We start from the raw sequence: 56,588 nt of genomic DNA on the forward strand, positions 1-56,588 counted from the left end.
AAGTGGACTATTCCCGTTATTCCGCCCCGAGCATCGCAGCTTTTGGCGAGATCAGCCAGCAGGGGAGCGGCAGGGATGCCGCTCGTTTTCGGAGGGCCAGGGATGGCCCTTCCGAAAACCCTCGCCAAAAGCGAGAAGCGCAGGATCAAGGCGGAATTCCGGGTGGCCTTTCTTTTGGTGACTTTTCTTTGGCCAAACAAAGAAAAGTCACTCGGCTGTCGGGCCGAGACCCGACATATAAAACACCCGTCGCGGCAGCGACACAAAAACCCAAAACCCAGCAAAGCTACGTCCACATAAAACTGTGAAAAACCTCACACTTTCCCAGCCAACAACTTAACAGATAGCCCCCCGCAATTTCCCTAAATTAACACCGTCCCCGCTAATTACGCCGCCAGTAAAACAGCAGCGCAAATGCCGCCGGACATGCTGCCCTTGAATTTCAAAGTAAGCCAATTTTTTACCCGAGAAGCAAGTACAGCATTAATTCATCAACTCTCGTGTTTAATTTACAAAAGGTGAAGGTCATGAAAACAATCAAAAATCTATTCTTAATGCTATCTGTCGTTGCCGCTTCCATGTTCGGTGCCAGTGCCGCCAATGCGGCGAGTTGCAGCGGAGGTTGGACCTATGTCAGCGGCGTCTACGAATACAATGTAAACGGTACGACATACGGTTATATCTACACCGTGCCGGAGCACAACGTACTGCCGGCCTATACCAACTATTTCGTGACCTATAACAAAGAGGCTTTGATTCAGGCCAAAATGGCGCTGCAAAACCATCAAAGCTTGTATTTGTATGGTGACTCAGGCACTGCTGCCTGCCCAACCTCCGGATCTTACCGATACCTGGGTACTTTGACCTATCTGTACGAGTATTAATCGCTGAATCCGATCATGCGGAATCTTTGGTCTGATTCATCCGGCCGAGATTCCGCTCCGAACAAACTCAATCTAGGTCACGATCATGAATAAACTTGTCTCAATACTGGGTGTGGCTAGCGTTTTTGCGAGCGGATATTTTGCCGGTCAGCAATTCCCCGGTCGCGGCGAGAGCCAACGGACGGCGCTACCGGAGAATACCGCTTCAGTTTCCGCGCCTGTTATCGCGGTGGGCGCGAACAGAAAGCTCGATATTCCGCCGGCAAACGCCGCAATGTCTCCGGACACTCGATTACCCCCGCACGAGCGGCAGCGGCTGGCGCTCGCCAATAGCTTGTCGCCCGAGGATGAGGCGGCGCGTAGCGAAGCCAATGCCGATATGATTGCGTCGATGCGAGCCAATCACTTACCGGAAGAGCAGATTGCTCAGATGGAGCAGACTCTGAAAGAACAAGAGTCCGCCTCAGCCGTTCAGCCTGAAGAAACGGTACCCGAACGAACCAGCGCGGAATTGAGCGCTGAGTTGCGCGAAAGCCTAAAGCAATCCGGTGCGCCAGCGGAAATCATTGAAGCAATGGCTCACCAAATAGAGGCGGGTGCAACCAGCAACGATGAACCGGTTCTACCGCACAAAAACAATACCCCAGGTTCCTAGTTTCAACTGGCGGCAAATGCCGCCATCGCTTCCGCTTCATACAGTTTGTTTTCGGCAGGGCCACGGATGGCTCTACCGAAAACCCTGATCCTTCTCAAAATAAAAAATACCGCTGCGCCATCGGCAACACCACCGCCGGTTCGCAAACCAACAACTCCCCATCCGCCCGCACCTGATAAGTCTGCGGACAAACTTCCATCACCGGCTGGTAGTCGTTCAATTTCAAATCCGCCTTGCCGATGGTTCGGGTGTTTTTCACTATGCCCACCCGTTTTTGCAACCCCAATTGATTGGCCAAACCGGAACCCACCGCCACCTGCGGTAAAAAGATCATCGAGGTGTTGGCGGCGGTGCGGCCGAAGCTGCCGAACATCGGCCGATAATGAACCGGCTGCGGCGTGGGTATCGAGGCGTTAGCGTCGCCCATCGGCGCGGCGGCGATCAGGCCGCCTTTGATAATCAGACTGGGCTTAACGCCGAAGAAAGCCGGTTGCCACAACACCAAGTCGGCCAGTTTGCCGGCTTCGATGGAGCCCACTTCGTGGCTGATGCCGTGGCTGATGGCTGGGTTGATGGTGTATTTGGCAATGTAACGCTTGATCCGAAAGTTGTCGTTTTGCGCACCCTCACCCCCAGCCCCTCTCCCCGAGGGCGAGGGGGAAGAAAGGTGGCCGCGCTGCGTCTTCATCTTATGCGCAGTCTGCCAGGTGCGGATCACCACTTCGCCGACTCGGCCCATGGCTTGCGAGTCCGAGGAAATCATCGAAAACGCCCCCAAGTCGTGCAGGATGTCCTCGGCGGCGATGGTTTCGCGGCGGATGCGGGATTCGGCAAAGGCCACGTCTTCCGGGATGCTGGGATCAAGATGATGGCAGACCATCAACATATCCAAATGCTCGTCAACGGTATTGATCGTGTAAGGTCGGGTCGGGTTGGTCGACGACGGTAACACGTTGCTCAAACCGCAGGCCTTGATGATGTCCGGGGCATGACCGCCGCCGGCGCCTTCAGTATGGTACGTGTGGATGGTGCGGCCCTTGAAGGCGGCAATGGTGTCTTCGACAAACCCCGATTCATTCAGCGTGTCGGTGTGGATCGCCACCTGCACGTCGTAGTCCTCCGCCACGCTCAGGCAACAGTCGATCGCTGCCGGAGTGGTGCCCCAGTCTTCGTGCAGTTTCATCCCCATCGCCCCGGCCAGGATTTGCTCCTCCAACGCGCCGGGCAAACTGGCGTTGCCCTTGGCCAGCAAGCCAAAGTTCATCGGTAAACCATCCAGCGCGGTCAGCATTTGTTGCAGATGCCACGGTCCCGGTGTGCAGGTGGTGGCGTTGGTGCCGGTGGCGGGGCCGGTGCCGCCGCCGATCATGGTAGTGACGCCGGAGCACAGCGCTTCTTCAATTTGTTGCGGGCAGATGAAATGGATGTGGGCGTCGATGCCGCCGGCGGTCAAAATCTGGCCTTCGCCGGCGATGACTTCGGTGCCGGGGCCGACGATGATGTCCACGCCGGGTTGAATGTCGGGATTACCGGCCTTGCCGATCTTGAAAATCCGACCTTGTTTGATGCCGACATCGGCTTTGACGATGCCCCAGTAATCGATGATCAGCGCGTTGGTGATCACCAAATCCACGGCCTGATCGTTGCCCAACTGGCTTTGGCCCATGCCGTCGCGGATCACCTTGCCGCCGCCGAATTTCACTTCGTCGCCGTAGACAGTGTAATCGGCTTCCACTTCCAAAATTAAATCGGTGTCCGCCAGTCGCAGGCGGTCGCCGGTGGTGGGGCCGAACATGTCGGCATAAGCCGCTCTCGAAATCTTGCTCATGCGGTTTTCTCCAATGCGCCCATTACCTCGCCTCTAAAGCCATACACTTTGCGTTCGCCGGCAAAAGCCACCAATTGCACCTCGCGCTGCTGGCCGGGCTCGAAACGCACCGCAGTGCCGGCCGGAATATCCAGCCGAAAGCCCAAAGCTACGCTGCGGTCAAAATGCAAAGCCGGGTTGGTTTCGTAAAAATGATAATGCGAGCCGACCTGAATCGGCCGGTCGCCGCTATTGGCGACCAGGACCTTGACCGTGGCGCGGCCGGCGTTGAGTTCGATATCGCCAGCGGCGGGGAATATTTCTCCGGGGATCATGCTTTGCTCCTTGGAAACGTAGGTTGGGTTAGGCGCAAGCCGTAACCCAACATGACGGCTTTCCGAAATTCATTGTCTTTTGTTTATGCGGTGTCGCTAGTGCGACGGCTTTTTGTATGTCGGTTTGCGGACCGACAACCGCGATACTTTCTTTTGCGTGGCCAAAAGAAAGTATCCAAAGAAAAGGCCACCCGACTGCCGTCCTTGATCCTGCGCTTCTCGCATTTTTCAGGGGTTTTCGGAAGGGCTGTCCTAGCCCTCCGAAAACGAGCGGCATCCCTGCCGCTCCCCTGCGGGCAATCCCTGAAAAATGCTGCGATGCTCGGGGCCGGCAAACGGGAACACCCCCGTCGCAAGAATGAAAGTTAGTCATACAATCGGCTCATGGACGGTCACCAACTTGGTTCCATCAGGAAATGTTGCTTCCACCTGCACCTCGGTCAACATCTCGGCGATGCCATCCATCACGTCGTCGATGCTTAATAACGTGCGGCCATAAGCCATCAACTCGGCCACGGTCTGGCCGTCGCGGGCGCCTTCCATGATCGCAGCGGAGATATACGCCACCGCTTCCGGGTAGTTGAGTTTCAAGCCTCTGGCTTTGCGGCGCTCGGCGAGGAGGGCAGCTGTGAAGAGGAGGAGTTTGTCTTTTTCTCTGGGGGTTAATTGCATAGTCGTTTCGCTAATGTGACGTTTTCGTAGGGTGGGTACACTTTATCGTGCCCACGGGTGTTTCCAATTTGCAGTAGCCAACCGTCGGCGTTAAGCTATCGTACACTTTTTCGTACAACAGGAGCATCAATGGACGCCATCAGTTACAGCGCCGCTCGTGCCAATTTAGCCAAAACCATGGACAAGGTTTGCGCCGACCATGCCCCCATCATCATCACCCGCAAAAGCGAATCTCCGGTGGTGATGCTGTCTTTGGAAGATTTCCAAGCCATGGAGGAAACCACCTACCTGCTGCGTTCGCCCGCCAACGCCCGCCGCTTGCTCGAATCCATCGCCGAGCTGGAATCCGGCCGAGGCACGGAGCGCGAATTAATCGAGTGAAAATCACCTTTTCCTCCGACGCCTGGAACAGCTATCTGTACTGGCAAGCCACCGACAAGGCCATTCTTAAACGTATCAACCAACTGATCAAGGAAATCCAGCGCCAGCCCTTCGAGGGCATCGGTAAGCCGGAACCTTTGAAACACGGCTTGTCCGGCTATTGGTCGCGGCGGATTAACGACGAGCATAGGATCGTTTATAAGATCGCCGGAGATACGTTGTTGATTGCGCAGTTGCGGTTTCACTATGAGTATTGAGCTTGTTTTGTGTCGCTGCCGCGACGGTTATTTAAATGTCGGGTCTCGGCCCGACAGCCGAGGTACTTTTCTTTGGACGGCCAAAGAAAAGTACCCAAAAGAAAGGCCGCCCCATGCCGCTTTGATCCTGCGCTCCGAAGGGTTTGAACGGGGTTTTCGGAAGGGCCATCCTTCCTTGGCCCTCCGAAAACGCGATGCATCCCTGCATCGCCCCTGCGGGCTATTCCGTCCAAACCCTCCGGTGCTCGGCGCGGCATCAGGGGAAAAAACCATCACGGAATTTAAAGTTTCAAACCAAACCTCGTAGGTCCGATTAGCGTAGCGTAATCGGACGCATGTTAATCATCCCCTTCCACCGCCAAATCCAAATCTCCGCCGCAATTCTGCGGATAAATTCCCCTTTCCACATACCGATGAAAACTGGAATACGGCCACTCGACAACTCTGGCGACATGCCCATGTTTAACCGGATTGATATGCACATAATCAACATGGCGTTCAAAATCTGTTTCGTCGCGTATCGAATGCTCCCAAAAATGTCGCTGCCAGATTCCACGTTCGCCAGCCATCTTTCGAACATTCGACCGGTACTCGGTTTTTGGCAATGCCCGCGAAAATCCGCTTTTGATCAATCGCCAACGTTTGCTGAAATCCGCATCACCCGGCGGTAGCGTCCAAACCGCATGCATGTGTTCTGGTAATACCACCCAGGCATCGATTTGAAAGGGATAACGCTTACGCACCGCACGCACCGTATTTCGCAATAAGTCGATTTCCCGAATCAACAGATCGTTATTATTTCTCTCCAGTAAATTCACCGTAAAAAACCATGTGCCACCCGGAATAAAAGCTCGTCGGTAATTGGGCATGGTTTTTTAGTGTTTTAAGAGTTTGAGTGTTTGTTAGGTTTATACATTCGTCCGATTACGCTTCGCTAATCGGACCTACGGCCCTTGTCTTTGTATATTTCAATAGCAATATTGAAAATGTCATCGTGTATAAAGTACCAGAGATCGGCTGTGTGGTTTTTACACAGCGACTCTCCCAATGAGTTAAACCAGTCTAGAACCCCTTTTTTTCTGCCTGCTAAAGATTCAAGTCTATCTGAAGCAACAAGTTGCAAAGCAATTGAAATCAAGGATATTCTCAATTTTGAAAGCTCTTGATTAATTTTATTTTTGAGTTCATTTTTTTCTTTTATTCTTTTCTTTTGCAACATTAAATGCAGAGATGTAGTTAAAAGTTTTGCTTGCATTTTTTCATGCTTATTAAGTAAGCGCATAAATTTATTTATTTTACACAGCTCCTCATTTGTTAGCTCGATATTTGGTAGCTTGAAAGATATTTCCCTTTTTAATCCCGAAGTGGTGCGAACAATATCAATTTCTGAGTTTCGTGACGCTTTATTGATCTCTCGAACAATATTGTCCTTGTATTTTAAACTTGGTCTTTCATGATTTAACTTTGTCATTATCTGGTCTATTTAATAGCCTTTAGGATTTACAGAGCCCGACGCGCTGAACTTGGTGAAGCGCATCGTTCGCGACAGATGGCCTCCTAATGTCGGCAGCATCCTACAATAGAGCTTGATACCCAAAATACAAATTTATCCAACAACTATTCTTCGCGCGACGGGTTTAATTCCCTATGCCGCGCCGAGCACCGGAGGGTTTGGACGGACAAATCGGCAGGATAGCCGATTTGCATGCGCAGCACCCGCAGGGCGAGGTACATGGATGTACCGAGTGAGCAGCCCGTAGGGGCGATGCAGGGATGCATCGCGTTTTCGGAGGGCTATGGATAGCCCTTCCGAAAATCCCGTTCGAACCCTTCGGCGCGCAGGAATCAAGCGGCATGGGGTGGCTTTGTCTTTGGATACTTTCTTTTGGCCAAACAAAAGAAAGTATCTCGGCTGTCGGGCCGAGACCCGACATTAAAAAAGCCGTCGCGGCAGCGACACCAAATTCCCCTCACCCCAACCCTCTCCCGGAGGGCGAGGGAGCTAAAAACGCTACGGAAAGAATTTATAAATCTCCTTCCTGTGCATCACCGTAGCCACAACCACCGCATCATCCGTAACAATCAATCCCACTCGATAATCGCCAAACCGTACTTTATAAAACCCATCATAACCCTGCATTTTCTCAATCTTTCCCAATTCAAAAATGCTATTGGCTTGGGCTAAATCCTCAAATACAAATTGCTCAATTTTCGGTCGAACCGAGGCCGGCAAGTCGGCCAATTGCTTTAAAAACTTCTTCCGATATTCAACCTGCATCAGGCCTTATCCAGGTTGGCGTAATACTTTTTAGCATCCTCGATATTTAAGGTTTCGCTGTCGTCGGCATTTATTAATTGCACCAAAGCATAATTCTCCAGAACATTTTCAATCTTTTCGAAGGTGTCAATATCCAGTTGTACAGCGACTCTTTGGCTGTCTTCGTTAACAATATATTGCCTTTTAAATTCCATAACTGTCTCCCAGGAAAGGTGAGTGGTTACGATACCCATCCACTAGCGAAAAATCAAACCTGCTTAGGTGGCCCAAATCCTCGGCGCACAAACCTCCTTCCCAACAATATCCCCCCGCACCAATCCCCAAACCCGTTCAAAAAACCCCTTCAACAAATCCGCCCGACTATCCAACCCCCGACAAATCAACAAACCCTCAATCAAAGTCACCCCACGATTGGCCTCATCCCCAATCAGCTCCTGCACAGCCGCCAAATGCAACGACGACGCAGGATAAACAAACAGCGTCCCGCAAGCCGAATGCCCAAACAAACCCCAGCGGGCTTGAAACGCTTCGGCATCCAGGCGCAAGCGTTCCATGTAGACCAAACGCCCGATGCGACTGATGCGCCAGTTCAAGGTAGCGGCGCCGCTGTCGAAGCCTTCGCCGGCAGCCGGGCGGCCCAGGGCCAATATTTCCCAGCCGATAAAGCGGCCGTGTTCGGCCAAATCGATATTCATGGAAGAATTCAATTGGGCGCCTTCGTAAACAATGGTTTCCTGCGGCAGCCATTCCAGGCTGGCGTTTTCAGCAACCTTGAGATTGACGGTTTGCTGAGCTTCGCCGCCGCCGCTGCGATAAAACTTGCCGGCAGCTGGGGTGGTGATAAGCGCTTGAGCATCGTTTTCGACCGTTGCTACGATGGTCAAATGATCGCCGGCCACCACGCCGCCGGGCGGGTGTAGCAGGTAGACGTGGCAGACTTCGCCTTCCGGGTAAAACGGTCGCTGCACGGTCAGCGGGCCGCGATGTTCGCGTCTGACCAAGACGGTTTTGTCGCCGCGTTGGGTAAAGCCCAGATTCAATTCGGCTTCCCATGTCGATGAATCGGTTATGGAATCAGGATTGGAAGACGCAGCGAAGTCAGGGCGCATGGCGGGTAAGGTGTCGGTTTACAAATTATCGGCCTTCGGCGCGATGGCTGGTTTTTCCATAATGGCCGGATAACCAGGTTTGGTAGCAATCCGGTGCCGGGTTATGTGCAATATAACCGGGCCAAGCACCAATACCAAAATCAATGCGCCAATCAGCAAGGCTGGAAGGTAAGGGATTTCCAATATTGGATGGAGTAGGGCATAGGTCAATTGCAGAAGGTTACCGCCAGCCATCATCGCTTCATGGCTGTCGTGTGCCTCGCTTCGCATCGACCAAACCAATAACAACGCACCGGTCGCCAGCAAATATTGTTCGGATTTCATGTGTTTTCTCCGTCACCCAGATTTAAGTCAGAACGATGGGCTACGCCCGATTGGTAAATTTAGTTGGTCCCTATTTGGCAAAGAAGGGCGGGCTCAAACGGTTAAATACCGTTTCACCATATCGTCTGCCAATTCGTCCATCGCACCCACCGCCACATGACGGCCACGGTCCATGATGCAGAATTGATTGGCGACCTTACGGGCAAACGGCAGTTTTTGTTCGACCAGCAACACCGTCACGCCCAGTTCTTTGTGAATGCGGTCGATGGCTTGATGAATTTCGCCGGTTTCCGGTTTTGGAGTCGGGGTAGCCACGCCGCGCGATTTATTCAGACGAATGATGACGTCGCCGATTTCGCTGACGATGTTGGGCTGGATGCCTTCGGTGGGCTCGTCCAGAATCAGCAAGCGCGGATTCAATACCAGGGCGCGACCAATCGCCAATTGCTGTTGCTGGCCGCCGGACAGGTCGCCGCCGCGGCGTTTCAGCATTTGTTTCAATACCGGAAAGATCTCGAAAATGCTGTCCGGGACTTTTTTGATGCCGTGTTTGTTGGCGGCACGCAGGCCGGTTTTCAGGTTTTCTTCCACGGTCAACAGCGGAAAAATTTCCCGGCCTTGCGGCACGTAACCGATGCCCAGTTCGGCGCGGGATTCGGCCTTGGATTTGGCCAGCTCCACGCCGTCGAATTGAATGCTGCCATCGGCCACCGGCAGCAAGCCCATGATGGCTTTCAGAAGCGTGGTTTTGCCGACGCCATTGCGGCCCATCAGGCAGACGCAGGACCCGGCGGGTACGCTCAAATCCAGGTCCCACAAGGTGTGGCTGGCGCCGTAGTATTGTTGCAATGCGCTGATATTTAACATCATCCCCCCAGGTAAACTTGGATCACGCGAGTATCGTTTTGGACTTCGTCCATCGTGCCTTCGGTCAGCACCGAGCCCTCGTGCAACACCGTCACTTTGCGTGCGATGCTGCGCACGAATTCCATATCGTGCTCGACCACAACGATGGAATGCCGGCCTTGCAAGGACAGCAATAGTTCGGCGGTGCGCTCGACTTCCTGATGGGTCATGCCGGCGATGGGTTCGTCGACCAGCATCACTTTCGGGTCCTGCATCAGCAGCATGCCGATCTCCAGCCATTGCTTCTGGCCGTGCGACAAGGCGCCGGCCAACTGGCGTTGTTGAGCGGGCAGGGCGATGGTTTGCAACACATCATGGATGCGGTCGCGCTGTTCGCTGTTGAGTTTATGAAACAGCGTCGGCCAGGTGCGTTTGTCGGTCTTTAAGGCCAGCTCCAGGTTCTCGAACACGGTCAAGGCGTCGAATACGCTGGGCTTTTGAAACTTGCGGCAGATGCCGGCCTGGGCGATAGCCGGTTCGTCCAGTTCCAGCAAATCTATAGTCTGGCCAAAAAACACCGAGCCGCTGTCGGGCTTGGTTTTGCCGGTAATGACGTCCATCAGCGTGGTCTTGCCGGCGCCGTTGGGGCCGATTAGACAGCGCAATTCGCCGTCGTCGATGTACAGGGATAAATGGTTTAGCGCCCGGAAGCCGTCGAAGCTGACGCTGACGTCTTCCATGTACAGAATCGGGCCGTGGCGGGCGTCGACTTCGCCGTCCAGCGGCAGGCTGGCGCCGCCTTCAGTGGTAGTTGCAGCCGAGATCATCATGCCGGTTGTCCTCCGGTAGCGTTAAGAGTGGGTTTGGGTTTACTGCGACGGCGCAGCAGGCCGACGATGCCGTCGGGCATTAACAACGTGACCAGGATGAAGGCGCCGCCCAGGCAAAACAGCCAGGCATCGGGCATCAGGCCGGTCAACACGGTTTTGGCGTAATTGACCAGCACCGCGCCGATGATCGCGCCGTACAAAGTACCGCGCCCGCCGACCGCGACCCAGATGACGATCTCCAAGGAGTTGAGCGGCGAGAACTCGCTGGGGTTGATGATGCCGACCTGTGGCACGTAAAGAGCGCCGGCCAAGCCGGCCAGCATGGCAGCAAACACGAACACCCACAGTTTGAACAATTCCACCCGGTAGCCGAGAAAACGTACCCGCGATTCCTGATCGCGAACCGCCGTGACTACCCGGCCTAATTTGCTGTTTACAATCCAGCGGCACAGCAGCAAGGCGCCGATCAGGCTCAGGCCGGTCATCAATAGCAATATGGAGCGTACCGCTTCGGACTGGATATTGAAGCCGAGGATGTCTTTGAAATCGGTGAGGCCGTTATTGCCGCCGAAGCCCATTTCGTTGCGGAAGAAAGCCAGTAGTAAGGCGTAAGTCAGCGCCTGGGTGATGATGGATAAGTAAACGCCTGTCACCCTTGAGCGAAACGCCAGCCAGCCGAATACGAAGGCCAGCAAACCGGGTGCGAGGAAAACCATTAGCATCGCGAAACCGAAGTTCTCGAAACCGTTCCAGTACCAGGGTAGTTCGGTCCAGTTCAGGAATACCATGAAGTCGGGTAATTCGGCGTTCCCGTAGACGCCGCGCGTGCCGATCTGCCGCATCAAATACATGCCCATTGCGTAGCCGCCCAGCGCGAAGAAGGCGCCTTGGCCCAGGACCAAAATCCCGGCGTAGCCCCAGACCATGTCCAGCGACAGGCCGAGCAGGGCGAAGGTTAGGTATTTGCCGATTAGGGATACCGAATAGGCCGAGAAGTGCAGGGCAGAGTCTTCGGGGAAGATTAGGTTGCAGAGGGGGATTAATAAGGTGACGCTTGCCAGGGCGATTAGCACTGAAGCGTAGGTTTTGTCTTGGGTCAGATTTTGTAGGTTCATTTGACTGCCTGGTTTGGTGTCGCTATCGCGACGGTTTTTTGTATGTCGGTTTCACGAAACACATCCATGTGTTTCGCCCTAAGGGTGCTACGCATGCAAATCGGCTATCCTGCCGATTTGTCCATTCAAAAACTCCGGTGCTCGGCGCGGCATACGGGGTTAAAACCATCAGCCGCCCGAATTTGCGTAGGGTGGGCAATTTTGCCCACCATTGGCTGTTGTTCCGCGTGAGCACTTAATCGTGCCCACCCTACGACTAAATCCTGCGATGACCAGATAGATAAAACGTAAAAAAGTCAAGGGGGGAAACATTTCCAGCCTGTTTTGTATTAGTCGCAGCCATCATAATTTTTACAAATTCAATGCGAAGTCTTTCGCATACGCTGTCGTGACAATTAAATGCATTCTGTGTAGCAATAATTAAACCGCTTTAATCCCTTACGAAAGGGTAACGATATAAATTGCTCGTTAACGCCTAGCTTCACAAACTGGCAACACATTCTTTGGAAAATTATAGGAATTTGATCATGTCAAAAAGCTTCATACTTAAACTGTTAATAGTTGCTCCACCCGTTATTCATGCAATTGCAGAATTGTTGAAGGCCATTCATACATTGATGAGTTAAACAAAATGACAGCCCTCATTCTCAGTAAAAGTAAAAACCTGCTATTCCCGTCAGCCGATAACGGTGGAGTGTTTTTGTTCCCCTCTGCCGCGCCGAGCACCGCAGGGTTTGAACGGAACAGCCCGTTAGGGGCGTCGCATGGATGCGGCGCGTTGCATGCAGGGGCTGGGAAGCCCCTTCAGGCAACCCCGTTCAAACCCGAGGAGCGCAGGAAGCAAGCGGCAGTGGGGTGGCCTTTTCTTTGGATACTTTCTTTTGGCCAAGCAAAAGAAAGTATCGCGGTCGCCGGTCCGCGAACCGGCATTTAAATCATCTGTCGCGATAGCGACACAAAACAAAAACCAGCCCAAGTCGCCGCAGCGCGGCAGGTCTGGATTCCCACGCAGCGCATGGGAACCAGCAAACCCGGTCGGTGCAGCGACACAACAATTAAGATTCCGCCGCCCGCCCTTTCTGCGGAAACAACCCCCTCGGCTTCTTCTGAATAAACAAAATAATAAACACCAAGACCAAGATCTTCGCCAACACCGCCCCGGCATAAGGCTCCAACACCTTATTCGCAATACCCAAGGAAAACCCGGCCACCAAGGTGCCGAACAAATTTCCGACCCCGCCAAACACCACCACCATGAAGGAATCGACGATGTAGGCCTGGCCCAGATTCGGCCCGACGTTGGTGATCTGGCTCAAGGCTACCCCGGCCACCCCGGCGATACCGGAGCCCAAACCAAACGTCATCGCATCGACCCGTGCAGTGGGTATGCCCATTGCTCTGGCCATGCCGCGATTTTGCGCGACGGCGCGGACTTCCAAGCCTAATTTTGTGCGCTTCAAAATTTGCAGTAAGGCGGTAAACACCAGCAGGCAGAAGATCAGGATGTAGAAGCGGTTCCAGGTCAGCGACAAAAAGTCGTTGATCTGCCAGGAGCCGCTCATCCACTCGGGTGTGGAGACGCTGCGGTTCAGCGGCGAGAAGATCGAGCGCACGGCTTGTTGCAGAAACAGACTGACGCCGAAAGTCGCCAGTAAAGTTTCCAGCGGCCTGCCGTATAAGAAGCGGATGATGCCGCGTTCGATGGCTATGCCTACCAAGGCAGCAACCAGAAATGCCATAGGGATCGACAGGATCAACGCTGTGCCCAAATAATTCGGCATGATTTGCTGCATCACATAAGTCGTGTAGGCACCCAGCATCATCAGTTCGCCGTGCGCCATGTTGATCACGCCCATTACCCCAAAGGTGATTGCCAAACCAATCGCAGACAACACCAGCACCGCGCCCAGACTCAAACCAAAGAACACGGTTTCGGCGGCGGCGTAGGCTTGCATGCGTTCGCGGATTTTGATCAAGGCGGCTTCGGCCAGATTGCGCACATCGCTGTCGGCTTCGACAAAATTACCGTCGGCATCTTTCTCGATAACCGCTTGCAGTTTGTTGACCACGTCTTGGCTGTCCAGGTCTTTTAAGGCGGCGATAGCGGCGATGCGTTGGTCTTTTTCCGGGCTGTTAATGTCTTGCAATAACAGCATTTTGCTGATTGCGGTTTTGATGTCGGCATCGGTTTCGTTGGCCAGATGATCGCGCAATAAAATCACCGCTTTGTCGTCTATTTCATTGGCCAATGCTTGTACCGCGATCAGGCGCAACACAGGGTCGGCGTCGTTCAATTGCAGTAGCGCGATGGTTTTGCGCAGCACGCCGCGCAGTTTGTTGTTTAAATTGATTTTGCCTACAGCGCCGCGCTCGACTTCCGCGATGGCCGCGCCGCTGAGCGGATCGCTGAGTTGGTAGCCGGCCGCGCTTTCCTTAGCCAGAACCAATTTGCCTTCGGCTTTGAAGTCGAACAGTTTGCCGTCCTGTAGGGCTTGCAATAATTTCAGGTTATTGCTGTCGCTGCCCAGGGTTTCGATGGCTTGTTCCCGCTCCTGCATGCTGCCTTGTCTGAGTTGCTGCAAAGCAGTGCCGGCGTCTTGGGCCAGGACAAGTTGTGCGACGAGGAAGAACATCGCCAGCAAGCAAGCGATAAATTTGAGAAGCCGTTTAAAAACGCCGCCGACTGTTAATCCGGCCTGAGTAGAAGCTGTAGTCATCATGCTCAAGAAGCTGTCCTTGGGGGAACGGTAAGCCGGGTGTGAGCCGGGCGGCGTTTTTAAACGGGTTCTGAAACGGGGTGTGTGCATCGTCTGTCCTCTTTTGGGGGCGAGGCCCGCGGCATCCTGCCGTGAACCTCGCGGGTAACATCCGCTGTTAATAGTTCTGTCCTGAACACTTTTTGGTTTTGGTGTTGTAGTTGCCGCAGCTGATCGGTGCGGTCCAGTCGGCGATGATCGGTTTGCTGTCCGGCAGGAAGTCGGACCAAGCATCGCCGTCGACCAGTTTGTTGGTTTGCCAGACGGTGACGAACTGGCCGTCGTCTTGGATTTCGCCAATCAACACCGGTTTGCTGATGTGATGGTTAGGCAGCATTTTCGACATACCGCCGGTCAGATTGGGGTATTCAACGCCGATCAAAGCTTTTTGTACCGCGTCTGAATCCGTGGTGCCGGCTTTTTCGACCGCTTTCACCCACATATTAAAGCCGATGTAATGGGCTTCCATCGGGTCGTTGGTGACGCGTTTCGGGTTCTTGATGTAGTCTTTCCATTGTTGGATGAAGGCCGCGTTTTTAGTGGTATCCACGCTCATGAAGTAGTTCCAGGCCGCCAAGTGACCGACCAGCGGTTTGGTGTCCATACCGGATAATTCTTCCTCACCCACCGAGAAGGCGATAACCGGGATTTTTTCCGCGGAGATGCCTTGGTTACCCAACTCTTTATAGAACGGGATGTTGGCGTCGCCGTTGATGGTGGAAACCACCGCAGTTTTCTTGCCGGTAGAGCCGAATTTTTTAATGTCGGCGACGATACTTTGCCAGTCGGAATGGCCGAATGGCGTGTAGTTGATCATGATGTCCGCCGGTTTAACGCCTTTGGATTTCAAATACGCTTCCAGGATTTTGTTGGTGGTGCGCGGATAAACGTAGTCGGTACCGGCCAACACCCAACGTTGCACTTTCAGGTCGTTCATCAAGTAATCGACCGCCGGAATCGCTTGCTGGTTAGGCGCGGCGCCGGTGTAGAACACGTTTTTAGACGATTCTTCGCCTTCGTATTGCACCGGGTAGAACAGGATGCTGTTTAACTCTTCGATGACCGGTAATACCGATTTTCTGGAAACGGAAGTCCAGCAGCCGAAGATGGAAGCCACTTTGTCTTTGGTGATCAGCTCGCGGGCTTTTTCCGCGAACAAAGGCCAGTTGGAGGCCGGGTCAACCACCACCGCTTCCAGTTTCTTGCCCAGCAGGCCGCCTTTTTTGTTTTGTTCGTCGATCAGCATCAACATAGTGTCTTTTAGCGTGGTTTCGCTGATCGCCATCGTGCCGGACAGCGAATGCAGCACGCCGACTTTGATGGTGTCTTCGGCGCGGGCGGACGATGCGCCGAGCAGCAGCGACGATAGCGCGGCGCCCAATGCCAGTTTACGTAAGGGATTGCTCAGTAAATTCATCGTGATAGTCCTCTGTTATTAGAAAATTAAATTTGCCACTGGAAGCCGACCATGACCTGGCTGGCGTTTTCGCCGCTGGCGGTGGATTTGTAGTTCAAGCCTTTGGTCAACAGGTCGCCGTATTGGTAGCTGGCGAAAATTTTGGCGTTGTGGCCGTCGATGATGTAGTTGACGCCGCCTTCGTAAACTTCGCGGTTCGGGCTGTTATCCGGCGACACATTCACGTAACGCAAAAACGGTTGGAATTGGCCGATGCCGATTTTTTGCGGGAACAGATACATGCCGCTGACGTCGTAGGCGTTGCCTTCGAACATCGAGAATTGGGCCGGCGCGCCGACAGCACCCTCTGCATCGCGGATGGCTTGGCTATACGGGCCGGTAATGCCGTAGTTTTTGTACTCGCCGTTGAAGGTGACGACGCCACCGCCCGGCAACACTTTTTCCATCAACACGTCGGCGGTGGTGCCGCGGAAGCTGCCGGGAGAACCCAGCGCACCGGCGCCGTCTTCCTGATATTGGTTGGCGACGCCGACGGTCAGAATGTCGCCGCCTTTGCCGTAGTAAGTGCCGGAGGTGTAGTAGCCGGGATTTTTCTCGACGTCCCAGAAATTGTAAGCAAAGCGTTGTGCGTACAGGATATTGTCATCGACGTTGGCGCCGCCGCGCAGACCGCGGAAGAAACCGGCCGCGTATTGCAAACGACCGTCGAATACCGCACCCCAGAAGGTGGCACCGTCGTCACGGCCGAAGGAACCGGCCGAGGTGCCGTCGGATTTGATGGTCAGGTTATAGTCGGACGGCTCGAACGGGGTGCCGGCGGAGAAAATGTTGTACACCGCGCTGTAGAACGGACCGTTCATCTCGCGGCGCTCGGCGGGTACCAGCATCCGGCCTACCCACAAATTGGCATAGGGCGTAACCTCGAACTTGCCGATAGCGTCCAACACTCGCACTTCGCCGCCGTTGCCGCAGGTTTGGCAGTCGGTGTTGAATTCGACTTTCAGATATTTATGAATCTGGCCGTTGATGTATAAACGGATATTGTCCAGATTAAAATCGTTGCTCCATTTGTCGGCGTTGGCGCCGACCGAGCCTTCCTGGGCCCGGAAACTGGTCCGCAAACCGGCGCCGACGCTGACCCATTTGGTATCATCGATTTTAAACGTCGCGCCAGCCTGCGCTTCGGGCGCCTGTCCCAGGCCGATGGCGCCCAAGGCCACCCCGCTCAGCAAGCCGATTGCCCGGCCGCTTAGTTTTTGTGGGTTAAAACCAGTCATTTGCATTCCCCTTTATCTGGATTAAACAAACCATTGCCGGCGGCGATGGCGATTGAAAACGTCGGGGAGATTGTTGAATTTTGCAGGCATCCGCCACAATCGGGTAAATGACTCATCAGTCATTTGACGTATGGCTGGGAAATTGGGGTTTCCGTAGAGTGATCAGCAAGTTAAAGAGGATATTGCTATGAAAAACTGGTTAAGGCTGAAGTGGTTTTGGAATTTAGAGCCTGCTGAGTGCGGCGGAAGTGGGAGGTGCTTTAACGGCGCCTTGAAGTCTTCGTCGCGGTCAAAGTTCTTTCCGCCCAGGATCAGGCCTTCAATTCTAATCGGCTGCGGCGTCTTACTGGCCGCAGGCTTTTCGACAGCCTGGGCCCAATCCCCTGATGCCGGCAAACCCCTATCGGCTATCGAATTTGTGGTCAGCGAAGATAACCTGCGCCAGTTTGGCTTTGCGGTGGAATCGCAAGCTCTCGCCGAGCGTGTCCGCGCGAATTTGGCAGAGTGGGAGTTTCCCCTTGCGGCCAAAGGCCCATACAGCCACCAACTACTAGCCAAGCTCGGTAAAGTGACACACCGCGAAACGCCGGTGGGTTTTTCCTTTTCCAGCGGCAATTCCGACCCGCGCGCGACCGATTTTCAAAAAGCCGATGTGTTGCCGATTACTTGTACCTTACGCGATGCCGGCAATCAGGCCGTTCTGCTGGAACGCGAATCGACGTTTAGCGCCCATGCCTTGGGCAGAGACGTGTTGCCGGCGCGGATTGTCGATAAGTTGGTCGATCAAATTGGCACCGCTTGTCTGGATGTGCTGGAGCACGCGCCGTTGCCGAAACAACCTGGTCGCGTGAAAACCGAACTGTTCAAACCCAAGTGGATGCCGGACGTGCGGGTCGAGGTGAGAGAAGTTCAGGGCCCGGTTGATGCGAATGGGGTGGCGCAGCCGGCCGCTGTCGGCGACGAGCCGAAGAAGGAAATTATTATTCATAATCAGGGGACGCCGGTGATATTTCAGTTTGGACATGAGAGGAAGTGATGTTTAGCTTGGCTCGATTTGCGTGTGGTACCCAGAAATTTGGTTTATGCATTTGATTGCGGGACGGTTCGTTCCTTCTCCCTCAGCACCCACAGGGCATAAAGGAGAAGGCTAGGATGAGGGGGTAAGAAGGAGTCGCTGGCGCGACGGCTGGTTTTAATGTCGGGTCTCGGCCCGACAGCCGAGTAACTTTTCTTTGTTTGGCCAAAGAAAAGTCACCAAAAGAAAAGCCACCCGGCATTCCGCCAATTTCCTGCGCTTCTCGCTTTTGGCGAGGGTTTTTGGAAGGGCCGTCCCTGGCCCTCCGAAAACGAGCGGCATCCCTGCCGCTCCCCTGCGGGCTGATCTCGCCAAAAGCTGCGATGCTCGGGGCGGAATAACGGGAGCAACCCTCTTCGCGAGATCGGAAGCAGTTGGATGATTTTGTATGTTTGATGCCATAGGGTGTTGTAGGATGCTGTCGGCGATAGCCAGCACAAACGACCGAAGCCATCAAACGGAAAAAATTATGAACGATGATACATCAAAGAAAAAAGGCGTCCGCGTTGCTTTATCGAAAAATCAGGCATCAGAAGGACTAGGTCGTGAACTTGTCGAATTGAGTTCTAAGTGGTTAGCAGACGGAAAGTTTGACTCGCATGAACTCGAAGAGTTGACTGCTTGGCTCGCTAAGGTCCCAGTCGACAGCCTTCCTGCAATTCGATTTTTAAAAGAGGAGGTCGAGCGATTTATTTCTGCCGGAGAAATTTCTGAATGGGAGCTAAACCGTCTGCAAAATGCGGTAATTCGCGTCATTCCTCAAAGAGAGCGTCAAGAAGCAAAGTCAGCACGCGCTGAATACGATCGAGTCAATTCGGAGAACCGAGCACGGGAGCGTGAGAAGAATAGGCAAGAGAAGGCCGAATATTGGAGAGGATTAAGAAAGCAGTACGCCAGCGATTGGGAGAATGAATCTGCCTCCGATGCGCAATTGGACTTTATTCGTGATCTTGGGGGTAAGGTTTCATCTGAAATTTCAAAATTAGAAGCGGCTGAGTTGATAGATGACTTACTTAATAAGAACGCGCCGGCGGCGGCAAACATTAAATCAGGATCTGGTTGCTTTTCAGTTGTGGTTGTTTTTTTGATAGTTTTGACAGGCTTTCTTTACTCGCTCGGAAAACTAGCATCGTAGGGTGGGCTCGGCTTTTTGTGCCCACGCGGGGAAAACCACAAACCCTGATTTAACCATCAAAAATTAACGACCGGAATGTCCCGTTACCGCCGCTCGCAAAATCCCGGTGCAACGTATTTTTTCACGGTGGTGACGTATCGGCGGCAGACGATTTTATGCGATGCACCGATACGGGAGGCTTTGCGCAAGGCGATTGCAAGCACTCGCGCCAAACGGCCGTTTACCATCGATGCCTGGGTTCTGTTGCCGGATCACTTGCATTGCATTTGGACATTGCCGGTTGGTGATGGAGATTATGCAACCCGTTGGAGCGTGATCAAACGTCAGGTGAGCGTGGCTTGTGGCGATGAATACCGTCGGGCCGAATGGATCAATGCGTCGAAGCAAAAACATCGGGAATCGACCTTATGGCAACGTCGGTATTGGGTCCATCAAATACGGGATGAAACCGATTTTGCCCGGCATATGGATTACATTCATTACAACCCGGTAAAGCACCAATGTCGTTAAGATAAGCTTTAGCCAGGTTACTTCCCCTCTTTGAAAAAGAGGGGCCAGGGGAGATTTTTTAAATAAATCCCCCTCAATCCCCCTTTTTCAAAGGGGGAAGCATGGGTATTCAGCCACCAAGAGAATTTTCCAAAGGGTATAAAGGCCTTATTCTACGTTTCATCGTTATGTTGAAGAAGTGTGTTCGTTGAATCGGGGCGGTGATGGTGTTGATGATTTGGTTGCGGGGGAATGAGCGGTTTGTCCGTGTGGGCACAAAAAGCCGTGCCCACCCTACGCCGACTTTTGGCGAGAATCGGACCAAATCCGTTTTAATAGCAGGATGGTTTTCGTCCCGTATGCCGCGCCGAGCACCGGAGCTTTTGGTGGGAATAGCCCAAAGGGGTGCGGCAGGGATGCCGCTCGTTGGCGAAGGGGCAGGAAGCCCCTTTCGCCAACCCCCGCCAAAAGCTTCGGAGCGCAGGATAAATCGGCAGGATAAATCGGCAGGATAGCCGATTTGCATGCATTGAACCCGTAGGGCGAAGCACATGGATGTGCCGAGTGAGCTAAGCGGCATTCGGGTGGCTTTTTCTTTGAATACTTTCTTTTGACCACGCAAAAGAAAGTATTTCGGCCGTCGGGCCGAGACCCGACTTCAAAAACACCCGTCGCGGCAGCGACACAACAACATGAAGCCAATTCACCAAAACATCACCAAAATCCGCCGCGACTACAACCTGTTGGTCGCCAACGAAACCCTGGAAGACTACGCGCTCCGCTATGCACCGCGCAGCTTCAGGAAATGGTCGGAGTTCCAGGTCGCCAACACCGCCTTCGGCTCCACCTCGTTTCTGGTGCTGGAAGCGATCGGCGGCTTTTTGTCCATCAATTACGGTTTTACTAATGCCTGTTGGGCGATTCTGATCGTCGGCATCGTGATTTTCATCACCAGCTTGCCGATCAGTTATTACGCGGCCCGTTACCACATCGACATTGATTTGCTGACCCGTGCCGCCGGTTTCGGTTACATCGGCTCTACCGTTACCTCGCTGATTTACGCCTCGTTTACCTTCACGCTATTTGCGCTGGAGGCTTCGATCATGTCGCTGGCGATTGAATTGTATTTCCAGATTCCGCTGGCCGTCGCGCATGTGGTCAGTGCGGTGATCGTGGTGCCGCTGGTGACGTTTGGGATTACCACCATCAGCAGGATGCAGTTATGGACCCAGCCGATCTGGCTGGTGCTGTTGATTGCGCCTTACATCGCTGTGGCCCATGCCGAGCCGGAAGCGCTGATGACTTTAAAAACTTACTTCTGGATTGCCGGCAGTGGCGAAGGCTTCGATTGGCTGTTGTTCGGCACCGCAAGCACCGTAGCGTTTTCGATGGTCGCGCAAATCGGCGAGCAGGTGGATTTTCTGCGCTTCATGCCGGATAAGACCAAGGCCAATAAATTCAAATGGTGGGCGGCGATGCTGGCGGCTGGTCCGGGCTGGATCGTGTTTGGCGTGGTTCGGCAAATTGCCGGCGCCTTGCTGGCGCATCTGGCGATTCGGCACGGTATCAGCCCGCAGCATGCGCACGAGCCGACGCAAATGTATCTGGTGGCCTATAACGAGTTGTTCGAGAATCCGCAATGGGCTTTGGCGACCACGACCTTGTTCGTGGTTCTCAGCCAGATCAAGATTAACGTCACCAATGCTTATGCCGGTTCGCTGGCCTGGTCGAATTTTTTCTCAAGGTTGACGCATAGCCATCCGGGCCGGGTGGTGTGGTTGTTGTTTAACGTGCTCATCGCCTTGTTGTTGATGGAGTTTGGCGTATTCGGCGCGCTGGAAAAGGTGTTGGGTTTGTTTTCGAATATGTCGATTGCCTGGATCAGCGCGGTGGCGGCGGAGTTGATGATCAACAAGCCCTTGGGACTGAGCCCGAAGGAAATCGAATTCAAACGCGCCTATTTGTCCGATCTGAATCCGGTGGGGATGGTTGCGACGTTTGTGGCGTCGGTGGTATCCATTCTGGCTTATGTCGGGCTGTTCGGCGAATGGCCCAAGGCTTTTTCGGCATTTATTGCTTTGGGTTTAGCCTTTTTACTGGTGCCGATCATCGCGTATTGTTGCGGCGGTAAACATTATCTGGCGCGCGACCGGAAAAAGCACAATCGTAAGTCGCACGACAAATGCTCGATTTGCGAGAACGAATTCGAGCACGATGACATGGCCTATTGTCCGGCCTATGCCGGCAGTATTTGCTCGCTGTGTTGCACGCTGGACGCGCGCTGTTTGGATGCCTGCAAGCCGGGTTTTCGTTTTGATGACTATCTGGAGAGTTTGGCTAAGGCGTTGATGCCGGATTTTATCGGCATAACTGCGCGTTTGCGCTTGTTGCGTTTTGGACTGCTGTTTGGTTTTTTGACCATCCTGACCGGGATTTTTATCAGCATCATTTATTACCAGGATTTATTGAGCGTCCAGCATAATCAACCGGCCTTTGGCTTGTTGATCAACAACTTCCTGAAGATATATGCGTCCTTGCTGGTGTTTATTGGGTTGTGTACCTGGTGGCTGATTTTGAATGCCGAGAGCCGACGGGTGGCGCATGAAGAAACCGCCAAACAGACCCAATTGTTGTTGCAGGAAATCGAGCAACACAAACAAACCGATCTGAAGTTGCAGCAGGCGCGGCGCATGGCGGATGCCGCCAATCAGGCCAAGAGTCGTTTCTTGAGCAATATGAGTCACGAGATTCGTTCGCCGCTGAACAGCATCGTCGGCTATGCGCACATTTTAAATCAGGACCCGAATATCCCGGAAAACCGCCGGCAAGCGGTCGATACCTTAAAGCGTAGCGGCGAACACTTGAGTGCGTTGATCGAGGACATTCTGGATATTGCCCGGATCGAGGCGCGCAAATTCGATTTTAAATATCAGCCTATCGATTTTCCGGGCTTTATCGAACATCTGGTGCATGTCTTCAAAGCGCAAGCCGAAGACAAGGGCTTGAGTTTTAATTGTCAGCTGACCACCGTGTTGCCGCAGCGGATACGCGGTGATGAAAAACGGGTAGGGCAGATATTGATGAACCTGCTCGGCAATGCCGTCAAGTTCACCAGCCAGGGCGGCATCGTATTTCGGATCGGTTACAGCAGCGGGGTGGCCAGCTTTCAGGTGTCCGATACCGGCAGCGGCATTGACGAGCAGCAATTGCAAAATATCTTTCAACCGTTCACACGGTTGGATACGCCGACCGGCAATGCGGTGTCGGGTAGCGGTTTGGGGCTGACCATCAGTAAAATCCTAACCGAGGTAATGGGCGGCGAATTGACGGTGCAAAGCCGAGTGGGTGAGGGTTCCACGTTTAGCGTAAGGCTGTTATTGCCGAGTCTGGGGGTGGAAAATGAAGCGGAACCCCACGCACCCATCATCGGCTATCAAGGTGCGCGCCGGCGGATCATGGTGGTGGACGACCAGCGCGAACATCGGGAGTTATTGTTGTCCTTGCTGGAGCCGTTGGGCTTTTATCTGGAAGAGGCGGATTCCGGGGAGGCTTGCTTGGACAAGGTGGCGGAACAGCAGCCGGATCTGATTCTGCTGGATATTTCCATGAGCGGCATAGACGGTATCGAAACCGCGATGCGTCTGCGCGAGCTTGGTTTACAGATGCCGATTCTGGTACTGAGCGCCAATGCCTATCCCGGTGATCGGTTGGCGGTGTTAAATGCGGGGTGCAACGATTTTCTGTCCAAGCCGATTCAAGTCCCGCAGCTGATCAGCAAGCTGAAGCTGTATTTGTCGCTGACCTGGGTTTATCAAGACGATGGCGTGCAAGCGGTTCCCGAGAAAGCGAGCGAGCCAATGCTGGTGCCGCCGCCGGAATTAATACAAGTCTGCGTGGAATGCGTCAGGATAGGCGACTTGTTGGAATTGAAGAAAGTGCTGGCACAACTCAATCAAACCGAGCCGCGCTATAGCGCATTTTTTGCCAAGCTGACGGCTTTGGCCAACCAATTTCGGGTAGGCGAAATCAGAAAATTGTTGAATATGCACAAACAGGAGGTGTCCCGATGATGGAAGTATCCGCGAGCAATGGCACTGTATTGATAGTCGATGATACGCCCGGCAATCTGGCTTTGTTATCCGATACGCTGTCCGAAGCCAATTACCGGGTATTGGTGGCTACCGACGGTTGTTCGGCCATCGAGCAGATTCAATACGTTAAGCCCGACATTATTTTGCTGGACGTGATGATGCCGGGCATCGACGGCTTCGAGACTTGTAGCCGCCTAAAAGCCGATCCGGCGACCGCGCCGATTCCGGTATTGTTCATGACCGGCTTGAGCGAGTTGGACGATTTATTGCGCGGCTTTGGCGAGGGAGCACTGGACTACATTGTCAAACCGATTCGGCCGGCAGAGGTGTTGGCGCGTATCGAAGTGCATCTGACCCAATCCCGCAATTTACGGCGGGCCGAGAGTTTGCTGGATCATCACGAATTTGCCGCAGTGGCGGTCGATGCGGCGGGCGGTATTGTTTGGCTAACGCCGGCGGCCAGAGAATGGTTAGCGGATTTTTCCGAATTGCAGGGGATGCCACAGGCTGCGGATGACATGCTGCCGGAGTCGCTGCACGGCTGGTTTCAGCGTTGGTTGCGGCAAAGCGGGCGGAATGACGCGGAAACCGAATCCGACGCTCATCGCCTGGCACCGGGGTTTACGCTTAGAGTGAGTGCTTGCCAGAATCCTGATGAATATCTCCTGCTGTTGCAACGGGAAGACGCGCAATGGACGCCGGAAACCTTGCGCGACAAACTGAAGCTGACGTTTCGCGAGGCCGAGATTTTGATGTGGATTGCCCGCGGCAAAACCAATAAGGAGATCGGTATCATCCTCACCACCAGTCCCAGAACGGTGAACAAACATCTGGAACATATCTTCGAAAAGCTCGGTGTTTCCACGCGAGCGGCGGCGGTGGCGATGGTGTTGCAGCGCGCTTAGTTCAAAGCCAAAAAAAGGCCGGTAACCTTATGGGTTGCCGGCCTTTTTGGGGTATGGAGAAACGTTGTCGCCTTTAAGGCATGTACATGCCGCCATTCACATGCAAGGTTTCGCCGGTGATGTAGGAGGCTTGCTCGGAGGCCAGGAAAGATACGGCATGGGCGATTTCTTCCGGCTGACCGAGGCGGCCCAGCGCAATCGAGCCCAGCAGAGCATTCTTGATGTCTTCCGACAATTCCTTGGTCATATCGGTGTCGATAAAGCCGGGGGAAACGGTGTTGACGGTGATGCCGCGTGAACCGACTTCTTTGGCCATGGATTTAGCAAAGCCGATCATGCCGGCCTTGGCTGCCGCATAGTTGGCTTGGCCGGCGTTGCCGGTGGAACCGACGACAGAGGAAATATTGATGATGCGGCCGTAACGGACTTTCATCATGGCGCGCAATACCGCTTTGCTCATCCGGAAGATCGAGGTCAGGTTGGTGTTGATAATGTCGTCCCATTCTTCGTCTTTCATCCGCATCAACAGGTTGTCGCGGGTGATGCCGGCGTTGTTGACCAGGACTGCCGGGGTGCCGTAGGCATCGCCGGTGGTTTTGATAAAGCTTTCAATGTCGGCGGAATCGGCGACATTGAGTCTATAACCTTTGCCGTTTTCGCCCAGGTAGCTGGAAATAGCGTCGGCGCCGCTATCGGAGGTGGCGGTACCGACGACAAAAAATCCGTCGGCGACTAATTTTTCGGCAATGGCCCGGCCTATGCCGCGGCTGGCGCCGGTAACAATGGCGAGTTTTTTATCCACGGAGTTGCTCCACAACGTTGTTGATGGTTTCGGGGTCGTATAGTGTGTAATGCGCGGCATCCGGCGCGATGCGTTTGTTCAAGCCGACTAATACTTTGCCGGGTCCGCATTCGACAAAGGCGGTGACCCCTTGTTCGTGCATGAATTTGACGCTTTCAACCCAACGTACCGGTTTGAACAATTGTTCTTTTAATGCATAGCGAATTACTTCCGGCGAACCGTGCGATTTGACGTCGGCATTGTGGATCAAAGTGCTATTCGGCATCTCGACGTTAAGGCTTTGCAGTATTTCGTTGAGCTTGTCGGATGCGGCTTCCATCAGTGCGCAGTGGGACGGCACACTAACCGGCAACTTTAAGGCGCGTTTGGCGCCCAGTGCTTTCAAGGCTTCCATTGCGCGTTCCACCGCAGCGGTTTCGCCGGCAATCACAACTTGACCTGGGGCATTGAAATTGGCTGCAGCAACGATTTCGCCATTGGCAACTTCGGCGCAGGTGTTAACGACTTGATGATCTTCCAGGCCCAGAATAGCTGCCATCGCGCCTTCTCCGGCTGGTACGGCTTCCTGCATCAGTCGGCCGCGCTCGGCCACCAGGCGAATGGCGTCTTCATAGCCCAGCGCGCCGGAGCAGACCAGGGCAGTGTATTCGCCCAAGCTGTGGCCAGCCATCCAGGCGGGTTTGATGTCGGTTTTTTCGCACCAGGCTCGCCATACTGCAACGCCGGCCGCCAGCATCGCCGGCTGGGTGTTGTGGGTTTGGTTCAAGTCGGTGTCCGGGCCGTTGGCGACCATATTCCACAGATCGAACCCCAGCACGTCGGAGGCTTGCTCGAAAGTTTGCTTGACCAGCGGATTGGCGGCGGCCAGCGTGCCCAGCATGCCGACGGCTTGCGAGCCTTGTCCGGGAAATACGAATGCCAGATTGTAACTTTGTTCTATCGTCGTCATGTTTAGTACCTGATTAATGCGGAACCCCAGGTGAATCCGGCCCCAAAAGCTTCCATTAATACGGTTTGTCCGCGTTGAATACGGCCGTCGCGCACGCCTTCGTTAAATGCCAACAATACGGAGGCGGAGGAGGTGTTGCCTTGGTTTTCCAAGGTAAGAATTACTTGGTCCATGGACATGCCCAACTTTTTGGCGGTGGCGGCGATGATGCGCATGTTGGCTTGATGCGGCACTAGCCAATCGATATTGCTTTGCTGTAAGCCGTTGGCTTCCAGGGTTTCATCGACAATCCGCCCCAGCGTGTTGACCGCGACCTTGAATACTTCGTTGCCGCGCATGCTGATGTAAGCTGGCTCGTTTTGTTTGGCGACTGCCGCTACCTGCGGATTGGGGCAATACAATAAATCTTCGTAGCCGCCGTCGGAATGAATATGCGTGGACAAGATGCCCGGTTTATCGCTGGCGGTCAGCAAAATTGCGCCGGCACCGTCGCCGAACAGAATACAGGTACCGCGGTCGGTCCAATCGACGATACGGGAACAAATTTCTGTGCCCACCACCAACACATTTTTGGCAAAACCGGTTTTCAGGTATTGATCGGCGATGCTCAGCCCGTAAACCGAACCGGAGCAAGCGGCCTGAATATCGAAACCGACACATTGCTTGATGCCCAAGCGTTCCTGCAACAGGCAGGCGGTGCTGGGATAGACGCGATCCGGCGTGCCGGTGGCGACGATGATCATATCGATGTCGTCAACAGCAATTCCGGCCGCCTCAATAGCTTGTCTGGCGGCGATTTCCGCCATGCTGGAAGCGGTTTCGTCGGGGCCGGCTATGCGGCGGCTTTTGATGCCGGTTCTTTCGTAGATCCAGCTGTCGGATGTGTCCACCGTGGCGGAAATATCGTCATTGGTGCGTATGGTTTCGGGCAGATAGCCGCCCGTACCGATAACATGAGTCCAGCGTGTCATTCATCAACCTTTTGGGTCAGCGCGAGTTCTAGTTTTTCGCTGATTTTACGAATAACGCCCTGCGCGACTTCCACTTCCGCCAAATGGATGGCGGTTTCGAAAGCCAGTGCGTCGGCGCCGCCGTGGCTTTTGATAACCAGGCCGCGCAGGCCGATGAAACTGGCGCCGTTATAGAGGCGCGGGTCTATGCTGTCTTTGAAGCGTTTCAGAACGGGGTAGGCAATCAGGCCGGCTAATTTGGTCAGCCAGTTTTGCGAAAAACTGTCTTTCAGCTTGCCGCCTATCATTTTTGCTGCGCCTTCTATCGATTTCAGGGCCACGTTACCGACGAAACCGTCGGCGACGATCAAATCGACTTTGACGCTACCGGCATTGATGGAGTTGCCTTCCACATAGCCGATATAATTCAGCCCGGAATTTTCCAGTAATTTCGCGGCGGCTTTGACCTGTTCGTTGCCTTTCATGTCTTCTTCGCCGATGTTCAGCAAGCCGATACGCGGACGCTCGATGTTTTCCACGGCCTTGACCACTTCTTCGCCCATGACGGCAAATTGGTACAGATGTTCGGCACTGGAATCGACATTGGCGCCTAAATCCAGCATGTGGGTGTGGCCGAAAGTAGACGGCAGCGTGGAAATGATCGCCGGGCGTTCGATGCCGGGTATCATTTTCAGCACAAAACGGGCAGTCGCCATCAGCGCTCCGGTGTTACCGGCGCTGACGCATGCGTCGGCTTTGCCTTCCTGGACCAGATTAATCGCTACGCGCATGGAAGAATCTTTTTTGTTCTTCAAGGCTTTTTGCGGCGCTTCGTCCATTTCGACAACTTGCGAGGCGTGTTGAATACTGATCCGACCTTTAAATTCGACCAGTGCTTGGGATAGCAGGTTACCAAGAACCGCTTCATCGCCAACCATGATCAGATTTAAGTCCGGATTTTTTCTTAAACAGGCCAGTGAGGCAGGAACGGTAACTTGAGGACCGAAATCCCCGCCCATGGCATCAATTGAGAGAGTTGAGCTCACGCTTAGGACTAACTCCAGTAGTTGAAAGGAGCCAACAGCTGTCCAGCGACGCGTTGGCTTACCCAGAGACTATCAATAAATCAAATATTACTGCCCGTCGTGCTGACGATTGCGCTGGAAAACGCGATACTTGCGGCCGGTCTTGGACTGAGGGCTGCTCGACTCGCCTTGCGAATGGGCTGCGAGTCGGCCTATGGCAGTTTAAAACGATTAATCTTCGTCGTTGCCCGCAATGATTTGACGGCCTTTGAAGAAACCGTCCGGCGTCATGTGGTGACGCAGATGGGTTTCGCCGGTCAATGGATCCTGAGCCAGGGTTTTGCCGACTAATGCATCGTGTGAACGACGTTGACCGCGTCTGGAACGCGATACTTTGCTCTTTTGTACTGCCATTTCAATCTCCAGTTTTTTTAAGTTTTGCTAAAACAGAAAAAGGGTTGTTAGCCTTAGTCTGACTATCTGTTGCGCTGTAATCGGCATCTTCCGAACGGTTGTGCGCGAGACAATCGTGTTCATGCCGAGGGTAGTCGGGCAATGCCAGCAGGATTTCGTCTTCGATCACGGCGTTTAACGATAGGGTGTCGCCGTCCAGCAATAGCGGTTCGCAATCGTCTAGTTGCTTTGCTTCCTGTAGCGAAGAGACAACAGCCAACTTAAAATCGATATCCAGCGGCCAGGTCAGTGCTTGTAAACAAGACTGACACTCCAGCTCCACAACACCCTCGATATGGCCGGCAACGACGATGCGTTTGCCTTCCTTACCAAATTCGATCTTGACGCTAACGCTGCCGCCATGATCGATCACGCTATCAGACAAGCGCTCGAGCGCAGCGATTTTTATATCCCCGGATAGCGCGCCACGTCTTTCGGCGAACAATAAGGGATCGATATGGTCGGGAAACTTGTCTGACATAACTGTACAATCATACAGATAACTAACTGTTGCGTCAAACGCACACCTACTCAAACCACTAACTACCGATGACCGCCATAGTCCTTGCCTCGAGTTCGAAATACCGCCGCCAATTGTTGGAAAAGCTGGGTCTTGATTTTCTTAGTTGCAGCAGCGATATTGACGAGCGCCCGCAATCGGGCGAATCGCCTGATGCTTTGGTACACAGATTATCGCTGGCTAAGGCTGAAGAAGTCGGCAAAACATACTCAAACCATTTGATAATCGGTTCCGATCAGGTTGCCGTGCTGGACCAAGAAATATTGGGAAAGCCCGGCGGGCGCGACGCGGCAATTCAACAACTTGCCAAGCAATCCGGCCGGACCGTGCGATTTTATACCGGCATCTGTGTTTTGAATAGCGCAACGGGCCGAAGCTTAAGCGATATGGATGTTTGTAGTGTGTATTTCAAAAGGCTGACATCGCCGCAGATTGAAAACTACATCGATCTGGATCAGCCCCTCGATTGTGCCGGCAGCTTCAAGTCCGAAGGTTTGGGGATCGCGTTATTCAGTAAAATTGTCGGAGAGGATCCTAATGCCTTGGTCGGTTTGCCGTTGATAAAACTGGTGGCATTGTTGGAAAAATTCGGCGTCGATATTCTCTGATCGGCAGCCGATAGCGTTTAATGAAATTTTTTGTTCGGCCCGAGTAATTCAAACATCTGCAAAAATTCCTCTTCGACTTGTTCCATCATCGAGATGATTTGCTCTCGAGTTAAACGCACCAGCGTTAACGATTGATTAGAAAACTCCGCAACGGCTAACTCCAGACCATCGGCTTGTTGGCCGCTATCGACCAGGCGCGCCGCCATATGCAGCAAATGCGCGTCCAATTTGTGCACTTGGGCATCGGCAGGGTTCAGATAGCAGCCTATGGTTTCGTAGAGGGATTCCGGCAAGCCCCAGGTTTTTAGCAATTCCCCACCAACCTCTGCATGAGTGAAACCAATCAGTTCTTGTTCGAAGCCGGCCAACAAGGCGCGGTTATGGTTTGCGGCAAGCAATGCTCTTAAATACTGCTCGGGCATTTTTTGACTGAGCAGCAGCGAGCCTATGTCATGCAATAGACCGGCTAGAAACAGTCTTTCGGTATGCAGCACGGCGCTGGCTTTTGCCAGCAGATGGGCAATGACCGCGCAATGTATGCTGCGCATCCAGAACGAAGTCATGTCTATCAGTTCGTCGGGGATTTTTCCGAAGCGATCAACAACCGTGGTCGCCAAAACCAGATTACTTAAGTCGTCGATACCTATCACGGTAACGGCCCGGGAAATCGTGTCGATTTTGGCTTGAAAACCGTAGAAAGGACTATTCACTACGCGCAACAAACGTGCGCTCAAAGCAGGGTCCTTGGCGATCACCTTGCCGATATCGGCCAGCGAAAAGCGCGAATCGCGGATCATCTCGCTGAGTTGAAAATAAATATCGGGCAGGGAAAACAGTTCGGTCGAGCCGGCAATCAATTGCTTGATGGCAGCAGCTTTCAATTAACTTTTCCGATACAGCGCCATGACGTGCTGCACATAATTGCGGGTTTCGGGGTAGGGCGGCACGCTGTTATTGTATTTCATTACCGCGCCTTCGCCGGCGTTGTAACCGGCTACCGCCAGCGTCAGATTGGAATTGAACATTGCCAGCAAGTCTTTCAAATAACGGGTGCCGCCGTCGACATTCTGCTCGGCATCGCGCCGGTCGGTGACGCCGTAACGGCGCGCGGTATCCGGCATTAATTGCATCAAACCCACCGCGCCGGCTGACGACACTGCGTTGGGGTTATAGGCTGATTCGGCTTGGATCACCGCGTGCAGCAATTTGGGGTCCATTTGATGCTTGGCCGCAGCCTTGGCAACCAAATCGTTAAATTTGAGTTTATTGCCCGACATAAATTTTAGGTCGCGGCTGTAAGTGCGCGGCCGGGTGCGGATGATCAAGCGGTAATCGAAGCCTTTTTTCGGCTCGTCGGTGTAATACACCCGACCGCTCGGATCGGTGTATTTGAAAATGTCCGCCCCCGCATCGGTGATTAGCGCTATCGATAGTGTGGCAATCAGCAGGGGTTTCATTGCGTCACCTTTTAACGATTGAACTCATTCAGTCACGCTAATCAGGCTGGCTGCCTGGGCTGCTTTGGCGCGAGCATCGCTGACATTGTCGGCCGTGGCGAGCGCTACGCCCATGCGCCTTGACACGAAAGCTTCCGGTTTGCCGAACAGCCGAATGTCGGTATCGGCAACAGCCAGGGCTTTTTCCAAATTATGATAGGTCACGGCTTTGGCGTCTATGCCGCCCAAAATCACCGCGCTGGCAGCGGTTTTATCCAATACGGTGTTGACCGGCAAGCCAAGGATGGCGCGGGCATGCAAATCAAATTCGCTTTGCCGCTGGCTAGCCATGGTGACCATGCCGGTATCGTGCGGCCTGGGGCTGACTTCACTAAACCAGACTTGATCGCCGGCGATAAACAGTTCCACACCAAACAAACCCAAGCCGCCTAGTGCGGTAGTCACTTTGTCGGCAATTTGCTGAGATAAGGCAATAGCTTTGGCGCTCATTGCCTGCGGTTGCCAACTTTCCCGATAATCGCCGTTTTCCTGACGATGGCCGATAGCCTCGCAGAAATAAGTTTGTACTTGGCCGTTGCTGTCCAGCGCCCGCACTGTAAGTAGTGTGATTTCAAAATCAAAATCGATCTTGGCTTCCACGATCACCTTGCCGGTGTCGGCGCGGCCGCCAGCCTTGGCGTAATCCCAGGCGGCCTGCAACTGATCGGCGTTTTTTACCATGGATTGGCCTTTGCCGGACGAGGACATGGTCGGCTTGATAAAGCAGGGGTAGCCAATGCCGCTATCGACTGCGGATTTCAGTTGTTCAAAGGTTTCGGCAAATGCGTAGTTCGAGGTCGGTAAACCGAGTTCGGCGGCTGCCAGCTCGCGGATGCCCTCGCGGTTCATCGTCAATTGAATCGCCCTGGCGTTGGGTACGATGGTGGTGTGGCCTTGTGCTTCAATCTCCGCCAGCGCGTCGGTGGCAATCGCTTCTATTTCGGGGATGATGTAATGCGGCTGTTCCGCAGCAATCAGGGTTTTTACCGCCGCTGCATCGGTCATATCTATCACGTGGCGGCGGTGCGCGACTTGCATGGCCGGCGCACCGGCGTAACGATCAACGGCAATCACTTCCACGCCATAGCGTTGCAGGGAAATGGCGATTTCTTTGCCTAATTCGCCGCTGCCTAGTAATAAAGCTTTGGTGGCGCTGACGCTGTCAGGGGTGCCTATTTTCATGATTTTGCTAGGTAGTTATCGATGTCTTGTTTGGAAAAACCGATTTTTTTCGCGACCCGGTCGGCGTGGCTGACTCTGGAAATGCCGGCGATCAATTTAAATGTCGGCAAGTCGTCGGCAAATTCCACTTGTTTGGGGACCGCGATTTTTCTTTTCACAAACTCGTCTACTAATTGATGGTTATGGGTAATTAAAATGGTGCTGTTGCCTTTGCGGTAAAAACCGTCCAGCACGTCGATAGAAGACTGCATCTTCTCTTCAAAGGTAGTGCCTTCCGCCATTTCGTCAAGCACGACCAAGCTTTTAGCGGTGCTGGCCAGGAAAATATCGCGGGTTCGCTTCAGTTCGGTACCAAAACGGCCTTCGCCGTCGTCGAGGTGACTGATTTCCGGGCATTGATAGAAAATTCGATCAGCAACGCTCAAGCTGGCGGCTTGGGCCGGCACGAAACAGCCGATCTGCGCCAGCAATTGAATTTGCGTGACGGTTTTGCAAAATGCAGTTTTGCCGCCGCTGTTGGGGCCGGTCACGCAGACCAGACGTTCGTCGTCCATACTAAAATCGTTGCCCACATAAGCTGGGTTTTTCTGGCCTAGTACCGGGTTTTTCGCGGCCACCAATCTGATGTTATGGCGTTCGCTGGCGTTAAGTTCCGGCAGCACCATCTCGCTGCCGTAATCTTCGGCGTATTTGATAAAAGCCAGCAACTCGTCGAGTTGGCCCAGACCATCCAGCATATCACCGAGCGTCTGCGAATTTTTATAGATGTTGCGTAGCGGAATGATGCAGTTGTCTCGGTCGTAACCGCCAATAACCGGAATATAAGCCAAGGCCAAAGGCAAGAAAAACACCGAAGCCACCGACAAACCGTCGCGGGTGACCTGGAACATATCTGTGGGGAAAATCTGCATCAAGCCCCAAATGGCAGCGATCAGCAAGCCAATCAGCATCGGTTTGAACAGGGTGGGCCGGAAGATGGTGGCAGGGGAGAACGAGTTTTTGCGTTCTTCCTTGCTTTGCAGGCCTTTCTCGCTGTTATAGACCGGGCCGACCATCAGCGAATACTCGTTGCTGTGGGAAAAATTGCCGATTTTTTCGAAGACGCTTTGCAGGTAAGGGCTTTGCGGCTTACCGGAGTTGTAGATTGCCCCGACCAAATTCAAAACCACGCGCACACCACGCACATATTGTTTGTAGCCGTAACCTTCGATTTGATGGTCTTCGCGAGCCGTGCCGAAACCGCCGAGAAATTCGCCGAATAATAATAAATAAAGTTTGTTTTCCGACGCGGCGGCATTGGCGACGATGTTTTCGACGTTGGCGCGCACATCCGGATTGTCTTGAATTTCCCGTACCGCCGCTTGTTTGGCGGCTATCGCCTCCAGATTGTCTAGGGGTTGGCTGAGCGAACGATACAGCACGGTTTTACCGGCGGTGGTGCTGGCATAGTTAACGTAATCGAACAGCTCGTCCACTTCAATGGTGTTAAACGCGCCCTGATCGATAACGCCTTCACCGGTAGGCAAGGGTTGGCTTGTGCGCACTGCCGGCCATTCGTCGTTCCAGCTTTGTAAGATGTTTTGTTGCATATTACCCCCGGTTTTTATGTGCCGCGCTTTATTTAGTGCACGGTTTTGATTAAATCAAGCATCACCTCGACATGAGCGTCGCTGTCGTTTAAACACGGAATGTAGCTATAGGTCTCACCGCCGGCTTCCAGAAAAACTTCCTGGTTGGCGATGGCGATCTCTTCCAGCGTTTCCAGACAGTCTACCGAGAATCCCGGACAAATCACGTCCACGTTCTTGATGCCTTGTTGCGGCAATTCCTGCAACACTTCCACGCAATAGGGTTTTAGCCATTCGGCTTTGCCGAAGCGCGATTGAAACACCAGTTTCCATTGTTGGTCGTTCAGTCCCAACTGCTCGGCGAGCAGGCGGCCCGTGGTTTGGCATTGATAGAAATATGGGTCGCCCCATTCTGTCAGTTTGGCCGGCAAGCCGTGAAACGACAGCAGTAATAATTCGGCTTGGCCGTTGGCTTGCCAATGCTGGCGCACTGATTGCGCCAAGGCTTCGATGTAACTGGGGTGTTCATGAAAGTCGCTGATGAAATGCAGGCCGGGCATGTGTCGCCAGCTGACAAATTCCTCTGCAACCACGTCGAAAATCGAAGCGGTGGTGGTGGAGGAATACTGCGGATACAAAGGCAGGATGACGATTTCGTGGACACCTTGTTTCTGAAAGTTTTGCAGCTTTTCCCGCAAGGCCGGCTTGCCGTAGCGCATCGCGCAGTCGATGACTAAATTGGTGCCATCGACGCCCGCAAAACCTTGCAACTTGGCGGTCAGCTTTTCGGTGAATACGATCAAGGGCGAGCCTTGTTCGGTCCAGATCGACTGATAGGCATGCGCCGATTTTTTGGGGCGAAACGGCAGTACGAACAGATTCAGAATCAGCCACCATAGCGGTCTTGGCAGATTGACCACCCGCGGGTCGCCGAGAAACTCGCGCAGGAAGCGGCGCACATCGCCGGTTTTTGGGGAAGCGGGTGAGCCCAGGTTGACCAGCAATACCCCAACTTTTTTCGCGCTTGTGTCGGTCATGTTTTTCAGCGATTGATCAGGTTCAGGAATTCGGAGCGGGTGCTGATTTCTTCTCTAAAGATGCCCAGCATCACCGACGTGGTCATCACCGAGTTTTGTTTTTCCACGCCGCGCATCATCATGCAGAGATGTTTGGCTTCGATGACCACCGCCACGCCGCGGGCGTCGATGGCTGTTTCCACTGCCTTGGCGATCTGCCGAGTCAATTGTTCCTGAATTTGCAGGCGGCGACCATACATATCAACGATCCGTGCCAACTTGGACAAGCCCAAGACTTTGCCTTTAGGCAGGTAGCCGATGTGGCATTTACCGATGAAAGGTAATAGATGATGCTCGCATAAGGAGTAAAGCTCGATGTCTTTCACGATCACCATGTCTTCGGTGTCGGCTTGAAATATCGCGCCGTTCAATACCTCTTCCAGGGTTTTTTCGTAACCGTTATTCAGGAATTTAAAGGCTTTCGCGGCACGTTTTGGCGTGTCCCGCAAACCTTCCCGATTCACGTCTTCGCCTATTGCTTGAATGATTTTGGAGAAATATTCTTCCATTGCCGCCCCCGAGTAAAAAAATGTCGTGAGTATACAGCATCAAACTGTAAATTCTAAGGCGTCCAAAATCACCTGGCTGCCGGCTCCAAAACGGGTGGCGTTTTCGCTGAGATGGCGGCGCCAGGCGCGCGCGCCATCGACACCATGAAACAGACCCAACATATGCCGGGCAATGCAATGCAGTCTCACGCCTTGTTGCAATTGTTGTTCTATGTAAGGCAGCATGGCCAATACCGTCTCTTGCCGCGACTGGATAGGATGCTCGTCATCGAACAAGCGCCGGTCGACATCCGCCAATAAATAGGGATTGTGATAAACCTCCCTTCCAAGCATCACGCCGTCGACTTGTGCCAATAAATCCAGCGAGCTATCCAAGGATTCGATGCCGCCATTGATGACGATCTTTAGCATGGGGAAATCTTGCTTCAACTGAAACACCACGTCATAACGCAGTGGCGGCACGTCACGATTCTGTTTGGGCGACAGGCCGGACAACCAGGCTTTGCGGGCATGGACGATAAACGTCTCGCAACCGGCCGCCGCCACAGTTTTTATGAAATGTGTCAGCTCGTCGTAGGAATCGCGATCATCGATACCGATCCGCGACTTCACAGTCACCGGCATCGATACCGCTTGGCGCATCGCTGCTACGCACTCTGCGACCAATTCGGGTTCGGCCATCAAGCAGGCGCCGAAGCGGCCATTTTGCACTCGGTCGCTGGGGCAGCCGACGTTTAAATTGACCTCGTCATAACCATAATCGGCGGCAATTTTTGCGCATTCGGCTAAATCCGGAGGATTACTGCCACCCAATTGCAAAGCCACCGGGTGTTCTGTTTGATTGAACTGTAAATGCCGGTCGCGGTTCCCATACAAAATTGCGCCGGTTGTGACCATTTCAGTGTATAGCAGGGCATGTCGGGATAAAGCTCTATGAAAATGCCGACAGTGTCGGTCAGTCCAATCCAGCATGGGGGCTACGGAGAATCTACAGGCTAGGTTTTTGTCAGCTTGTGGTCGTACATGGACGCGGTCAGCGGTCATCGATGGTTCTGGTAGTTGGGAAGCAGGATTTAAATTCGGTGACTTTATTATACTGTGCCGGACTGAATAAAAACGGCATTAGGCAATCAGGCATTGATGAGGCTGAAAGAGCAAAGCGGTAGGACAGGAAAATATCAGTCGGCTTTACCCGTGTAAATCTTGTCGACCAGTTCTTTAAACCACCGCGGCCTAAAGATCACCACGTACAAACCGATGCTGCTGGTAATCGGGATTGGGCCGATGCTAAACAGCATGAATACGATAAAGGCTATCGCGCATTGGATTCTGGTCAGGCTTGTCGGATTCATATTGCCCCGCCGGTGTTAGGAAATGCTAAAAGCTAACACGATGTAGACAAATGCTGCTTATGGGAGCGAAAAAATCCTCGGTGCCGTTTTGCAATAGTGTTGTCGAGTTGCTTGGGATTCGGGATTGACTATCTGGTTTGTCCGCGCGGACGTTTCAATATTACGCAGATTGCCGAAAGTGTTCATCTATACTGTTTACTGGATCTGCTCTCAGTTAGGTTGCCGGCGCATTTGCTGTTCGTTTGTTTGGCATGAAAGCGGTGGAGCGAATTACCAACCGGCTGGACCAAAGCATGAGTGCCGGGTTTGAGCGGGCGTGAGGCAAGTGCGTTAATTATTTCCATGCTGCCCACGCATTGCTTGTGCTTCGGCATGGTTGCGGCGGGGGCGTTTTGGGTGGCTAGAAATACGCCGATAATGATCAGCAAAAAGCTTATGCCGCAACGCTTTAGCTCGCGTACACAGGTTTTCAGGATTTCTTCGGAATTCATAGTTTGTCTCCTAATGTTGGGGTTATAAAAACTTTGCGAGCAGACCTTTTAATGCGCAAACAGGTGTGAATGCTTTAGAAATTATCGCCAATGCTTTTGCTGTGACCGGCAAAAGGTTGAATAACCACTCTAATTCGCGACCCGGTTGAACCTAGTCTCAAGCCTAACGATAGTTATCGGCTGCCGTTTATCGTTGCGCAGCCAGACTTATAACAAGGCAATGCTTAAACCAATCTGAAGTGAATTTTCTCCACGCGACTTTTTGCATGTATTTCTTGGTGAATTTCCAGTGCTTCACTGCGCATGTGGTCGCAGAATGCACAAAGACCTTCGTGGTCGGCATGTGATTTTTCATGAGCTGACAGTAAGTCGCCGCATCTTTTGCAACGAGTAATCTGCTGGAGTGTTTTCATGGTGATCGCCTCGTAATCGGAATTTGTGAAAATAACGCGCTATGGGTTTGTTGGGTGTCCGGCTCTTTATAATTGAAGAGCTAAACTACAAACCGCAAAACCAATGCCACTAGAGATTCGGCCATGCGGTAAATATTTTAACTAATTGTTTCTGCGTTATTTTATGACCTGGCAATGCTGGAAAGCAGTGAAAAAATACACAAGAAATTGTTGATTTCAGCACTAAATATCGTAGCGTTTACGAAATGTCGTACAAAGTATTCGGGTGAGTCGACGATTCAGGGACGTTAGAACCGTTTGCAGGTTGTCGGTCAATTAAAAGTCGGTATTAAGCTTTGGGTTTATGGGTACCTCTGCTGTGGTCTCTCCAGCGCCGACGCGATGATTTGTAAGGGGCGGGTCACTGAATGAGCTGATTTTGGATGAGCCCACCGCATTTATAGTGATGCTGCTCAGGCGTTTTACCGGCGCTTAAGTTTTGACGAAATATCGTCAACCATGCAAAAATATGTGATACATTTCGCTTTAAACGTATCGGGAGGATATTCCCATTTAACTAGGTAGTGTACGTGTCCTACCGATGAAATGCTTGAGAGTCAGCATGCGGCAACGATACTATCCGGCTATATTCAAAACGCTAAGCGGCGCCATCGTTTCTTGTCTCAGCGCACTCGCCACCGTGGTTCCCGTCACGGCAGTTGCCGCAGGTCATATGGGACATATGTCCAGCCATGGCGCCACTGGGCTGCCGGGTGATTTTTTATTGTTTCCGGCTTTGACCGGTATCGTCCGTTTCGATCAAGAACCTCAAAAAAAACTCAGTAATAGCGACGTCATTCCCGAGATTAACGTGTTTTACACCACCGACTATCAGCGCTTTCGGTTTCTCGGCGAATGGCTGGTCAGTACCAAAACCCATAACTTGGAAAGATTTCAGTTGGGTATGCACGTAGGGGACGAAGCTACTCTGTGGCTTGGCCGTTTTCATAACCCGATCGGTTACTGGAACATGCAGTTCCACCACGGCGCGTTTCTGCAAACCACTATCAGCAGACCCGGTATTATGGCGTTCGAAACGGCCGGCGGCGTGATACCCAATCATTTGACCGGGTTTTTATGGGAAGGCGTCCATGATTTGGGCGAGGGCGGCCTGTATTACACGGTTGGCGCTGGAGCAGGCCCGCAAATCAATAAAGGTTTGGAAGCGTTCAACCTGGTGGAGCCGGGTGGTTCCCATCGACCCGGTGTATCTTTTCGGCTGGGCTATCAGCCGATCAGCTTCGGCGTGGACGAATTCGGCGTTTCCGGTGCGTATAACCAAATTCGCTCCGACGAGCCCGCCGTTAAAAACGTTAATCAATTTGTTACCAGTGCCTACGCCAACAAGCAAATCCAATCGGTAAGACTATTAAGTGAGATTGTCTACGTAAACAATACTTTGGAGAGTCCCACGGGCGGCAAAACCTACGACGATTTTCTCAGCGCTTACGGCCAAGTCGAATGGGAATTGAATCCAACTTGGACCTTGGTGGGCAGGGTGGAAGGTAGTTTTGGCGCTAGTCACGACCCATACTTGGCAATGTTTCCCAAATTTGTGGAAGATAGATTTCTCGGCGGAGTACGTTATAAGCTCAATCACAACAACGCCTTAAAGCTTGAAGCCTCGCGCGATCACTTGCGCGACGATCATTTCGGGCAAGTGATGTTTCAATGGAGCGCGGTGTTTCCATGAAACTGCTTCGCGGCCTAGGTATCGTTGGTTTGCTACTGCTTATGCTGCTGGGTGCGCAGAGCCTTTGGGCTATCACTCGCCACTCTCTGGTACTGGCCACCAGCACCAACTCGTCCATGCCGGCTTTGACCGTGCAGGAGGCCAGAAAATTGTTTCTGGGCGTACCGCTGGAGAAGGGCGGCGAGCATCCCGTGCCCTTATTGAACATCAGCGATCCGTTAATTTTCGAAGTATTTCTGCAAAAAGTGGCCTTCATGTCAGCTAATGCCTATGAAAGCCAGACGATATCGGTGGTTTTCCGTCTTGGCGGTAAACGTCCGGAAAGTTTTAACGATCTGAAGAGCTTGGTCGATACGCTGCAACAGAATCCGGGCACGGTGACCTATTTGTGGGAGGATCAAGTCAGGGCCAATCAAGGCCTTAAAGCGGTTAATGTGTTATGGCAAGGAGCCCTGGAATGAGTCGGTTTTTTCATAGTTTTAATGGCCGAATGATTCTGGCTGTTGTCGGTATTCATTTACTATTGGTGCCGGTATTGTTATTCGGCATTTATCGGGTGATTAAGCCCAGTTTGGAAGCGCAGTTTGTCAATTACGTCAGGTCCGATGCCCTGCTGTTCAGTAATCTGGTCACCCCACGGCTGGAGCATAGCAAGGCCGGCGAATTGCAAGGCTTGTTAGGCGAGTTTCTATTGAACGGTCGCTTGGCATTTGCGGAAATTGCCACCGAGCGCGGCAATATTCGCGCGGACATCGAGCTCAACGCCCAGCAGCAATTTCAGGAAGATTTTTTCTTCGGCGAGCACGACGACGATATTTATTTTTTAGCCGTGCCGATTCTGAATCCGGAAGACGGCTCGCTGGCGATGTTAAGGCTGGGATACGACGAACGGCAGATTCAACGCGACATTGCCACCATCTATCAGCGCAGCGCCTATTTTGTCGCGGTTTACATGGGCTTGACCCTGTTGGTGGTTGGCCTGTTCGGGCGCAAGCTGGTCATGCCGCTGGAACGCTTGCGCGACGAAGCCGAACAAATCGCCGCCGGCAATCACACCGGGCAATTTAATTCCGGCACCAAGATTACCGAAGTGGCGGCGTTGGCGGAGCATCTGGAAAAAATGCGTCAAGCCTTGCTTTCCGCCCGTGACGCGGCGTTGCAGGCGGCCGGGGCGAAGAGCGAGTTCCTGGCGAATATGAGCCATGAAATCCGCACGCCGATGAACGGTATCATCGGCATGATAGGCCTGGCCTTGCGCACCGAACTTACCCCGCAGCAGCGCGAGTTTCTGGGGATGGCGAATAGCTCGGCGGATGCTTTGCTGCGAATTGTTAACGATATTCTGGATTTTTCCAAAATCGAGGCCCGTAAACTCGAGCTTGACCATGCACCCTTTAAAGTCCGCGAGAGTCTCGGTGATACGTTAAAGTTGCTGGCCGGCCATGCCCACGAAAAAGACTTGGAGTTAATGCTGCGCATCGATCCGGAAACGCCGGACGACTTGCTTGGCGATGTTGGCCGCTTGAATCAGGTTATTATCAATTTGGTTGGCAATGCCATCAAATTTACCCAGCACGGCGAAATCGTGGTGCAGGTCAAACCTGAGTCGGTCGATGAAAACAAAGTCTGCCTGCAAATTGCAGTCAGCGATACCGGCATTGGTATTTCGCCGGATAAACAACAGCTTATTTTCGAAGCGTTTGCGCAAATAGACGCTTCTTCGACGCGGAAATTCGGCGGTACCGGTTTGGGTTTGTCGATTTCCTCGCGCCTGGTCGAATTGATGGGCGGGCATTTGTCACTGGAAAGCGAGGAACACAAAGGCAGCACTTTTTTCTTTACCGCGGTGTTTGACAGGCACACCAAAAGCGAGGTTGATGCACCCTTTCAACCGCTGATCGACGTCAAAAATCTACCGGTGTTGATCGTGGACGACAATGCCATCAACTTACGGGTGTTCTCGGAAATCTTGAACCATTGGGGCATGCGTCCCACCACCGTCGATAGTGGTGACGCGGCTATCACCGCATTGCGGAACATGGCGGAATCCGGCGAAGCCTATGCCTTGATTCTGCTCGATGCGATGATGCCGATCATGGATGGTTTCATGGTGGCTCAAGCCATCAGAGAAGATCAACGCTTCGAGCCGGTGACCATCATGATGTTGTCATCAGCTGATCGTCCTGACGATTGCGAACGCTGCCACGATTTGGGCATTAATCTGTACGTGCGTAAACCCGTCAAACATTCCGAGTTATGGAATGCCATTCAATCGGCGCTGGGTAAATCCGCCAAAGCTTCTGAAGTCTCGCCAACAGTATTGGCCGAGCCGCCTCGTAAATTGAGAATTTTGTTGGCGGAAGATAATCCGGTTAATCAATACATGGCGGTGGTGTTGCTGGAAGAGCGCGGCCATACCGTGAAGGTGGCCAACAACGGGCAGGAAGTGCTGGATATACTGGCTACCGATACCTTGTTCGATCTAATCTTAATGGATGTACAGATGCCGGTAATGGACGGCTTTCAGGCTACCGAAGCGATTCGGGCCTCGGAGCGCGAGACCGGTAAACACATGCGTATTATCGCGATGACCGCACACGCCTTGAAAGGCGATAAGGAACGCTGTTTAGCCGTTGGTATGGACGATTACATCGCCAAACCGGTGCAGGAGCAGGATTTGTTGGCAATGGTGGAGTGCTGGAATATGGCGGGAACTGAACAAGCGGATAACAACAGTGTAGCGTCTGCGCTATTGGCGGAGCCGGCGCTGGACTGGCAGCAAGCCTTAAACCGGGTGCGCGGCAGACAGCAGATGTTATGCAAAATGATGACCTTGTTCCAAGAGCAGTCCACACCGTTGTTGAACGACATGGCGGATGCGATACAACGCCAGGATGCGGATTTATTGCGACTATCCGCGCATACGCTAAAAAGCTCGGCTAACAGTATCGGTGCCTTCCCGTTCGGCAAGATCGCCCAGCAGCTGGAGACGATGGGCCACGAAGCCGCTTTTGTCGATGCGGCCGCCAGTTACGAGTTACTGCAACAAGCCAGCATCCGGCTGGAGCCGGCTATTCAGGACTATTTGCACGAGTTTCAGGAATAATGCTGCCGCCGATGTTTTGGATAGGTTAAGTTAAGGAGATATGCATGACTCATAAGCGCCAGCGCGATAAACCGTTAATTTTGATGCTGGACGACAATCCGGTCAATCTGGAAGAGTTGGCGGGCTTGGTCGATGAAGCCGGATTTGACGTGCTGCGCGCGGAAACCGGGGAAGTGGCTTTAGTACAAGCCGTGGCGCAGTTACCCGATCTGATTTTGCTGGATGTAATGATGCCGGGCATGGACGGCTTTACCGTCTGCCAGACCCTGAAAACCATTCCGACAACCCGCGATATTCCGGTGTTATTCATGACGGCCTTGGCGGACACCGCCGATAAATTAAAAGGTTTTCAAGTGGGAGCGGTCGATTACATCACCAAGCCGTTTCAGTACGAGGAAGTGCTTGCCCGCGTGCAAACCCACCTGACGCTGCAAAAATTGAAGCTGGAGTTGCAAGAAAAAGAGCAACGCCTGTCGCGGATTTTCGAGAATGCGATGGACGCTATTTTGACGCTGGACGAAGCCGGGCGGATTACCTTGTTCAATGCGGCGGCGGAGCAGATGTTTCGTTGTAAAGCCGCCGACAACATAGGCCGGGCGGTGGATCGCTTTTTGTCGCCCGAGCTTTACAAAACCCTGACTAATTTTCGCAACGGCGTGCCGGCCGAGCAGGCCATCTGGGTCTCGGAAGGCATGAGCGCGGTGCGCGCCGATGAGAGCACTTTCCCCATCGAAGCCACCATTTCCCGCGTTGAAGCCATCGGCCAGAAGCTTTATATCCTGATCCTGCGTGACATTAACGAACGCAAAGCCCGGCAACAGGCGGAAGCGGAATGCAATACCTTGCGGGGAATCAATCTCTATTTGCAAGAAGAAGTCTTGGCCAGCCGCGACGGTGAGGAATTGATCGGCAACTCACCGGCATTGCATCAAGCCATGGACCTGGTGAGACAGGTGGCCGATACCGATGCCACGGTATTGATCACCGGTGAGACTGGTACCGGCAAGGAGTTGATCGCCCGGGCGATTCACAATCTCAGTGCCCGCAAAGACAAAACCTTGGTGAAATTGAATTGCGCGACGATCCCGGAAAATCTGGCGGAAAGCGAGTTGTTCGGTCACGAAAAAGGCTCTTTTACCGGGGCGATTGCCCGCAAATTGGGGCGATTTGAACTCGCTAACGGCGGTACCTTGTTTCTCGATGAAATCGGCGAATTGCCGCTAGAGATGCAGGCTAAGTTGCTGCGAGTACTACAGGAAGGCGAGTTCGAGCGAGTGGGCGGGACGCAAACACTGACCTGTGATGTGCGAGTGATTGCGGCTACTCATCGGGATTTAGCGCAGTTTTCGCAGCAGGGTAAATTCCGCGCCGACTTGTATTATCGCCTGAATGTCTTCCCCATCAACTTGCCGCCTTTGCGCGAGCGCAAGGAAGACGTGCCGTTTTTGGTGAAGCATTTCATCGATAAGTACGCGGCAAAATTCGGCAAGAAAATACAATCGATTCCGGAACGGATGATGGCCGATCTGCAAAGCTATTTCTGGCCCGGCAATATTCGCGAGTTGCAACATATCATCGAGCGCGCGGTAATTTTAACCAAGGGCAGTCAGCTAGCCGCCGTCGATTGTGTGAATGTAATGGGTGCCGGCGCGCCCACCGCTGCGCCGATTGTTACGCTGGACGAAGCCGAGCGCGCGCATATTCTGAAAGCGCTGGAAGCGACGTCCTGGCGGATCGCCGGCAATCAGGGGGCCGCGAAGATTTTGGGCGTGCCATCCACTACCTTGCGGTCGCGGATGGAAAAGCTGGGGATCAGTAAACCGGTCTGAGTCAGGCTAATTTTCAAACACATCCACGCCTTTCGGCGCTTTGAAGTTAAACAGGCCGTCGTCCAGCTTGGGATTGAGTTGGATGTTGGAAAAATAAATCCGGGTTAATTGTCCGAAATTATCGCTTAGTTCCATGCCGCCCAACTGGTTGCCGTTCAGGCCGATCAGGATGTATTTAAAACCGCTTTCTTCGTTCTTAGGCGACAGCTTCACCCAGTTCATCCCATCGTCCTCCTTGCCTTGTTCCTGTAGAGTAAACTTTTCCTCTATATCCACATCGCCGGTCAGCAACAGGGCGGGAGTAGAGCCCAGCGAGTCGTCGAGCTGTTTTACCGTCACTTGTTCCAAATCGGCATCGTAAAACCAGACTTTACCGGCATTCGACACAATTTCCTGCACAAACGGTTTTTGGTAGTTCCAGCGAAACTTACCGGGTCGGCTCAGGTAAAACTTGCCAAAGCTGTTTTGCGCGGGACGGCCGCTTTTATCGAAACTGATTTGCTTGAAATCCGCCGTCAAGGACGCGCTGCCGGCTAAAAAGTTTTTCAGCCGGGCAATCGGCGCATCGTCGGCCCAGACTGAATGGGTAGTGGCGATCAGGAAAATCAGAGCAAAAATGTGTTTAAGAAACATAGTTAAAAAGGGTTCAGGTTATTAAGCCAGCTTTCGCCGGATTCCGGGCTTGCTCCGCAGTCGGCAAACTGGCTGGGCGCCGAGCCGTCCACGAATGGCATTAATTTAGCGCCGGGGCAGCCTTCATTGCTGAGCAAACCGCTCGCGGTATCTATCCAGGTCATCTGCACGTTATCGGGCGGTACCAGGCTGACCGGCTTTTTCGACACTTGCCGCATCAGCTCGGACCAGATTTGCAAGGCGCCGGTTCCACCGGTCAAGCCGGTGGGTTTGTTATCGTCGCGGCCAACCCAGACTACGGACAGAAAATCGCCGCTAAAACCGGCAAACCAGCTGTCGCGCAATTGATTGGTGGTGCCGGTTTTGCCGACCAGGGCCATGTTTTGCGGTAGATAGTTATAGGCCGAGTGGCCGGTGCCGGCATACATCACTTCCTGCAAAATGGTGTTGGTGATAAAGCTGGCCGCCGGATCGACGGCTTGGCGCACGGTAAAAGGGTAACTTTGCAAGGCCTTGCCGTCGGCGGCGTTTACGGCGCGGATGGAACGCAGCGGTGTCGCATAGCCGTCGCCGGCCAGGGTTTGATACAACTGCGTAACTTCCAGCGGCGTCAGCGGTTGCGCGCCCAGCAGGAAGGAGGGGAACAAATCCACCGGCCGGCTGACGCCCATGCTTTTTAAGGTATTGGCGACTTTGGCCAAGCCAATGTCCATGCCTATACGCACCGTCGCCATATTGTAAGAGTGCGCCAGGGCTTTATGCAGAGGCACGACGCCGTGTTCCTGATTGTCGTAATTGTCCGGCGACCAGGTTTTGCCTCTTTCGGCCGGAATTTCCAGGCGGGTGTCGCTGACAGGCGTGGCGATGGTGTAGCGGTCCGGATATTCCAGCGCGGTCAAATAGACTACAGGTTTGATCAGCGACCCTATCGGTCGCACCGCATCAAGCGCGCGATTGAAACCGGTATCCTCGGCGTCGCGCCCGCCTGCCAGCGCGACGATCTCGCCGCTGTCGCGGCGGGTAACGATGGCGGCGGTTTCCAGATCGTTACTTTTCGGACTTCTCTCCAGCTGTTTCAGTTTGGCTGCGATGGATTTTTCCAGCGTGTCTTGAATGCGGGTGTCCAAGGTCGTGACGATGCGCAAGCCTTCCGAGGTTAAATCGTCTTCTTTATATTCCTGCTTCAATTGGCGTTTGACCAAATCGATAAAACCCGGATAGCGGTTGGCCGAGCGATGAATCACCGTCGCAACACCTATGGGTTGTTTTTTGGCTTCGCTAAGTTGCTGTGCGTCGATAAAACCTTCAGTGTGCATAGCGTCCAGCACGATGTTGCGGCGCTCGAGGGTGTGCTCGGGATTGCGGCGTGGATCGTATTCGGACGGTCCGCGCACCAAAGCGACCAAGGTGGCAACTTGATGCAGGTTCAGGGTTTTTAAGGATTGACCAAAATAAAATTCGCTGGCCAAGCCAAAGCCATGCACCGCGCTGGCGCCGTCCTGGCCCAGGAATATTTCGTTGAGATAGGCTTCCAGAATTTCGTCCTTGCTGTACCGGTATTCCAGAATAAACGACATCAAGGCTTCCTTGAGCTTGCGGCGCAGCGTGCGTTTGGGGTTCAGGAAAAAGTTTTTCACCAACTGCTGGGTGATGGTGCTGCCGCCTTGCACCATGCCGCCGGCTTTCACGTTCGACCACATGGCCCGGACGATGCCTTTCGGCGAGATGCCGAAATGGTTGTAAAAGTCCTTATCTTCGGTGGACAACAGGCCTTGCACCAGGGTTTGCGGCGCTTCGTCCAACTTGATCAGAATCCGGTCTTCCTTGCGAGTGGGATAAAAGCTGCCGATTTGTACCGGGTCCATGCGGACGATGGCTAAGCTCTCGCCGGTGCCGGAGTCGCTAATACTGGCGATGCCGCCGCTAGTGAAACTAACGCTGATTTTGCGGCTTTCCTGGGGGGTATTGCCAAAGTTGAAGGCGCGGGTACGGATGTTGATCTGGCCGCCCTTGACGTAATAAGAACCTTCGCCAGCCAATTGATAATCCTGACGATAATGCAATTCCAGCAACAAGTCTTCCAGGTTTTTGCTGGAAATTTCGTAACCGGCGTACAGCTCGACAGGGCTGGCATACACGCGGGCCGGAATGGACCAACGTTTGCCTTCGAATTGCTCGCGTACCGTGTAATCAAGGTAGCTGACATAAGCCGCTAACACGAAAGCCCCGATTAGTAGCAGCGAAACCAGCGTGCGTTTCAGCCATGATGCTTGAGGTTTCGATTTTCTGCGTCTAACGGTCGATTTGCTGCTTCTGGGTCGTCTGGCCATTAAGTCGGTATCTGGTCTCGCCACCGGCATTTAGCGGCGGCTGTGTGAATGGGGCGGAAACTGCACCTGCTGGTTCGGCGCAATTCATTTAGCTTGTTATTATCTAATAAAATGAGTACTTCCGCACAGATTGCTGGAGTTATTGAGGAGGATAGGCGAGTGCTGATACTGAAACTGTTTCCGGAATGGTCGGCCCAGCTACCGTCGATACTGATGCGTTTCGGCTTGGCGCTGTTGCTGTCGCTGCCGATAACGCCGGCTGTCGGCGCCGTCGAAAACCGGGTCGATATTGAAGCCTTTGTGCGGGACGGTTGTCCGCATTGTCAACAAGCCGAACAGTTTTTGGCGATTTTACAAGGCGAGCAACCCGATTTAAGGATCGTCATTCGTAATATCTCGCAAACGCCAACCGCCTTGGAGCGATTGCAACAGATTAGCGAATCCCGGCAAGCCGGGCCAATCAGATTGCCGACATTTCTAGTACGGGGCGAATATATCGTCGGCTATTCCGAAGAAGCCGGCAGTGGCGGTTTGATTCGTAATGCCTTGCGTGCCGCTGTGCGGCAAGTTGAAGCGTCCGACGCGGAGGCCGGCAGTTGCGAAGTGCAGGTCAGCGAATCTTGCGATGTGCCGGTTAGCCGCCCAGCCGCGCCCGAACCGGACGTGTTTGTGGTGAATTTGTTCGGTAGGCGCATTGGTCTTGACGAGGTCGGCTTACCGGCTTTTACGCTGGCAATGGGTTTGCTGGATGGTTTTAATCCGTGCTCGATGTGGGTATTGATTCTGATGATTTCGATGCTGGCGCCTATGCAAAATCGGCCCAGAATGTTGGCGGTGGCCGGGGCTTTTGTGATGGTGGAAGGGCTGGCTTACTTTGTGTTTATGGCGGCCTGGTTGAATTTGTTTTTGTTGATAGGCTTATCGCGGGCGTCGGAATTGGTTATTGCCGGTATTGCAGTGTTGGCCGGCGCGATCAATCTGAAAGATTTTTGGGCGTTTGGCGTGGGTGTGTCTCTATCGATTCCCGCCTCCGCCAAACCCGGCATATACAACCGAATTCGGCGGATCCTGCAAGCCGAAAATCTGGCGGGCGCAATGTTGGGTGCCGTGGTTTTGGCCTTTCTGGTGCAGATTGTCGAATTACTGTGTACGTCCGGGTTTCCGGCCCTTTACACCCGCATCCTCACCTTGCGGGAATTAACCGGGCTGGACTATTACGGCTACTTATTGCTGTACAATCTGGCTTATATGTTGGATGACGTCATAGTGCTGGGTGTGGGCGTCGTCACTTTGAGTCAACATCGCTTGCAGGAAAAAGAAGGCCGTTGGCTGAAATTGCTTAGCGGCTTGGTGATGGTGGCTTTGGGACTTTATTTATTTTTGCGGGGTTTAGTCGAGTAGATAGGCTGTTATCGGCGGGTTGCCGTTTGACACAGGCATACTTTCAGACTATCACTTGCCTTAAAACCGAAACGATCTAGGAGAATTCGTGATTGATAACAAGCGCAGGCACCCGCGCCTAAAGCATCGTGCCAAAATCAGAATGACGGTGCCGGCTTCAGCAGTGGCTGTGGTTGTGGATATGCGGGACTTTTCCGAAACAGGCTTGTTTTTACTCTGTGCCAACGAATTAATCCCGCCGATTGGCGCGCTAGTGGAAGTACAAACCACCGAATTCGACGATGCGCCGATACAAACTGCTATTGTCGTTAGGGTAGAACCGGACGTGGGGTTTGGTCTGGAGTTTGCGCCGCGTTGATCAGGCGGTCAGGTCTATAAGCTCGCCGTTACGGCTGGGCTGTTTTTGCGAATTTAATAATTCTCCGCGGGCTTTATTCGCCATCGCCGCAGCCTTGGCGGCGATGCTTTGATCCGGGCCTGATGGATTGGCCGGCGCTAATGCTGCACGGCGAATGGTGTCGGCTTTGCGCAGAGTCGCCTCCGGGTCTCCGGCAACCTCCGAGACGTCGATATTCACTTCACCGCCGGTGGCGTAACGTTGACCGTCCGGTCCCGTCACAAACGTAAAACGCGCACCACTGACGGCGATACCGCCGGCGGCACTTAAATGAGCTTGTTCGTGAGCACGAACTTCCTGGTCGCGGGCTTTAAGTTCGGCAATTTGGCTTAGTTGTTCCGGAGTGTATTGGCCGGATTGGGCGCTTCCGCTTTTCGCGGTTTGGGCGACGGGTTGGACAGACGCAGCTTCGCCGGTCGCGGCCAAGCTGTGCCCTGTCAGCCGATATAGCGAGGTTTGATTGGAAGAGGCGGTGACCAGCATGTTGGGCCTCGAGCGGATTCTGTTAACTGGTTCTAAGAATACACCTTGACTTCATTCGAATTCAAGTCTTTGCATCATATTTAGCCTGAGTTGTGGCGGTAGGCGCAACGGTGGAAGTCTTGCCTATTTTTACTGCCTAGGGCCGTCATTCCCGCGGATGCGGGAATCCGGTTTGTAATTTCACTCGGCTCCTGCCTGCGCTGGAAAGACGGTTATGAGTCATTAGAAGTTCCCGCTAAACGTTCAGACGGTCCAATGTCTGTAAAGCCCACTGAATATGCTCGCGCACCATCTCCGAATCGTGACTGGATCTGTCAGCCAAGGCTGATATGGTCTCTGGCCTTGCTTGACCGTTGCCCAGCGCGACCGCGATATTGCGCAGCCAGCGCAAATGGCCGATGCGGCGGATCGCCGAACCTTCGGTTTTTTGCAGAAACTCGGCTTCGGTCCAATTAAACAACTCAAGCAAAGTCGCCTGATCCAAACGATGCCGGGGTTTGAAATCGCTTTCCGCGCTAAGTTTGGCGAAGCGGTTCCACGGACACACCAATTGGCAGTCGTCGCAGCCGTAAATCCGATTCCCCAGCAAGGGCCGAAACTCGACCGGAATGCTGCCATGCAATTCGATGGTTAAATAGGATACGCAACGGCGGGCATCGACTTGATACGGGCCGACGATGGCTTGCGTGGGGCAAATATCCAGACAGGCCCGGCATTGCCCGCAATGATTGTTGGCTGGCTGATCGCTGGGCAAGGCCAGATCGGTATAAATCTCGCCCAAAAAAAACCAGGAGCCGGCCCGGCGATTGATCAAATTGCTGTGCTTGCCTATCCAGCCCAGCCCGGCTTTCTCGGCGATGGCTTTTTCCAGCACCGGCGCGCTATCGACAAAGGCCCGATAGCCGAACGGGCCAATCTCAGCGCTGATTTTGTCCGCCAGTTTTTGCAATCTATTACGCAGCAGTTTGTGATAATCCCGGCCCAATGCGTAGCGAGATACGAAAGCGGCCGCCGGATCATCCAGTAGCCGTTGGCTGGCGGCGGGTAGTTCCGGCAAATAATCCATCCGCGCCGAGATAATGCTACGCGTGCCTTCCTGCAATAAAGCCGGCCGGCTACGTTTTAAACCGTGCGCGGCCATGTATTGCATCTCGCCGTTAAAGCCCTGGTCCAGCCAATGGTGCAGATGCCGTTCGGCGTCGTTCAGGTTGGTATCGCTGATGCCGATCTGCTGAAAACCCAATTCCTCGCCCCACTGCCTGATGCGTTGGACAAGCGCTGTGAAATCTTCGGTTTGGTGGGGCGGACTGTTCAATCTAACGGAACCTTAGGCAAAATGTGTAGGGTCGAATTTATTCGACCTTAGGCTTTTAAGCAACGGACAGGCCGAATAAAGTCGGTCCTACATCCTGCATTAGAACGGGTGATTTTATAAAAAGTCTACCTGAACATTTTTGATAAACGGCGATTCACCCTTTCCGGTTATTTGTCTTCTTTCTTATCAAATACCCCGCTAAAACTAAAGCCGATATCGATTTTGCCGATTTCTTCGATCACTTTTTGGCTCAATTCATCCACCGGCTTATCGGAAAACACTGCATAGCGCATCAAGTTTTCCGTATAAGTTTGTTTGTCTTTGTATTGGCTGTAAAACGCGAACATCAATGCGGCGATACCGGTCACCGTGGTTTGCACAATCGCCGATTTATACCACTCGCGCTCGCCCAGCCGGTCTTTCAACAACACCCCCAGCGAAGGCCAGAGAAACACCGCCACCGCCGAAACCAATGACAGCCAGAAAAACACTTTATTTAAAATCGCATAACTTCTGGCTTTGACATAAAGATCGTAAATCAACACCAACTTGCGCTCTTCGTCTACTGTTGTAGGTTTGGCTTCGCCTGCCGGGCCAGTTTTACACACGGCGGTTTTGGCGTAATCCATCAGCAATTTCGCGCTGGTTTGATTGGGATTGAGGATGTTGATGACATCCTTATCGCAGGATTCCGACGCGCACCCGCTCAGCGCAATCAGTGCTACGATGATCAACAGAAACTGACGCATGGTTTTGCTCCCTATCGATTTAGCGGGGCAATTGTGACATAAGCGGCTTGATGGATTGTGCGTAATATTATGTCCGGGGAGGTTGGATAAAGTATTTTCCGGAAGCCTTCTTCTGCGAGCGGATGTCCAGACCTTCTAGTAATCGGCAAAACCGACAGTAACGTGACAATCGCTCTAGTTTTACCTATGTCCGCAAATTGGCCATGCTCTGTGGTTAGGTTTGCGGATGTAGGTTGCATTGAATGATAATGAAACCCAGCCTAAGGCTCTATTTAATTTCTCGTCAAGTCCAATATTGGCTGTCAATCCGACCCTTATACACTTATGGCTACTGAATTTAGCAATCAGCAAATAGACCAGCCAATCGTTATCGCGGACGTAATGAACGGCCAAACGATTGCAATGTTGCAACCCGTTTATCCATTGACGGAAGCCGATTTCCTTCGATTGGAAGGGCGCCCTACCATCACATCTGCTGGCGCAGCAATGATCTTCTCTGGTGTCGTTGGCTATGCGATCGGTCTAGGTCCGAAGCTGGAGTCAATTATCACAGGTCAAGAGCCGATTCTGAACAATGGTGAGGTTAAGACAATTGCTGGCTGGAGCGCCATTGCACTGCTCTTCTACTTATTCGGCCTTTTCTTACCGAATCAACGAACCAACGTCATGAAAAAGCTTTCCTCTCACTTCAAAGCCACCAAGTCGTCAACTCACGTCATTGGAGGTGGAAAGTGATCACCAAACCAAATTTGCCTTCGACTTATGAGCCCTACCAACATCTCACTTTATGCTCAAATCACCTCATCGGTGGAGGCCACCTAATCCAGATTGGTGGATCTTTACCGCTACTAATTGGTAAGGGCGCGATCCCTCAGGTTTGGCTTCAAGCTCCGACCGATCCATCGGGTAAGGTCTTTGCGTCACTTGTTTCTGCATCTGTAGCTGCGCACCCAGCCGTATCGGTATCCACCGATGACGGAGCACTTCTTGTCTATGCGGGAGGACAGTTGGTGCTTCGAGTTCGCCAGACCAATGATCAAGAAGCTGAAGTTGAGGCACTTGACCTACGCCCAATCGGCTTCAACATCTATGGTGATCGAAAGTCCCTTAATGCGGGGGGCATGCTCATGTCTGATAATACGGTTGCAGGCGGCGGTACGTTCCTAGCGTTCGGTGGGGGCTAACTGGTTATTCAATAGGGCATTGAGCGAATAACTGGTAACCAAAAGCAGCAGATCGAAATTAGAGGTTGGCCGACGTATTTGCCGGAGCACCCATTTAATCAATCCCAGTAAACGCAGATACAAAAATCTATTGATTTCCCAAGGCTAAGCCATGCAAACACCCTCAAACAAACTCTACTGCACAGCCCAAATCCGTGAGGCCGAGCGCTATGCGATTGACGAACTGGCGATACCGGGTCGGGAGTTGATGCGCCGGGCTGGTTACGCGCTGTTCGAGCAAATACGGCGGCGTTGGCCGGAACAAAGCACGATCACAGTGTTTTGCGGTGCTGGCAATAACGGCGGGGATGGTTACGATGTTGCGACGCTGGCCTTGCAGGCAAATTATCAGGTAACCGTTTACTCGTTGACCGATCCAAATGGTTTGCCTGGCGATGCGCTTAGTGCCTATCAAGATTTTTTACAGGCTGGTGGCAGTGTCAGCGACTTCGAAGCCGGACAATCCCAACTGTTAGGCGTTATAGTCGATGCCTTGTTCGGCATCGGCTTGAGTCGTGATGTAGGTGATGCTTATGCGTTAGCCATTGCTGCAATCAACGCTTCGGCTTGTCCGGTGGTTGCTGTGGATGTGCCATCCGGTTTGCATGCCTACACCGGCTCGGTATTGGGTTGTGCGGTCAAGGCTGACGTGACGGTGACCTTCATCGGTTTGAAGTGCGGGTTGTTTACCGGAGAAGCGGCTGAGTATTGCGGCGAGATCGTTTGCAGTACTCTGGATATAGAGGATGCTGTTCTCGCGGCAATGCCGCCGTTCGCGCTGTTGTTGGATAAAATCGACTTGCCGCGCCGCGCGCGCATCGCCCACAAAGGCCATTTCGGGCATGTGTTGTTGGTTGGCGGCAATCTGGGTTATACCGGGGCGATACGTTTGGCGGGCGAGGCGGCCTTGCGTTCCGGCGCCGGTCTGGTTAGCATCGCCACCCGCGCCGCGCATGGCGGCTTTATTAATATTGGTCGACCGGAGTTGATGTGTCATGGCGTGGAATGCGGGGAAACCCTGCAAGCCTTGCTGCAAAAAGCCAGCGTGGTGGTAATCGGTCCGGGTTTGGGCCAGGACGATTGGGGCCGAGAGATGTTTAATACCGTTTTGGCCAGCGATAAGCCGTGCGTGCTTGATGCCGATGCATTGAATTTGCTCGCCGAGCAGTCGCTGAGGCGCGAAAATTGGATATTAACGCCGCATCCCGGCGAAGCGGCACGTTTGCTGGGATGCAGTACCAGGCAAATCTCCGCCGACCGCTTCGCGGCGTTGGCGGACATTCAAAACCAGTATGGCGGCGTTTGCTTGTTAAAAGGTGCCGGGACGCTGATCAGCGGCGGCGACACGGTCTATGTCGGCACCACCGGCAACCCCGGCATGGCTAGTGGCGGCATGGGCGATGTGTTGTCGGGTTTGATCGGCGGCTTGTTGGCGCAGGGCGTGAGTTTGGATGAGGCGACACGGTTGGGTGTTTATGCGCACGGCGAAGCGGCCGATAGTCTGGCTTTGGAATTTGGCGAGCGAGGCTTGCTGGCCGGCGATTTGCCGGAACGGATCAGGAAATTATTGAATTAATGAACATCACTCTGGAAACCCCCGAAGATACCGAGTTGCTGGGTGCCGCACTGTGGCAAGCCTTGCCGGAAAAATGTCTACTGTTTTTGTACGGCGACTTGGGCGCCGGCAAGACCACACTGGTACGCGGCTTGTTACGCGCAGCCGGCCATCAAGGTGCGGTGAAAAGCCCGACTTACACCTTGGTCGAAGAATACGAAGTCAACGGCCGGCGCTTGTTTCATTTTGATTTGTATCGGTTGAAAGATCCGGAAGAACTGGAATGGATGGGCATGGACGATTATCTGAATCAAAACGCGTTGAGCTGCATCGAATGGCCGCAAATGGGCGCGGGGTTTCTGCCCAAGGCCGATCTGGAAGTAAGGTTGAATTATTTTCAGCAACAACGCGCCGCTGAAATCAATGTGTTAGCAAAAAATCGGCTAAACGGTATAAAACTAAACTGGAAAAACAATAACCTACTGCTATAATTTCAACGAAGTTGTCACTAGTGGAAATGTGGGGTATGCAGCAGATGTTTAGAATTTTCTGGATATGGGGTTTGTTATTACCCACGTTTTCCGCATTCGCGGCTCAGACTGAACTGGGTGCGGTCACTTACTCATCGGCCAATCAACTGTTGGTCAACCTGCCGAGCACGGTCAAGCATCACGCGTTTGTGTTGAAAAGTCCTAACCGTCTGGTCGTGGATTTTGTCGATGCCAAAATGACGCAGGGTTTGAATCAACCGGCTGCGGATCATCCGCTGTTTGGCTTTGCCCGTAGCGCGATGCGTAATAACAAGGATTTGCGTATCGTCGTCGAATTGAAATCTGATGCCGACGCCAAAGTAGCCATGGTCGGCAAGAATCTGCAAATCGATTTGGCCGCAAAAGATCAGCCGGCGCAGCCGCAATTAACGGCTAAGACAGCGGAAAGGGCGTTTACTCCTGTCGCGGCGGTTAAAACTGAAAAACCGGCAGCCACATCAGTGATAGCCGTTGCCGAAAAAGCCGATAAATCCAGCAAAAAATCCGAGACCACTGCCAAACCTGTCGCGGTCAAATCCGTTGCAAAAGCCAAGGGCCGCAATATTATCGTTGCTATCGATGCCGGCCACGGCGGTAAGGACGTCGGTGCGCAAGGCGCTAACGGCACTCAGGAAAAAGACGTGGTATTTGCGATTGCCAAGAGTCTGCAAGGGATGGTCAACAGCCAGCCGGGCATGAAAGCGGTGATGATTCGCGACGGCGATTATTTTGTGAAATTAAATGAACGCCGCCGCATTGCCCGGGCCGCCAAAGCCGATTTGTTCGTTTCCATTCACGCCGATGCGTTCAGTGACAGTCAAGCCCATGGCGCATCCGTCTATACCTTGGCTAGCAACGGTGCTTCCAGCGCCGGCGCGGGTTGGTTGGCTGCCAGCGAAAACGCAGTGGATGGCGGTGCCGGCGAGGACAGGGATGACACCCTGACCTCGGTGTTGATGGACTTATCCAACAAAGCCGCGAAGGAAGCCAGTCAGAATGTCGGCAACAAGGTTTTAAAAAGCGTGAAAAGCGTCGGACATTTGCACAGAAGCGCGGTGCAAAAAGCCGGTTTCGTGGTGTTGAAGTCTGCGGAAATTCCGTCGATTCTGGTGGAAACCGCCTTCATTTCTAATCCGGAAGAAGAGCGTCGTTTGAACACCAAGGCCTATCAAAATAAAATGGCGTCGGCAGTGTTTAGCGGGATTGTCGGCCACTTTAAACAATATGCGCCGGCCGATACGATGATGGCGCAGCTAAATCGTTCCGGCAAATC

At 53.1% G+C, this 56,588-nt stretch carries 58 protein-coding genes (1 of these 58 running past the window's edge); 22 read left to right on the forward strand and 36 right to left on the reverse strand.

Annotated features, from left to right (window positions below):
- The 3 genes from NP589_RS07855 to NP589_RS07865 form a co-directional block, all read left to right on the forward strand.
- Positions 1–308 (forward strand): hypothetical protein (locus NP589_RS07855; RefSeq protein ID WP_256606481.1); only part of this gene is annotated, 308 nt, incomplete at its 5' end.
- Positions 309–527: 219 nt separating this feature from the next.
- Positions 528–884, forward strand: a complete 357-nt coding sequence (locus tag NP589_RS07860; protein ID WP_157205041.1) for a hypothetical protein — start codon at positions 528–530, stop codon at positions 882–884.
- A gap of 85 nt (positions 885–969) precedes the next feature.
- The gene (locus NP589_RS07865) at positions 970–1,539 is read left to right on the forward strand and encodes a hypothetical protein (protein WP_256606482.1); all 570 of its coding nucleotides are present in this window, start codon (positions 970–972) and stop codon (positions 1,537–1,539) included.
- A 94-nt stretch (positions 1,540–1,633) separates the two neighbouring features.
- Here NP589_RS07865 and ureC read toward each other — a convergent pair whose 3' ends face one another.
- From ureC to ureA, 3 genes are all read right to left on the reverse strand, one after another.
- Positions 1,634–3,367 carry an urease subunit alpha gene (gene ureC, locus NP589_RS07870; protein ID WP_256606483.1) on the reverse strand — a complete coding sequence of 578 codons (1,734 nt, stop codon included), beginning with the start codon at positions 3,365–3,367 and terminating at the stop codon, positions 1,634–1,636.
- Positions 3,364–3,681, reverse strand: coding sequence for an urease subunit beta (locus NP589_RS07875; protein ID WP_071155242.1), 318 nt, complete (start codon positions 3,679–3,681; stop codon positions 3,364–3,366). Before NP589_RS07875 ends, ureC begins: the two co-directional genes overlap by 4 nt.
- Positions 3,682–4,050: 369 nt before the next feature.
- Positions 4,051–4,353: an urease subunit gamma gene (ureA, locus tag NP589_RS07880; protein ID WP_020482653.1), complete on the reverse strand. Its 303-nt coding sequence runs from the start codon at positions 4,351–4,353 to the stop codon at positions 4,051–4,053.
- Between the two features lie 129 nt (positions 4,354–4,482).
- Between ureA and NP589_RS07885 the strand changes: the two genes are divergently transcribed.
- Both NP589_RS07885 and NP589_RS07890 read left to right on the forward strand, forming a co-directional pair.
- On the forward strand, positions 4,483–4,734 hold the full coding sequence (locus NP589_RS07885; protein ID WP_256606484.1) for a type II toxin-antitoxin system Phd/YefM family antitoxin: 252 nt from the start codon (positions 4,483–4,485) through the stop codon (positions 4,732–4,734).
- Entirely contained in the window at positions 4,731–4,991 is a 261-nt protein-coding gene (locus NP589_RS07890; protein ID WP_256606485.1) for a Txe/YoeB family addiction module toxin, read from the forward strand. The genes NP589_RS07885 and NP589_RS07890 overlap by 4 nt, the downstream gene beginning before the upstream one ends.
- A gap of 338 nt (positions 4,992–5,329) precedes the next feature.
- Here NP589_RS07890 and NP589_RS07895 read toward each other — a convergent pair whose 3' ends face one another.
- The 12 genes from NP589_RS07895 to NP589_RS07950 form a co-directional block, all read right to left on the reverse strand.
- Complete coding sequence (locus tag NP589_RS07895) at positions 5,330–5,860, reverse strand: REP-associated tyrosine transposase (RefSeq protein ID WP_256606486.1); 531 nt, start codon at positions 5,858–5,860, stop codon at positions 5,330–5,332.
- A gap of 65 nt (positions 5,861–5,925) precedes the next feature.
- Positions 5,926–6,462: a hypothetical protein gene (locus NP589_RS07900; RefSeq protein WP_256606487.1), complete on the reverse strand. Its 537-nt coding sequence runs from the start codon at positions 6,460–6,462 to the stop codon at positions 5,926–5,928.
- 540 nt (positions 6,463–7,002) lie between these two features.
- Positions 7,003–7,269, reverse strand: a complete 267-nt coding sequence (locus NP589_RS07905; protein ID WP_256606488.1) for a type II toxin-antitoxin system RelE family toxin — start codon at positions 7,267–7,269, stop codon at positions 7,003–7,005.
- Positions 7,269–7,463: a RelB antitoxin-like protein gene (locus NP589_RS07910; protein WP_256606489.1), complete on the reverse strand. Its 195-nt coding sequence runs from the start codon at positions 7,461–7,463 to the stop codon at positions 7,269–7,271. Before NP589_RS07910 ends, NP589_RS07905 begins: the two co-directional genes overlap by 1 nt.
- A gap of 63 nt (positions 7,464–7,526) precedes the next feature.
- Positions 7,527–8,378 (reverse strand): urease accessory protein UreD, encoded by an 852-nt coding sequence (locus NP589_RS07915; protein WP_256606490.1) that lies wholly within the window; start codon positions 8,376–8,378, stop codon positions 7,527–7,529.
- A gap of 18 nt (positions 8,379–8,396) precedes the next feature.
- The gene (locus NP589_RS07920; RefSeq protein ID WP_256606491.1) at positions 8,397–8,702 is read right to left on the reverse strand and encodes a hypothetical protein; all 306 of its coding nucleotides are present in this window, start codon (positions 8,700–8,702) and stop codon (positions 8,397–8,399) included.
- A gap of 93 nt (positions 8,703–8,795) precedes the next feature.
- Positions 8,796–9,569, reverse strand: a complete 774-nt coding sequence (locus NP589_RS07925; RefSeq protein ID WP_256606492.1) for an ABC transporter ATP-binding protein — start codon at positions 9,567–9,569, stop codon at positions 8,796–8,798.
- Positions 9,569–10,378 carry an urea ABC transporter ATP-binding protein UrtD gene (gene urtD, locus NP589_RS07930; protein ID WP_256606493.1) on the reverse strand — a complete coding sequence of 270 codons (810 nt, stop codon included), beginning with the start codon at positions 10,376–10,378 and terminating at the stop codon, positions 9,569–9,571. The genes NP589_RS07925 and urtD overlap by 1 nt, the downstream gene beginning before the upstream one ends.
- Complete coding sequence (urtC, locus tag NP589_RS07935) at positions 10,375–11,493, reverse strand: urea ABC transporter permease subunit UrtC (RefSeq protein WP_256606494.1); 1,119 nt, start codon at positions 11,491–11,493, stop codon at positions 10,375–10,377. Before urtC ends, urtD begins: the two co-directional genes overlap by 4 nt.
- Before the next feature lie 1,055 nt (positions 11,494–12,548).
- Positions 12,549–14,213: an urea ABC transporter permease subunit UrtB gene (gene urtB / locus NP589_RS07940; RefSeq protein ID WP_256606541.1), complete on the reverse strand. Its 1,665-nt coding sequence runs from the start codon at positions 14,211–14,213 to the stop codon at positions 12,549–12,551.
- A gap of 154 nt (positions 14,214–14,367) precedes the next feature.
- Positions 14,368–15,666 (reverse strand): urea ABC transporter substrate-binding protein, encoded by a 1,299-nt coding sequence (gene urtA / locus NP589_RS07945; protein ID WP_256606495.1) that lies wholly within the window; start codon positions 15,664–15,666, stop codon positions 14,368–14,370.
- Positions 15,667–15,692: 26 nt separating this feature from the next.
- The gene (locus NP589_RS07950; protein WP_371929656.1) at positions 15,693–16,949 is read right to left on the reverse strand and encodes a putative porin; all 1,257 of its coding nucleotides are present in this window, start codon (positions 16,947–16,949) and stop codon (positions 15,693–15,695) included.
- Between the two features lie 181 nt (positions 16,950–17,130).
- On the opposite strand from NP589_RS07950, the gene NP589_RS07955 reads away from it, so the two are divergent.
- The 5 genes from NP589_RS07955 to NP589_RS07975 all read left to right on the forward strand — a co-directional run bounded on the left by NP589_RS07955 (position 17,131) and on the right by NP589_RS07975 (position 24,638).
- Complete coding sequence (locus NP589_RS07955) at positions 17,131–17,979, forward strand: hypothetical protein (protein ID WP_256606497.1); 849 nt, start codon at positions 17,131–17,133, stop codon at positions 17,977–17,979.
- 508 nt (positions 17,980–18,487) lie between these two features.
- A complete protein-coding gene (locus NP589_RS07960; protein ID WP_256606498.1) occupies positions 18,488–19,153 on the forward strand; it encodes a hypothetical protein in 666 nt (221 codons plus the stop codon).
- A 75-nt stretch (positions 19,154–19,228) separates the two neighbouring features.
- Positions 19,229–19,663, forward strand: a complete 435-nt coding sequence (locus tag NP589_RS07965) for an REP-associated tyrosine transposase (RefSeq protein WP_256606499.1) — start codon at positions 19,229–19,231, stop codon at positions 19,661–19,663.
- Between the two features lie 671 nt (positions 19,664–20,334).
- On the forward strand, positions 20,335–23,712 hold the full coding sequence (locus NP589_RS07970) for a hybrid sensor histidine kinase/response regulator (RefSeq protein WP_256606500.1): 3,378 nt from the start codon (positions 20,335–20,337) through the stop codon (positions 23,710–23,712).
- A complete protein-coding gene (locus NP589_RS07975) occupies positions 23,709–24,638 on the forward strand; it encodes a response regulator transcription factor (RefSeq protein WP_256606501.1) in 930 nt (309 codons plus the stop codon). Before NP589_RS07970 ends, NP589_RS07975 begins: the two co-directional genes overlap by 4 nt.
- A gap of 73 nt (positions 24,639–24,711) precedes the next feature.
- On the opposite strand, the gene fabG is transcribed toward NP589_RS07975, so the two are convergent.
- From fabG to NP589_RS08005, 6 genes are all read right to left on the reverse strand, one after another.
- On the reverse strand, positions 24,712–25,440 hold the full coding sequence (gene fabG, locus NP589_RS07980; RefSeq protein ID WP_443190078.1) for a 3-oxoacyl-ACP reductase FabG: 729 nt from the start codon (positions 25,438–25,440) through the stop codon (positions 24,712–24,714).
- Entirely contained in the window at positions 25,433–26,389 is a 957-nt protein-coding gene (gene fabD / locus NP589_RS07985; protein WP_256606503.1) for an ACP S-malonyltransferase, read from the reverse strand. Before fabD ends, fabG begins: the two co-directional genes overlap by 8 nt.
- Before the next feature lie 2 nt (positions 26,390–26,391).
- Positions 26,392–27,360, reverse strand: coding sequence for a beta-ketoacyl-ACP synthase III (locus tag NP589_RS07990; protein WP_256606504.1), 969 nt, complete (start codon positions 27,358–27,360; stop codon positions 26,392–26,394).
- Positions 27,357–28,385, reverse strand: coding sequence for a phosphate acyltransferase PlsX (gene plsX / locus NP589_RS07995; RefSeq protein ID WP_082880175.1), 1,029 nt, complete (start codon positions 28,383–28,385; stop codon positions 27,357–27,359). Before plsX ends, NP589_RS07990 begins: the two co-directional genes overlap by 4 nt.
- A gap of 210 nt (positions 28,386–28,595) precedes the next feature.
- Positions 28,596–28,778: a 50S ribosomal protein L32 gene (gene rpmF, locus NP589_RS08000; protein ID WP_020482631.1), complete on the reverse strand. Its 183-nt coding sequence runs from the start codon at positions 28,776–28,778 to the stop codon at positions 28,596–28,598.
- Position 28,779: 1 nt separating this feature from the next.
- Complete coding sequence (locus NP589_RS08005; RefSeq protein WP_256606505.1) at positions 28,780–29,298, reverse strand: YceD family protein; 519 nt, start codon at positions 29,296–29,298, stop codon at positions 28,780–28,782.
- A gap of 68 nt (positions 29,299–29,366) precedes the next feature.
- Between NP589_RS08005 and NP589_RS08010 the strand changes: the two genes are divergently transcribed.
- Positions 29,367–29,945: a Maf family protein gene (locus NP589_RS08010; protein ID WP_256606506.1), complete on the forward strand. Its 579-nt coding sequence runs from the start codon at positions 29,367–29,369 to the stop codon at positions 29,943–29,945.
- A gap of 17 nt (positions 29,946–29,962) precedes the next feature.
- Here NP589_RS08010 and NP589_RS08015 read toward each other — a convergent pair whose 3' ends face one another.
- The 10 genes from NP589_RS08015 to NP589_RS08060 all read right to left on the reverse strand — a co-directional run bounded on the left by NP589_RS08015 (position 29,963) and on the right by NP589_RS08060 (position 38,032).
- On the reverse strand, positions 29,963–30,826 hold the full coding sequence (locus NP589_RS08015; protein ID WP_256606507.1) for an HDOD domain-containing protein: 864 nt from the start codon (positions 30,824–30,826) through the stop codon (positions 29,963–29,965).
- Positions 30,827–31,402, reverse strand: coding sequence for a lytic transglycosylase domain-containing protein (locus NP589_RS08020; RefSeq protein WP_064038109.1), 576 nt, complete (start codon positions 31,400–31,402; stop codon positions 30,827–30,829). It lies immediately after the preceding gene.
- A gap of 24 nt (positions 31,403–31,426) precedes the next feature.
- Positions 31,427–32,623: a formate-dependent phosphoribosylglycinamide formyltransferase gene (gene purT, locus NP589_RS08025; protein WP_256606508.1), complete on the reverse strand. Its 1,197-nt coding sequence runs from the start codon at positions 32,621–32,623 to the stop codon at positions 31,427–31,429.
- Complete coding sequence (locus tag NP589_RS08030) at positions 32,620–34,212, reverse strand: MutS-related protein (protein WP_256606509.1); 1,593 nt, start codon at positions 34,210–34,212, stop codon at positions 32,620–32,622. The genes purT and NP589_RS08030 overlap by 4 nt, the downstream gene beginning before the upstream one ends.
- A gap of 32 nt (positions 34,213–34,244) precedes the next feature.
- The gene (gene hemH / locus NP589_RS08035; protein WP_256606510.1) at positions 34,245–35,228 is read right to left on the reverse strand and encodes a ferrochelatase; all 984 of its coding nucleotides are present in this window, start codon (positions 35,226–35,228) and stop codon (positions 34,245–34,247) included.
- 5 nt (positions 35,229–35,233) lie between these two features.
- Positions 35,234–35,776 carry a GTP cyclohydrolase I FolE gene (gene folE, locus NP589_RS08040; protein WP_064010416.1) on the reverse strand — a complete coding sequence of 181 codons (543 nt, stop codon included), beginning with the start codon at positions 35,774–35,776 and terminating at the stop codon, positions 35,234–35,236.
- A gap of 39 nt (positions 35,777–35,815) precedes the next feature.
- Positions 35,816–36,820 carry a tRNA dihydrouridine(20/20a) synthase DusA gene (gene dusA, locus NP589_RS08045; protein ID WP_256606511.1) on the reverse strand — a complete coding sequence of 335 codons (1,005 nt, stop codon included), beginning with the start codon at positions 36,818–36,820 and terminating at the stop codon, positions 35,816–35,818.
- 134 nt (positions 36,821–36,954) lie between these two features.
- Entirely contained in the window at positions 36,955–37,128 is a 174-nt protein-coding gene (locus NP589_RS08050) for a hypothetical protein (protein WP_256606512.1), read from the reverse strand.
- Between the two features lie 182 nt (positions 37,129–37,310).
- Positions 37,311–37,619 (reverse strand): hypothetical protein, encoded by a 309-nt coding sequence (locus NP589_RS08055; protein WP_256606513.1) that lies wholly within the window; start codon positions 37,617–37,619, stop codon positions 37,311–37,313.
- Between the two features lie 224 nt (positions 37,620–37,843).
- Entirely contained in the window at positions 37,844–38,032 is a 189-nt protein-coding gene (locus NP589_RS08060; RefSeq protein WP_256606514.1) for a hypothetical protein, read from the reverse strand.
- 601 nt (positions 38,033–38,633) lie between these two features.
- Here NP589_RS08060 and NP589_RS08065 point away from each other — a divergent pair.
- The 4 genes from NP589_RS08065 to NP589_RS08080 are packed head-to-tail and all read left to right on the forward strand — an operon-like array spanning position 38,634 to position 44,699.
- Positions 38,634–39,764 (forward strand): hypothetical protein, encoded by a 1,131-nt coding sequence (locus NP589_RS08065; RefSeq protein ID WP_256606515.1) that lies wholly within the window; start codon positions 38,634–38,636, stop codon positions 39,762–39,764.
- Positions 39,761–40,225 (forward strand): hypothetical protein, encoded by a 465-nt coding sequence (locus tag NP589_RS08070; protein ID WP_256606516.1) that lies wholly within the window; start codon positions 39,761–39,763, stop codon positions 40,223–40,225. The genes NP589_RS08065 and NP589_RS08070 overlap by 4 nt, the downstream gene beginning before the upstream one ends.
- Positions 40,222–42,870 (forward strand): response regulator, encoded by a 2,649-nt coding sequence (locus NP589_RS08075; RefSeq protein WP_256606517.1) that lies wholly within the window; start codon positions 40,222–40,224, stop codon positions 42,868–42,870. The genes NP589_RS08070 and NP589_RS08075 overlap by 4 nt, the downstream gene beginning before the upstream one ends.
- Before the next feature lie 44 nt (positions 42,871–42,914).
- Positions 42,915–44,699, forward strand: a complete 1,785-nt coding sequence (locus NP589_RS08080) for a sigma-54-dependent Fis family transcriptional regulator (RefSeq protein ID WP_256606518.1) — start codon at positions 42,915–42,917, stop codon at positions 44,697–44,699.
- A 6-nt stretch (positions 44,700–44,705) separates the two neighbouring features.
- Here the strand turns inward: NP589_RS08080 and lolA are convergent, their stop codons facing one another.
- Both lolA and mrcB read right to left on the reverse strand, forming a co-directional pair.
- Positions 44,706–45,332 (reverse strand): outer membrane lipoprotein periplasmic chaperone LolA, encoded by a 627-nt coding sequence (gene lolA, locus NP589_RS08085; protein WP_256606519.1) that lies wholly within the window; start codon positions 45,330–45,332, stop codon positions 44,706–44,708.
- Between the two features lie 2 nt (positions 45,333–45,334).
- Complete coding sequence (gene mrcB, locus NP589_RS08090) at positions 45,335–47,662, reverse strand: penicillin-binding protein 1B (protein ID WP_256606520.1); 2,328 nt, start codon at positions 47,660–47,662, stop codon at positions 45,335–45,337.
- A gap of 159 nt (positions 47,663–47,821) precedes the next feature.
- Between mrcB and NP589_RS08095 the strand changes: the two genes are divergently transcribed.
- Together NP589_RS08095 and NP589_RS08100 are read left to right on the forward strand one after the other, a co-directional pair.
- Positions 47,822–49,063 carry a glutaredoxin family protein gene (locus NP589_RS08095; RefSeq protein ID WP_256606521.1) on the forward strand — a complete coding sequence of 414 codons (1,242 nt, stop codon included), beginning with the start codon at positions 47,822–47,824 and terminating at the stop codon, positions 49,061–49,063.
- Between the two features lie 88 nt (positions 49,064–49,151).
- On the forward strand, positions 49,152–49,421 hold the full coding sequence (locus tag NP589_RS08100) for a PilZ domain-containing protein (protein ID WP_064010424.1): 270 nt from the start codon (positions 49,152–49,154) through the stop codon (positions 49,419–49,421).
- On the opposite strand, the gene NP589_RS08105 is transcribed toward NP589_RS08100, so the two are convergent.
- The 3 genes from NP589_RS08105 to NP589_RS08115 form a co-directional block, all read right to left on the reverse strand.
- Positions 49,422–49,943 (reverse strand): putative metalloprotease CJM1_0395 family protein, encoded by a 522-nt coding sequence (locus NP589_RS08105; protein WP_256606522.1) that lies wholly within the window; start codon positions 49,941–49,943, stop codon positions 49,422–49,424.
- Positions 49,944–50,178: 235 nt separating this feature from the next.
- The gene (gene queG, locus NP589_RS08110) at positions 50,179–51,258 is read right to left on the reverse strand and encodes a tRNA epoxyqueuosine(34) reductase QueG (RefSeq protein ID WP_256606523.1); all 1,080 of its coding nucleotides are present in this window, start codon (positions 51,256–51,258) and stop codon (positions 50,179–50,181) included.
- A gap of 167 nt (positions 51,259–51,425) precedes the next feature.
- The gene (locus NP589_RS08115; RefSeq protein ID WP_256606524.1) at positions 51,426–52,007 is read right to left on the reverse strand and encodes a lipoprotein; all 582 of its coding nucleotides are present in this window, start codon (positions 52,005–52,007) and stop codon (positions 51,426–51,428) included.
- Positions 52,008–52,331: 324 nt separating this feature from the next.
- Here NP589_RS08115 and NP589_RS08120 point away from each other — a divergent pair, with 324 nt between their 5' ends.
- The 5 genes from NP589_RS08120 to NP589_RS08140 form a co-directional block, all read left to right on the forward strand.
- Positions 52,332–52,742, forward strand: a complete 411-nt coding sequence (locus NP589_RS08120) for a hypothetical protein (protein WP_256606525.1) — start codon at positions 52,332–52,334, stop codon at positions 52,740–52,742.
- On the forward strand, positions 52,739–53,191 hold the full coding sequence (locus NP589_RS08125; protein WP_256606526.1) for a hypothetical protein: 453 nt from the start codon (positions 52,739–52,741) through the stop codon (positions 53,189–53,191). Before NP589_RS08120 ends, NP589_RS08125 begins: the two co-directional genes overlap by 4 nt.
- A 151-nt stretch (positions 53,192–53,342) precedes the next feature.
- Positions 53,343–54,806, forward strand: a complete 1,464-nt coding sequence (locus tag NP589_RS08130; RefSeq protein ID WP_256606527.1) for an NAD(P)H-hydrate dehydratase — start codon at positions 53,343–53,345, stop codon at positions 54,804–54,806.
- On the forward strand, positions 54,806–55,276 hold the full coding sequence (tsaE, locus tag NP589_RS08135; protein WP_256606528.1) for a tRNA (adenosine(37)-N6)-threonylcarbamoyltransferase complex ATPase subunit type 1 TsaE: 471 nt from the start codon (positions 54,806–54,808) through the stop codon (positions 55,274–55,276). The genes NP589_RS08130 and tsaE overlap by 1 nt, the downstream gene beginning before the upstream one ends.
- Before the next feature lie 35 nt (positions 55,277–55,311).
- A protein-coding gene (locus NP589_RS08140; protein WP_256606529.1) for an N-acetylmuramoyl-L-alanine amidase crosses the window boundary here: on the forward strand, positions 55,312–56,588 show its 5' portion. The gene runs 280 nt beyond the window's last position; only the first 1,277 of its 1,557 coding nucleotides appear in the window; its start codon is at positions 55,312–55,314; the stop codon falls past the right edge of the window.

Source organism: Methylomonas rosea (assembly GCF_024505055.1).
GTDB lineage: Bacteria > Pseudomonadota > Gammaproteobacteria > Methylococcales > Methylomonadaceae > Methylomonas > Methylomonas rosea.

What these genes read in the sequence shown, in the direction of transcription:
- NP589_RS07950 (WP_371929656.1), bottom strand. Translation starts at nt 16,949, where the DNA reads ATGCAAATGACTGGTTTTAACCCACAAAAACTAAGCGGCCGGGCAATC.
- NP589_RS07965 (WP_256606499.1), top strand. Translation starts at nt 19,229, where the DNA reads ATGTCCCGTTACCGCCGCTCGCAAAATCCCGGTGCAACGTATTTTTTC.
- NP589_RS07900 (WP_256606487.1), bottom strand. Translation starts at nt 6,462, where the DNA reads ATGACAAAGTTAAATCATGAAAGACCAAGTTTAAAATACAAGGACAAT.
- urtA (WP_256606495.1), bottom strand. Translation starts at nt 15,666, where the DNA reads ATGAATTTACTGAGCAATCCCTTACGTAAACTGGCATTGGGCGCCGCG.
- NP589_RS07920 (WP_256606491.1), bottom strand. Translation starts at nt 8,702, where the DNA reads ATGAAATCCGAACAATATTTGCTGGCGACCGGTGCGTTGTTATTGGTT.
- ureA (WP_020482653.1), bottom strand. Translation starts at nt 4,353, where the DNA reads ATGCAATTAACCCCCAGAGAAAAAGACAAACTCCTCCTCTTCACAGCT.
- NP589_RS08065 (WP_256606515.1), top strand. Translation starts at nt 38,634, where the DNA reads ATGCGGCAACGATACTATCCGGCTATATTCAAAACGCTAAGCGGCGCC.
- NP589_RS07960 (WP_256606498.1), top strand. Translation starts at nt 18,488, where the DNA reads ATGAACGATGATACATCAAAGAAAAAAGGCGTCCGCGTTGCTTTATCG.
- NP589_RS07975 (WP_256606501.1), top strand. Translation starts at nt 23,709, where the DNA reads ATGATGGAAGTATCCGCGAGCAATGGCACTGTATTGATAGTCGATGAT.
- NP589_RS07865 (WP_256606482.1), top strand. Translation starts at nt 970, where the DNA reads ATGAATAAACTTGTCTCAATACTGGGTGTGGCTAGCGTTTTTGCGAGC.
- tsaE (WP_256606528.1), top strand. Translation starts at nt 54,806, where the DNA reads ATGAACATCACTCTGGAAACCCCCGAAGATACCGAGTTGCTGGGTGCC.
- ureC (WP_256606483.1), bottom strand. Translation starts at nt 3,367, where the DNA reads ATGAGCAAGATTTCGAGAGCGGCTTATGCCGACATGTTCGGCCCCACC.
- NP589_RS08075 (WP_256606517.1), top strand. Translation starts at nt 40,222, where the DNA reads ATGAGTCGGTTTTTTCATAGTTTTAATGGCCGAATGATTCTGGCTGTT.
- NP589_RS07910 (WP_256606489.1), bottom strand. Translation starts at nt 7,463, where the DNA reads ATGGAATTTAAAAGGCAATATATTGTTAACGAAGACAGCCAAAGAGTC.
- hemH (WP_256606510.1), bottom strand. Translation starts at nt 35,228, where the DNA reads ATGACCGACACAAGCGCGAAAAAAGTTGGGGTATTGCTGGTCAACCTG.
- NP589_RS08120 (WP_256606525.1), top strand. Translation starts at nt 52,332, where the DNA reads ATGGCTACTGAATTTAGCAATCAGCAAATAGACCAGCCAATCGTTATC.
- fabD (WP_256606503.1), bottom strand. Translation starts at nt 26,389, where the DNA reads ATGACGACGATAGAACAAAGTTACAATCTGGCATTCGTATTTCCCGGA.
- NP589_RS08005 (WP_256606505.1), bottom strand. Translation starts at nt 29,298, where the DNA reads ATGTCAGACAAGTTTCCCGACCATATCGATCCCTTATTGTTCGCCGAA.
- NP589_RS07860 (WP_157205041.1), top strand. Translation starts at nt 528, where the DNA reads ATGAAAACAATCAAAAATCTATTCTTAATGCTATCTGTCGTTGCCGCT.
- NP589_RS07990 (WP_256606504.1), bottom strand. Translation starts at nt 27,360, where the DNA reads ATGACACGCTGGACTCATGTTATCGGTACGGGCGGCTATCTGCCCGAA.
- NP589_RS08130 (WP_256606527.1), top strand. Translation starts at nt 53,343, where the DNA reads ATGCAAACACCCTCAAACAAACTCTACTGCACAGCCCAAATCCGTGAG.
- dusA (WP_256606511.1), bottom strand. Translation starts at nt 36,820, where the DNA reads ATGACCGCTGACCGCGTCCATGTACGACCACAAGCTGACAAAAACCTA.
- NP589_RS08055 (WP_256606513.1), bottom strand. Translation starts at nt 37,619, where the DNA reads ATGAATTCCGAAGAAATCCTGAAAACCTGTGTACGCGAGCTAAAGCGT.
- NP589_RS07895 (WP_256606486.1), bottom strand. Translation starts at nt 5,860, where the DNA reads ATGCCCAATTACCGACGAGCTTTTATTCCGGGTGGCACATGGTTTTTT.
- NP589_RS08020 (WP_064038109.1), bottom strand. Translation starts at nt 31,402, where the DNA reads ATGAAACCCCTGCTGATTGCCACACTATCGATAGCGCTAATCACCGAT.
- NP589_RS07885 (WP_256606484.1), top strand. Translation starts at nt 4,483, where the DNA reads ATGGACGCCATCAGTTACAGCGCCGCTCGTGCCAATTTAGCCAAAACC.
- urtC (WP_256606494.1), bottom strand. Translation starts at nt 11,493, where the DNA reads ATGAACCTACAAAATCTGACCCAAGACAAAACCTACGCTTCAGTGCTA.
- NP589_RS07970 (WP_256606500.1), top strand. Translation starts at nt 20,335, where the DNA reads ATGAAGCCAATTCACCAAAACATCACCAAAATCCGCCGCGACTACAAC.
- NP589_RS08105 (WP_256606522.1), bottom strand. Translation starts at nt 49,943, where the DNA reads ATGCTGGTCACCGCCTCTTCCAATCAAACCTCGCTATATCGGCTGACA.
- NP589_RS07875 (WP_071155242.1), bottom strand. Translation starts at nt 3,681, where the DNA reads ATGATCCCCGGAGAAATATTCCCCGCCGCTGGCGATATCGAACTCAAC.
- NP589_RS07925 (WP_256606492.1), bottom strand. Translation starts at nt 9,569, where the DNA reads ATGTTAAATATCAGCGCATTGCAACAATACTACGGCGCCAGCCACACC.
- NP589_RS08115 (WP_256606524.1), bottom strand. Translation starts at nt 52,007, where the DNA reads ATGCGTCAGTTTCTGTTGATCATCGTAGCACTGATTGCGCTGAGCGGG.
- lolA (WP_256606519.1), bottom strand. Translation starts at nt 45,332, where the DNA reads ATGTTTCTTAAACACATTTTTGCTCTGATTTTCCTGATCGCCACTACC.
- purT (WP_256606508.1), bottom strand. Translation starts at nt 32,623, where the DNA reads ATGAAAATAGGCACCCCTGACAGCGTCAGCGCCACCAAAGCTTTATTA.
- NP589_RS07915 (WP_256606490.1), bottom strand. Translation starts at nt 8,378, where the DNA reads ATGCGCCCTGACTTCGCTGCGTCTTCCAATCCTGATTCCATAACCGAT.
- rpmF (WP_020482631.1), bottom strand. Translation starts at nt 28,778, where the DNA reads ATGGCAGTACAAAAGAGCAAAGTATCGCGTTCCAGACGCGGTCAACGT.
- NP589_RS08070 (WP_256606516.1), top strand. Translation starts at nt 39,761, where the DNA reads ATGAAACTGCTTCGCGGCCTAGGTATCGTTGGTTTGCTACTGCTTATG.
- folE (WP_064010416.1), bottom strand. Translation starts at nt 35,776, where the DNA reads ATGGAAGAATATTTCTCCAAAATCATTCAAGCAATAGGCGAAGACGTG.
- NP589_RS08030 (WP_256606509.1), bottom strand. Translation starts at nt 34,212, where the DNA reads ATGCAACAAAACATCTTACAAAGCTGGAACGACGAATGGCCGGCAGTG.
- NP589_RS08060 (WP_256606514.1), bottom strand. Translation starts at nt 38,032, where the DNA reads ATGAAAACACTCCAGCAGATTACTCGTTGCAAAAGATGCGGCGACTTA.
- NP589_RS07955 (WP_256606497.1), top strand. Translation starts at nt 17,131, where the DNA reads ATGAAAAACTGGTTAAGGCTGAAGTGGTTTTGGAATTTAGAGCCTGCT.
- urtD (WP_256606493.1), bottom strand. Translation starts at nt 10,378, where the DNA reads ATGATGATCTCGGCTGCAACTACCACTGAAGGCGGCGCCAGCCTGCCG.
- NP589_RS08050 (WP_256606512.1), bottom strand. Translation starts at nt 37,128, where the DNA reads ATGAATCCGACAAGCCTGACCAGAATCCAATGCGCGATAGCCTTTATC.
- NP589_RS07905 (WP_256606488.1), bottom strand. Translation starts at nt 7,269, where the DNA reads ATGCAGGTTGAATATCGGAAGAAGTTTTTAAAGCAATTGGCCGACTTG.
- NP589_RS08080 (WP_256606518.1), top strand. Translation starts at nt 42,915, where the DNA reads ATGACTCATAAGCGCCAGCGCGATAAACCGTTAATTTTGATGCTGGAC.
- urtB (WP_256606541.1), bottom strand. Translation starts at nt 14,213, where the DNA reads ATGATGACTACAGCTTCTACTCAGGCCGGATTAACAGTCGGCGGCGTT.
- NP589_RS08010 (WP_256606506.1), top strand. Translation starts at nt 29,367, where the DNA reads ATGACCGCCATAGTCCTTGCCTCGAGTTCGAAATACCGCCGCCAATTG.
- mrcB (WP_256606520.1), bottom strand. Translation starts at nt 47,662, where the DNA reads ATGGCCAGACGACCCAGAAGCAGCAAATCGACCGTTAGACGCAGAAAA.